Below are 57671 nucleotides of genomic sequence, written 5' to 3'. Positions count from 1 at the left end.
CATGCAAGGACAGCGAATTTGTAGTGGATTTAATTGAGAAATTTTTAGAGGCTGGATTTTGCAAGGAGACTGCTGTGCAGATGATCAACGGTTCCCTTATCGCGGTAGGCGAGGCACAGAATATGTCCACACTGGATTTGTGTCAGATCGACTTATATACTGGCGTATGTGAATTCATCAAGATAGGCTCTGCACCTTCTTATATCAAAAGGGAACACTTGGTGGACCAAATATCGGCGAGAAATCTTCCGCTTGGAGTTTTCTATGAAATGGATATGGAGACGACGAGGCGCAGACTGGTGGACGGAGATTATATCATCATGCTCTCGGACGGCATAACGGATGCGCTCGCACAGGGAATCGGCGAAGATATTTTACCTGAGGTCATCGGAAAGGCCGCGTTAAAAAACCCGGGAGAAATGGCAAATTATATACTGAACTTTTGTCTGCATCAAAGCAAAGGAAGGATTCGGGACGATATGACAGTGATGGTGACAGGGATATGGGAGAATTGTTGATGGCTGGTTACTGTTCACACAGCAGCTTAACACTCGCTGTTAAGCTGCGTAAGAACGTGATTCGAGAGATGATTTCCGCTTCGCGAAGCGAATTTAAATGCGGAAATCATGAGTTACTGTGAACGGAGTGAACAGTAACAATGGCTGGGTGGGGTTATATAAGCATTGATTTTTTTCGTTAAATTGACTAATATAGATAATAAGACTAAAATGTGGAATTTGGTGTATAGAATACCCTAATTTATATCTGCGTAAAAGGAATCCAATGAACGAAAGAATTTTTTCGAAGGTAAAAGCATATATAGAAAAATATCGGATGATAGTGTCGGGTGATACCGTTGTTCTGGGGGTATCGGGCGGCGCTGATTCCGTATGCCTTTTGCTGATGCTTTGTGAATTGGCGAAGGAGATGCCCTTGAAGCTTATCGTCGTACATGTGAACCATGGCATACGCGAAGAGGGAAAAAGGGATGCAGCATATGTGGAAGAGTTGTGTAAAGAGCGGAACCTGCCGTTTTTTCTCATCGAAGAGGATGTGAAGGAGCTTGCGAAAGACGAAAAGCTTTCGGAGGAAGAAGCCGGACGCATGGTGCGTTATAGAGCCTTTGCACATATTCTGGAAGAAAATGTAAAAAACGAAACTATGAGCGGCAAAATTGCTGTTGCGCACAATGCGGGCGATAGAGTAGAAACGATGCTGTTTCACTTATTTCGCGGAACGGGCCTTTCAGGAGTAAGCGGAATAAAACCGGTGAGAGGAAATATCATTCGTCCTTTATTGTGTTTGGAGAGGGAAGAAATTGAGGAATACTTGAATGAAAATCAAGTTTCCTTTTGCATAGACCATACGAACTTGGAAGATACTTATACAAGAAACCGGATTCGCAATTATATTCTTCCTTTTGCGGAGAAGGAAATATGCAGCGGAGCGGCCGCGCACATGTGGGAAGCTGCCGATATGCTTCTGGAAACAGAAGAATATATTAAAAAGCAGGCTCTAGAGGTATACAACGAATGTCTGGCTAAGGAGGATGAATCTTGCAGGACGCAGCCTTTGAAAATCGTACTTCAGGCGGACAGGCTCGCCTCGAAGGAGCCTTTTATGCAAAAGCAGGTGCTGTTAAAAGCTCTGGAGGAGCTTACGGAAAGCAGAAAGGATATCACATCTGTCCATGTAGAAGAAATAAGAAAGCTGCTGGATAAACAGGGAAGCAAGCAGATATCTTTACCTTACGGGCTGACGGCGATGAAGGAATATGACCGTCTGATACTATTCGATGGAAACCTCCAAAGAAGTCTGTCTCAGGGGCAAAAGGAGATAGAAGCTGTGCCGGTTTCCATTCCCGGATGTATATTCGTTCCAGGACTTGGAATGGTAGAATTTTCCTTATTTTCCCATGAAAAAACTCAAATTATTCCCGAAAAATCATATACGAAATGGTTTGATTATGATAGAATAACTAGGTCTTTACTGTTTCGAACGCGAGAAACCGGAGATTATCTTACCATTAACGAAGGTTTATCGAGAAAAACTTTAAAAGATTATATGATAGGAGAAAAAATTCCGAAAAACAAAAGAGGGGAACTTTATGTATTAGCGGACGGCAGTCATATCTTATGGGTGCCGGGGCATCGCATCAGTCAATATTATAAAGTGACAGAATATACAAAATGTATCTTGCAGGTCACTGTTCAGCCTTCGGCTTCATAGCGACAGTTGGGGCGCGCTGTAACATTGCAGATACAATTTATTAAGAGGAGGACATTAAATGTCAGAGAAAGTAAGAGTTATGCTATCCGAGGAAGCGGTAGATAAAAAAATCCAGGAAATTGGCGAGCAGATCAGCAGGGATTATGAAGGAAAGCAGGTTCACCTTGTTTGCGTTTTGAAGGGCGGCAGCTTCTTCATGTGTGAATTAGCCAAGAGGATCACTGTTCCCGTATCTTTGGACTTCATGTCCGTATCCAGCTACGGAAGTGAGACGAAATCCAGCGGTGTCGTCAGAATTGTGAAGGATTTGGACGAGCCCCTGAAGGACAAGGATGTGCTCGTGGTGGAGGATATTATCGATTCGGGCAGAACGCTCAGCTATCTGCTTGAGATGCTCAGGGACAGAGGTCCTAAGAGCCTGAAGCTCTGTACGCTGTTAGACAAGCCGGAGCGGAGGGTCGTGGATGTTCATGTGGATTATACCTGTTTCCAGATTCCCGATGAATTCGTAGTGGGCTATGGTCTGGATTATGACCAGAGATATAGGAATCTTCCATATATCGGCGTTGTGGAGTTTGAAGATGAAGAAGTAATAGATTAACATATAGTTTATAAATGTTCGCATGAAAACGGGCATGCCGGATAGGCGGACGGATGCGGACAGGAGGTTGATTTTGAATAATAAGAAGAATTTAAATACGTATTTTTTAGTTATCTTAAGTCTTCTCTTCCTCGCGGCATGGATGTTCAGAAGTTTGAACGGACAAGAGACCGATTATACCAGAGGAGAGATGACAAAGGATTTGGAAGCGGGATCGGTGCTTGAGGCGGTGATTCAGCCTAATAAGGAAACTCCTACCGGAATTGTCAGAGTTGCGCTTAACAGCGGAGAGGAAAAGACGTTATACGCTACGGACGTAAATGAAATAGAAAAAGAACTGGTATCCTATGGGCTGGACCCGGAGGTGAAGGATATTCCGAGGGAAAATTGGTTTATGACGAGTATGTTCCCTCTGCTGCTCGTGCTGGTAGTGGGTGTTTTCTTTTTTGTCATGATGAACGCGCAGAACGCTAACAGCGGCAGCGGCGGCAAGATGATGAATTTCGGAAAGAGCCGCGCCAGACTTTCTATGGACAGTAAGGTCACGCTTAAGGATGTGGCCGGGCTTCAGGAGGAGAAAGAAGAGCTGGAAGAAATCATTAATTTCTTAAAGGAGCCGGGCAAGTTCACAAAGGTAGGAGCAAGGATTCCCAAGGGCGTGCTATTGGAGGGTGCTCCGGGAACCGGTAAGACCTTGCTTGCAAAAGCTATTGCAGGAGAAGCTAACGTGCCGTTTTTCAGCATTTCGGGTTCTGACTTCGTAGAAATGTTCGTCGGTGTAGGTGCTTCCAGAGTGCGTGACTTGTTCGCGGATGCTAAGAAGCATTCTCCATGTATCGTATTTATCGATGAAATCGATGCCGTAGCGAGACGACGCGGTACCGGTATGGGCGGCGGTCATGATGAAAGGGAGCAGACACTCAATCAGCTGCTGGTGGAAATGGACGGCTTTGGCGCCAATGAAGGTATTATTGTCATGGCGGCCACAAACCGCGTAGATATTCTAGATCCGGCTATTTTAAGACCCGGACGTTTCGATAGAAAGATTACGGTAAGCCCACCCGATGTGAAGGGAAGAAATGAGATCTTAAAGGTACATTCCAAAAACAAGCCTCTTTCCGAGGACGTCAATCTGGAGCAGATCGCGCAGACTACGGCAGGTTTTACCGGTGCGGATCTGGAAAACCTTATGAACGAGGCGGCTATCAATGCGGCGATGGATAACCGTGCTTTCGTAAAGCAGGACGACATTAAGAAATCCTTTATTAAGGTGGGCATCGGCTCGGAGAAACGAAGCCGTGTCATTTCGGATAAAGAGAAAAGGATTACCGCATATCACGAGGCGGGCCATGCGATTTTATTCCATGTACTTCCGGATGTGGGACCGGTATACACGGTATCCATCATCCCTACAGGCTTAGGCGCGGCCGGCTACACAATGCCTTTGCCGGAAAAAGACGAGATGTTCCTGACCAAAGGAAAAATGATGCAGGATATTATGGTATCCCTGGGCGGCCGGATAGCTGAAGAGATTATTTTCGATGATATTACTACGGGAGCTTCCAGCGATATTAAAAAGGCCACTAAGGTCGCGAGAAAAATGGTGACCCGATACGGCATGTCGGACAATATCGGCGTAATAAATTATGACGACGACGATGACGAAGTATTTATCGGGCGGGATCTGGCACATGCGAAGAATCATAGTGAGCTTGTTTCAGGTGAAATCGACAAAGAAGTAAAGGAAATCATCATCAGCTGTTATCAGAAGGCGAAGGCGATTATTGTGGAGAATCTGAGTGTTCTCCATAAGTGTGCAGATCTGCTTTTGGAAAAGGAGAAGATTTCCAGAGATGAGTTCGAAGCGCTGTTTCATATACAGACTTCTGTAGCAGAGGAACTTACCGCAGAATAGTAAAAATGTACGAAATGGGGCGGAGAAGTGTGAGGAAACGATGCCATTGTGGAAAATATACAAAAATGCGACTTTGTTTTTGTAATATTTGTGAATCCTTGGTATTTACGCATAATGTAGGCTATGCTATTATACTACTTGTAACCCCCCCAATACATTATATAGTTTTTTGCTATACCCCATAAGAAAGAAATACCTTCTCTAAAAAAGGCAGCAGATCGACAGGCTGTCTTTTTTACTGTTCTATAATAGGAAAGTATCCTATTATAGAACCGATAGATGCGCAGCTACGCGCGCGGAACAAAAGCTGTACTGCTGAAGCACACTTTTGTTCTGAAATAATAACAGGTATAGAATTGCTTGAATATCCACAATATATAGTATAGAATAGTTTTTAGCAAGTGTAGTAGGAGAACAACTATGGACTTAAATGGATTTTCTAAAATCGAATATGACCAGCATTATATATCCAGAATGCGTCCTGTTTTTAATAGAAGAGCTTTATTCAGCGATATGAGCGAGGATTATGTATATCCTCCGGAACCCAGTGCTTATGGAGAGATCACTGTAAAATTTCGAACGGAAAAAAATAATGTGGATAAGGTTTTTTTCGTATGCAACAATGAAAAGCATATGATGGTCAAAGCTGAATCCGATGATTGTTTTGATTATTACATCCATACAGTACAGTTGGAAGACAGAGAAATAGCATATCATTTCGAGATTCAGGCAGGAAAGCTTGTCTGTTATTATAACTGCGGCGGGGCCATGAAGAATATGGATAAGCATTTTGAGTTCCGGCTAATACCCGGTTATAAGACTCCGGACTGGGCTAAGGGGGCGGTCATGTATCAGATATATGTGGATCGTTTCTATAACGGAGATACTTCTAACGATGTTCTGACCAATGAATATTGCTATATCGGGGAGAACTCGGTAAAGGTAGAAGACTGGAACAAGTATCCGGCGAAAGTAGGGATGAGAGAATTCTACGGCGGCGACTTACAGGGAGTCTTGGACAAAATGGACTATTTGCAGGATTTGGGAGTGGATGTCATTTATTTTAATCCGTTGTTCGTATCCCCTTCGAATCATAAATACGATATTCAGGACTACGATTACATCGATCCCCATTTCGGAAGAATTGTAGAGGATGGAGGAAGCTTGCTGGACCCGGGTCAGGAGAACCGGATTGCTTCCAGATACATTAACAGGGTGACCAACAAGGCCAATTTGGAGGCCAGCAACCAGCTGTTTGTTCAAGTGGTGGAGGAGGCGCACCGGCGAGGTATGAAGGTCATACTGGACGGGGTGTTCAACCACTGCGGTTCTTTCAATAAGTGGATGGACAGAGAGAGAATTTATGAGAATGCCGAGGGTTATGAAAAGGGAGCATATGTATCCAAGGAAAGCCCATACCGCAATTATTTCTCATTTCAGGATAAGAACGCATGGCCCTATAACAGTACATATGACGGCTGGTGGGGACATGATACCCTTCCTAAGCTTAATTTCGAGGGTTCCAGGGACTTGTTTGATTACGTCATGTATATTGCGAAAAAATGGGTTTCTGCACCTTACAATGTAGATGGCTGGCGTCTGGATGTGGCCGCGGATCTGGGACACTCGCAGGAATATAACCATTATTTCTGGAAACAGTTTCATAAGGTCGTAAAGGAAGCGAATCCTAACGCCATAGTGCTTGCTGAGCATTACGGCAATCCGAAAGAATGGCTGCACGGTGATGAATGGGATACCATTATGAACTACGATGCCTTTATGGAGCCTGTAACATGGTTTTTGACGGGAATGCAGAAGCACAGTGATGATTATAGAGAAGATATGCTTGGAGACGTTGACAGCTTTTGGGGAGCTATGATTTATAACGGTGCTAATATGACGATGCCCTCTGCGTATATCGCGATGAACGAATTGTCCAATCACGACCATTCCAGGTTTCTTACCCGGACGAATAAAAAGGTGGGAAGAACCAGCACCCATGGTCCTGAGGCTGCAAATGAGGGCGTGGACAAAGCTGTTTTGCGGGAAGCGGTAGTTATCCAGATGACGTGGCCCGGCGCTCCAACCATATATTACGGGGATGAAGCAGGTGTGGCAGGCTTTACCGATCCGGATAACCGGAGAACTTATCCGTGGGGCAGCGAGGACGAAGAGCTGATCGCTTTTCATAAGGAAATGATTCAGATACATAAGAAGAATAAGGAATTTCTGACCGGCTCCATTAAATGGTACCCGGATACAGAGAGAAACGTCCTCGCATACGGACGTTTCAACAGGCAGGAACAATCACTTATCTTAATCAACAACAATGACCATGAGGTGACACAGGAGATTCCGGTATGGTACTTAGGCACGCCCAAAGAGGGAGTAATGACACGTTTGATTCTGACGTCGAAAACAGGCTATAATACGGAGCAGAAGGAATATCCTATTATTTCCGGCAAGGTCAAAGTAACACTGCCTCCAACGGCATGTATTGTCCTTAAATCCCCTAAAAAGACGATGAAAAAGTTCTTGCAATTTAAATAGCGATATGATATAACTGACAGGAACCACATGAAATGTGGATGGATTCCCGAGTGGCCAAAGGGGACAGACTGTAAATCTGCTGCAAATTGCTTCGGTGGTTCGAATCCACCTCCATCCATTTGGTATCGGCACACCTTGCTGGTGTGGCGGAATAGGCAGACGCAAAGGACTTAAAATCCTTCGGGAGCAATCCCGTGCCGGTTCAAGTCCGGCCACCAGCAGCAAAAAGACAGACCTGTTTTTTAATAGACGGGGCTGTCTTTTTCTATGCTCAAAAGTGGCTTTTCACTGTATATTTCGGCATAGCGTCAAGTATAAACTTATATATGCACGGGTTTTATGTTCGTCTTTGCTTATAAACCTAACTATTTTTAACTTTAAAGAAAGGACGGAACAACGATGGCAATACCTTATGGCTTTGTAAAACACCTGATGGTATGGTGAGGACGATTGCCTCACATATTAAGGTGGTGCAAAGAATATATCAATACTATATTGATGGCGCCAGCTTGGGTGTAATTGCCAACAAGCTCGAATCTGACCAAGTAACCGCTCCGTCTGGCAATCTAAAATGGTCACGATCTGTAATTGATAAAATACTGAGCAACGGCAAGTATGTGCCTTATGCTATTTCAATGGAAATATTCGTAGCAGCTCAATTTGAAAAAGATACCCGCACTAACGCACAAACGAATAGCGATGGCTTCACACAGAGAAAGACCACCCGGTACAGTTCGCAGAACGTACTAAGTGGTCTTTTAGTTGTGCGCCCGGCGGGCGCACGTTTCAACGGGTGAAAGTCCCGAGTCCGCCCGGTAGTGGGAAGGACATAGCCAATGGCAAGGGTGTCGTGGGTGACTGCGAATCTGAAGGAAGCTGGATGGCAAATCTCTGGTCTGACGCACAGAAATCATATCAGGCTATAATCAGGGGTAAGGCTGCATCACAAGTCGAAGCCCAATAACTACACAGAACTGATTGTGGTAAATATGGCAGATGGATGGAGAGAAGCAACGTGCGAGTACCCGGGGAGATCTGTATGGAACGCCTTGGAAAAAAGGTAACTATTATCGCAAGGTAATACTGAACATACAGAAGTCAGCAGAGGTCGTATTAGCCGAGAGGTGAAGGACCGAATCAGTAGGAGTCCCTAGTATGACCGAGAAAGGAGGAATGGCTGATGAAGGCAGAAAACTCTGGTAACAGAGACTGTCCGCAAAGAGATAGTGCGGAACATGAAGGGTATGCGGAAGTGCGGAGGTCATTCCGCTCGATATGGAAAGAAAAGGACAGGTGCATAGTTCCATACATGGAACCGCCAGAACTCTTGGAGAAGATACTGTTTAAGGATAACCTAAACAGAGCTTATAAAAGGGTAAAGGCAAACAAGGGAGCGCCGGGAATTGACGAAATAACCGTTGATGAGATTGGTGTATACCTAAGGGATAATCAAGAAGTCATTATTGAGAGGATATACAAAGGGAAATATACACCCGACCCGGTAAGACGCAAAGAAATCCCGAAAGCAGAAGGTGGAATGCGAAAGCTTGGTATTCCAACAGTCAAAGACCGCATTTTTCAACAAGCCATTGCACAACAAGTGATGCCGATTTACGAAGCGCGATTCTCGGATGGAAGCTTCGGTTACCGCCCGGGAAGAAGTGCGAAAGATGCCATCATTAAGGTGAAAGAGTATGCAGAAGAGGGTTATCGCTATGGAGTATCAGTTGACCTTTCGAAGTACTTTGACACCTTGAACCACGAATTACTGCTGAACATTCTTCGGAGAAATGTGAAGGATGAAAGGGTGATACAGTGGATTAAGAGGTATCTTAAGAGTGGTGTCATGGAAGATGGAGTAGTCGTAGACACGGAGGAAGGTTCGCCACAGGGCGGCAATCTGTCGCCACTATTGGCAAATGTCTACCTTAATGAGTTTGACCAAGAGTTCCAAAAGAGAGGAGTTCCGTTCGTACGCTATGCAGACGATATCGTCCTGTTAGCTAAGAGCGAAAGAGCCGCAAAGAGACTTTTGGAGACAAGCACGGATTATCTGGAAGGAAAGCTAAAGCTGACCGTAAACAAAGAGAAAAGTCGTGTGGTCAGTGTGTTTGCAATCCGAAATTTTAAATTCCTTGGCTTCGCATTGGGAAGGAATGGAAAGGGCATATATGTCCGAGTTCATCCGAAGTCATGGAAGAAGTTTAAATCCAAACTGAGAGAACTTTCTTCCCGAAGGACTGTTCAGAGCATACGGCCGGCACTCGAAAAGATAAAGGTATATGCCAGAGGATGGCTTAACTATTACGGAATGGCAGACATGAAGAACCCCATCGAGGACCTCAATGGATGGCTCTACCATCGGATACGTATGTGTATTTGGAAACAATGGAAGAAACCGAAAACCAAGAAACGCAATCTGATGAAGCTTGGTATACCCGAATATTTTGCACACCAAGCGGCCAATAGTCGAAGGAAATACTGGTATGTATCGGGTATGGGTGCGGTCAACAGAGCATTAACAAAAGAAAGACTGATAAACAGTGGCTTTTATGACTTAGCCCCAGGCTATCAGTCTGTGCACATCAACTATTGAAAGCGCCGTGTACCGAACGGTACGCACGGTGCTGTGAGAGGACGGCGGTTAATCACCGCCTCCTACTCGATTGTGCTGAATACGGTAGCAACTATCGACGTATTACAAGATCGAGCGGCGAGATAGTCTGGCGCTGTGCTGACCGGGTAGAGAGGGGTAAGCAGTCAGTATGTAAATGTTCTGAGACTATTACCGATATTGACATTAAGGATTTAATTTGTATGGAGTTGGGATTAGCTGAATTTAAAGAACAGGTTGTATCGCAGGGAATTTCAAAAATCTTGATAAAAAGTAATAATTGTATTGACATTATGCATGGACTGGATATAAATCTGCATTTAAAATCTATTCATTCTGGAATTTTAATGCTATAATAAAAATGTATATTCAAATAAGTGCAATTGTGAGGTGGAGGAATGGGGAGCGAGCAAAAATTCGGCGGAGATTGGACAATTGAGAAGTTAGACATATTTTCAAGTTATCTTGAAGCGTATCTGAAGGCTCTTAAAAATTTCAAATTTAAAAAAGTCTATATTGACGCTTTTGCTGGGACAGGAAATATTACTTCACGAGATGGAGCCCAGATGATAGCCGGATCAGCAAGGATCGCACTCTCTTCGCAATTGCAATTTGACAAATACTATTTTATTGAGGCCGATACCGACAAAGCAGCGGCTTTACAAAAGATGGTTGATACTGAATTTACGTTCCTAAAGCACAAAGTCACTATTCTCGCAGGCGATGCCAACAATGAGCTTTCAAAAATTTGCAGATCAATTGATTGGAGATATAATCGAGCACTGCTTTTTTTGGATCCATATGCTACACAAGTAGCATGGATAACCTTAGAAAACGTTGCTAAAACTGAAGCAATTGATGTCTGGTACTTATTCCCTTTTCAAGCATTACAACGATTACTTCGAAAAGACGGTCAATTAGATAGCACTTGGGTTGAATGTATTGACCGTTTGTTAGGGGATCATGAGTGGCAAACCGAATTTTACAAAGAAGATCCACAACTTAATTTGTTCGGGACTACATCAATTGTGAAGGATATCAATACCGAGGGGCTCAAAGAGTATATCTTTCAACGCCTTCAAAAGGTATTTCCCGCCGTTGCACCAAAGCCAAGGGTATTTCGCAATACCAAGCAATCGCCTATTTTTCTGTTCTGCTTTGCAGTAGCCAGCAAAAATGAAGCTGCCCAACGGTTGGCATTGAGAATAGCCAATCACATCTTAAAGGAGAAGCTGTAAAGCTATGAATACAATCTTAAGAAAAACTATGCTTTATAAAACGGGTGTAGAATATGGTGATTATACCATGAACCATGTGCAGGGATGTTCACACGGTTGCAAGTACCCGTGTTATGCATTCTTACAAAAGAAGCGATTTGGAAAGGTTGCTTCATATGAGGAATGGTTAGAGCCATATTTGGTAAGTAACACACTTGAAATTCTTGACAGAGAAATTCCAAGGATGAAATCAAAAATTAAATCTGTTCACCTTTGCTTTACAACAGACCCGTTCATGTACGGCTATGAGGAAGTAGAGCAAATGAGTCTTGCAGCTATAAAAAAATTGAACGATGCTGGGATAAAGTGTACCGTCCTCACTAAAGGCTTACTTCCTATTGCATTAGCAGGTTATTCTAAAAACAATGAGTATGGGATAACGTTTATTTCGCTGGATGAAGCATATCGCGAACGTATTGAACCCGGCGCCGCTCCATATACAGAGCGCCTTGCAGCATTAAAAGCATTACATGATCAGGGGTGCAAAACGTGGGTTAGTGTGGAGCCATATCCTACTCCGAACTTGATAGAACAAAACTTGAATGTTATTTTAGAAGCTATTGCTTTTACAGATAGGATTATTTTTGGTCGAACAAACTATAGCAAAGAAATTAGCTCCTATAAACAGCACAAACAGTTCTATAATGAGCAGGCGGCGATAGTGGTTAAATTTTGCGAAGAAAGAAATATCGCTTTTCACATTAAAGATGGCACAATAACAGAGAAATGATATAATTTATGAGGAGCGACTATGATCACAAAAGATAGTTTGGTTTGGGCTATAGAGTTTATTCAAAAACATTCTGACGGAGATTTGTTTCCGCGAATTTTGGAGTTTGATGCCGTAAAAGATAAAGCGGATTTGTTAGCTGACAAGCTATCTACGGCTGATTTGTCGCAACTTGAAGTAGGAGCTCATCGCCGCTTTATTGTTCCAAAAGATGAAGTATCATATAGACAAGCTACGCAGTTAGATCCTCAGGACAGTATTGTATTATCTTCCATCATTTATCAATATGGTGCTTTAATTGAACAACGTCGGCTTTCAAGTAATATTGTTTTCAGTTATCGCTTTAATCCAGATATGCAACACGGTTTTTATCAAGATCGTGATATGTGGAACAAGTTTTGGCGTACTGCTAACAAGAAAAGTAGTCCACGTAAAACAATTTTATATTGCGATATTGCAGATTATTATAATCAAATATACCACCACACCGTAGAAAACCAACTAATCGAATCAGGCTTACCTAACCAAGAAACTAAATGGATAATAAAGCTTCTTGAAAGTACGACCGCAGGCGTATCTCGTGGCATACCAGTTGGTCCGCATCCTGTTCACTTAATTGCAGAGGCTGCAATGATTCCAATCGACAATAGTCTATGTGCTCAAGGCATGGATTTCATCAGATATGTGGATGATATTATTGTATTTTGTGAAAATGAACTGGAGGCAAAAATAACATTGTCTAAGGTTGCAGCAACATTAGATAAACAACAGCGATTAATGCTGCAGCGGCATAAAACAAAATTGTACAAAGCTGGTGAGTTTAAATCTTTATGCGCTGACATGATTGAAGATAGGCCTATAAGTAAGCAAGAGGACTCGGTTCTAAAACTAATTAATAAATACTCACACGGAGATCCATATAGATTAGTTTTTTATGGAGATATCAGTGATGAGGATTGGAGTAGTATAACCGATGATATTGTACGGAATATTATTTCCGAGTACCTGAGTAGCCCTACTATCGAGTTTGATCGTCTTCGTTGGTTTTATCGCAGACTAACCCAAATTGGCCATCCGGGTGGGATTGATGTAACTCTTGAAAATATTGATAAACTAACTCCGTGTTTTGCTAATGTGTGCATGTATCTGGGTTCTGTTCAAAAAATCCCCAATGAAAAATGGAAGGAAATTGGGGAGCATATATTGCGGTTACTGAGCACAGATATCGTTCAAAGTAGCGAATACTTCAGGCTACTACTCCTAAGTCTGTTTACCAAGAATCCTTATATAAATCATTTTGCCTCGTTAATACATGCCTATCCTCGCTCGGAATCTTTTGTACGTAGGGAAATTATATTGGCTGCTAAACAGAATCAAGCAACAGATTGGTTGCGCGAACAAAAGGAAAACTACATCAATATGGAGTCGTGGCAACAAATGGCGTATATTTACAGCGTTTCTAACCTTCCAGATGAAGAGAGAAAATATTTCATTAATAGATGTGGTTTTTCGCGTCCGTTTATGGATGTATTATCAAAGTGGGCAAAAGAGCAATAAGCAACAGATGTGAGCGTAATTTTCCCTACATCTATTTTGACCTAATGACACAAAAAGTTTTGTCGAAAGAAGTCGATTGCTGTTGCAGTTGGCTTCTTTGCGTTTGCATGGTAAAATGTAGATGGTAATTAGTATAGTGTATAAGTATAGAAGTGCGAAGTGGAAATTTTATATAGTCGGAGGGAATTATCAATATGAGCAAACTTCAAAATATGCGAGGTGTTGAAATCAAGAAATTTCGTGCGGTTTCATCAGGTTTGAAAACATTTGATGAACTCTTTGGTAAAGATGGTTTTAGTGAATGGTTAGAGGCTCACCGCCATTTAGTACAAGAGCATATCTATGAACCTACAGACTTTTTATGGCATGAGGGCGCTAAAGAAACATGGGGGTGTGGGCAAAATATTTTTATATCAGCAATCAAGGACGATGTTACTGAAGCGAACGTTGCCCCTTACGAAATAATTGAATTTCCAGGGGGTATGTTCTTAGTTGCCACAGGGGATGAAAACAACAATGATGACCTAAACGAAACTGTTAATTGTATGATGGCATGGATAAAAAACAGCAACATTTTTGAATATGGCGACTTCCCTAAAAGTGGAATGTGCAATATGCCAAACCCTGGTGGTGCTTTTGATAAGGCGCTTGGTATTGCTCAACAGCAAATATACTTACCATTAAAATTCCGTTCAAAATGAGCATAATATGCAGTCTGATTATAACGCGTTCTTTTTATAATGTAAAATAGCTATGGCATCTATTTTGACCTAATGACACATAAAAAAGTCATGTATGAGGTTTGAACCCATACATGACTTTTTGTTTTATCTATGCTAAAATCAAGAAAAATACATATTAGTTATATTCTATGGAGGGAAGCTGCTTCATGAGGGTTGAGAATACAGATTTTCAAGAGGTAAAAATTATTGAATATGAGAAGAAAACCGACAACAGAGGTTTTTCGTATCCGATATATAGCAAAAATGAATTAGTTAAAGCAGGAATCTTTTTTGAATATACGGAAGAGATTGCATATTTCTCCGAGAAAGCAGGTACGCTTTATGGAATACATTTTCAGAATGCTCCAAAAGCACAGGCAAAGCTGCTCTACTGCATAGAAGGAAGAGGAATTGATTATGCAATTGACCTACGAAATGGCTCTCCAACTTTTTTGAAATGGATTAGTGTGGAATTAAGTGCTGATAATCGAAAGCAAATCTATATCCCAAAAGGATTCGGTCATGTGTTCATTTCGCTACAAGACAATACAAAAAATGTTATGCGCATTGACGAACCATTTGATTCGCATTATTCGAGACAAATAGCCTACAATGATCCTGACATAGCTATCAAATATCCCATTGACACCCCAATATTGGCACCTCATGATATTCATGCCCCTTTACTGGTGGACAGCGATTTGAATCTTTAATGCTGGTTATGAGCATAACCGGAAGAAATATATTGGTTTTGAATTTTTGATTATATCGTTTGAAAGCGTGATAGTTCACGTTCCTATTTAAAAATAGTACGATATCCAGTATTGACGTGGCTCGCAAATTAAAAATACTCATTATTTATATAATGAGCAGAAAGACGAGGGGAAAATGAAAGCTATCATTGTTATCGACATGCAAGAAGATTATGTAAAGCAATATGAGCTTGATTTACTTAATAGAGTAAATAAACGTATTATGCAAGCTAAGAAAAATAACGAGCATATTATCTATATAAAAAATACAAAAATATTAAGGAGCGGAACTTATACTCCTGAATTTGCAACAGGACTTCAAATACTATCATCAAATATTTTCTGTAAGGAAGCCGCCAGTATGTTCACGAATAATAATCTTGAAACATACTTAAAAGATAACAAAATCACAGAAATAGAACTGTTAGGTGTTGATGGAAATAGCTGTGTTGCTATTAGCGCCGTCGAAGGCTATAAAAATGGATATACGACTATACTTCCTTGCAGTTACATTGGAGCGAAAAATAAGGAAAGATTTTTACAAAAGAAAGAACAGTTGCGGAAATCCGGTATAGTCATTTGGGAATAAAAAAACTCAATGATGGCTCATACTTGAATTGCCAATTATGAGCATAACCCGAAGCACCATAATATTTTGAATTCTTGATTATATTGTTTGCTGAAGTAATAGTTCAAATCCACATTTGAAAATAGGATGATATCCAGAATGGACATGGCTCGCATAAAAAAGTCATGTATGAGGTTTGTGATATGATTCCCCTTAAGTAGACAAGGTAAATAACCAAAATCTACCTAAGGGGGTTTTTATGCCTAAATATACACGATATTCAGCAGACATAAAGTTGATGGTGACAAACTCACTGATTATCTATGGCCAATTGTGCGTGAAATAATTAAAACTGCCATAGAAAATAAACAAAATCTAATTGTTGAGGGTTGCTATATCTCTTTTAACTACCAAAATGATTTTACAAAAGAGTATTTTGATTCAATAAAATACATCTGCCTGATTTTTAGTGAAAGTTACATTAGAAACAACTATGAAATCATCATGAGAAACGCAAAGGCCATAGAAAACCGTTTAGAAGATGATTACGATATAGAATTGATGATAGCTGATAACAGGCGGAGTCTGAATGATTGTAAAGAAAATGAATGCAGCTATATTCTAATTGATAAAGAATATAATTTTGACGAAAATATTGAAACGCTTTTTGTACAGTAATCTATTATATCAGTTTGAGCCATATTTCCATGTTTGTGGTTTCAGGGGAATGGCTCGCATATCGCTCTGCACAAAACGCTTCCGTTTGCAGCTTGTGATTCGGCAGCCATGCGTTGTAGACATATCGCTGTGCTTTGTATAGGGCATCCATCACGAGTGCCTGGAAATTCTCAGCTTCAAAGGAACAAACGAGGTACTTGCCTGGTGGTAGTTCCCAGAGCATAAAACCGTTCGGTACTTCTGTGTGACCAGACTTTGCACCCGCAAAATAGCTAAAAAGCCCATCCTCTAAGCATGGGTATGCCACACCAATTTCTTCATTATTCTCAGCAAGACCAAGTATTGTTTGTTTCTGCTCATGGAAGTTTTGCCAAAGAGTTCCAAGCGGATCAATTCCAGATTCGATTCCAAGTCCGTCAATAAACTGTATAGGCATATCCTTTTTAACACCGGTAAAATAAACCGGCTCCGCAATTTCCCTCCTGTTTACTTCCAGAACGATACCATCGGTGATCAGCGGCACCCCTTCATCAATCAGAGTGTAGTGAAGCAAAAGCTCGGGTTTTGTCATATGGTTAAGTGTTTGTGGATTTTTGCGGTACTCATCCGGTGTCATCCCAAAAGTATCTTTAAAGGTGCGGGAGAAGTGTTCATGGGAGGAAAATCCGAGATTTAATGCTATGTCCAAAATGCGCTTGTCCTTTTGGTGTGAATGGCATAATAAAAATACCCACTTTTGGCGGAGAAAATTCCCCACCTTGTTATGCCTAACGTAAAGACCAAGTTATACTGAAAGCGTAACAAAGGACTCTCCCCATAAGGAGGAAAATTTTATTATGCTGGAGGTAGACATGAAAACTACAATCATGACTCTGTATCAGAAAGGATACAACAAAACCCAGATTGGGAAGATGCTTAGCATTGACAGAAAAACAGTACGCAAAGTGCTCAGAGAAGAAACGCAGGGAAAGGAGCTGCCACAGGAAACACAGGAGGGAACCTGGCCGTCCATGCTGGATGAATACAAGGAATACATAGAAATCCAGTTATCCAAGGAATTGTCCATTACCCGCATCCACCAGGATCTGCAAAAAGAGTTCGGCGTTGCCTGCGGTTATACCACCCTGCGCGATTATGTGAAAAAAATAAGGAAATCCCAGCCTCACGCCTACATGGTGCTGCATTCCCTGCCGGGCGAAGAGGCACAGGTAGATTTCGGTTATATCGGAACCTTGAGAGTAAATGGAACACCGCGCAAAGCATGGATCTTTGTCATGTCTTTGAGCTACTCCCGCTACATGTACGTTGCTGTTACTCTGGATCAGAGCGTGCAGACCTTCATCCGGTGCCACACAGAGGCATTCCGGTACTTTGGCGGAGTTCCCCAGACCGTAAAGATCGACAACTTAAAGGCTGCTATCGTTGAGGCAGACTTTTATGAGCCGACCGTGCAGCGCACCTATGCCGCTTTTGCCGGGCACTATGGCTTCCTTCCCAATCCGTGCCGGGTATACACACCAACCGATAAAGGGAAAGTAGAATCGAACGTGAGATACGTAAAAGAAAACTGCTTTAAGGGACGGGATTTTAAAGAAATCGAAGAAGCAAAGCGGTTTCTCCTGTCATGGCTGAAAGAAACGGCAAACCGTCGGATACACGGGACTACAAGCCGAAAACCGGAAACCGTATATCTTGAGACAGAAAAAGCATATTTAAAGCCGCTTCCTGCGCAGGACTTTCTCTTTTCAAAATCCGGGGCCGCCACCGTAAGGACAGACTGCCATATCGTTCATGACGGCAATTATTATTCCGTGCCTTACACTTATATCGGAATGGAAGTGGATGTCATCGAAGTGAATCATTTATTGAAAATCTACCATGCCGGAAAAGAGATCGCCCTCCACAGTCTGTGCGGGAATGCAAAGGGCGAACATGTGACGGATAAGAGTCATTACCCATCTACCAAAACAATAACACAGGAGGAGCTTTTGTCAAGCTATCGCGAAAAAATGGCACAGGTGGGGACAGGCGCGCTGGCATTTCTGGAAGCATTTAAGGATACGGAGATGTACCAGTGCCATCATTACCGGAGCATTTCCGGTATCCTGGCACTCCGAAAAAAATATGGGGAGGATGCCGTAGACAAGGCCTGCCAAAGGGCATGCCATTATGGAAACATTACCTACCGGGCAGTAAAAAAGATCTGTGAAAGCGGTCTGTACCATCTTCCACTGGAGGATGAACAGGAACTGTCCATGGAAGGAAGAAGCAAAATCAGGAAACTGTCGGATTACCGTCAAATGACAGGACTGGGGGTGATCTCCCATGAATGATTCCTTACAGGAAAAGATAAAAAAGCTCCATCTTGCCGGAATTCTCCAAACAGCGGATATGCGGGCCCAACAGGCAGCAAAGGAACAGATGTCCTATATCGAATTTCTTGAACTGCTCATAAATGATGAAAATCTTAACCGCTCAAGAAACAGACGTAACGATCGGATGAAGCGTTCGCGCATGCCCCAGCATAAAACAATGGAAGAATTCAACTTTTCATGGCAGCCCTGCCTGAACCGTCAGGTCATCTATGCCCTTGGGACCTGCGAGTTTATCCGGAAAAAAGAAAATATAGCTTTTATCGGACTTCCCGGAACCGGTAAGACTCATCTCTCCATCGCACTTGGCATAAAAGCGATTGAACAGGGGTACACGGTGCTGTTCACCACGCTTTCGGAAATGATGGAGGATTTATACATATCCCGTGCGGACAACTCTTTCCGCCAGAAACTGAAGAAATACATTTCACCGGATCTGCTGGTAATTGATGAGTTTGGGCTCAAGAAGCTGGGCCAGACAAATGTGGACGATCTTTATGAAGTGATTTCCAAAAGATACGAGACAGCCTCTACCATCATTACTTCCAATAAGCAGTTTGATGAATGGGGGAGCATTCTTTTTGACCCGGTACTGGCAACGGCCATTCTTGACCGTTTTGTGCACCACTGCAGCTTTATAACTATAGAAGGTGAAAGCTACCGGATGAAAGAACGGGAACGGATCAGCGCTGTGAAACGGCGGGGCAGACCGAAAAAAGAGAGTTCAGGAAATGGAACAAAGGAAGGTTTGAGCGAAATGGAAGAGACCGAAGAAAGCGGGGATTTATGAGATGAAAGAAAACAGGCTGACACGAAACGAAGCGATAGAAGCGGCGGATATACTGAGAGATATGCTTGATGATGAGCAAAGAAAAGCTGAACTGCTCAAACAGCGTAATAAAGAGCTGGAATTATTGCTTATGAAGAATGATATCGCAATTCCTGATTATGAATTATGGCATGGCGTATTACCCATGGTGTAAAAAGACAGTAAAAAACTGGAAAAAGCATCCATAGCGGTGCTTTTTCCCGGGTAAATAAAGTGGGGAATTTTCTCCGCTATTTTTGGGACTTTTTTATTGACAATCACACTTTTGGAGTACTGCCTCAGTTGCCTTTGCCATACGACGGAGTTTTATATACTCGGCAACCGGTTTTTTGACCAGTCGGCTAAACAGCCTCTGATAGTAAAAAGGTGATAAAGAAGCCATTTTTGCGAGGCTCTCAATGTCAATTTCCTCATCCAGATGATACTCAATAAATTCTATAGTTTGTTGTATTTGTTCCCATGCGTGCATATATAAGCACCTCCTTTTCTATCAGAATACCATGCCAGGGACATATACCGCTTGACTGTGAATGCCTTTTTTATAGTACTATAATAATTTCACCAACTTCTAAAAAATATTTGACATTAATAAGCAAGTAAGCTATACTGAACATGTTCAAATACAGTTCAGTTAGGATGGGAATTTTACATGAATACCAATGAACAAATTACACAGAAGTTAATTATTGATACGACCAAAGCCTTGTTGGAGGAAACCGAGGATATAGAGAAGATTACTGTCCGCCAAATTGCGGAACGTGCCAATGTAGGGACTGGCCTCATTAATTATCATTTTAAAAGTAAAGATGCTCTGTTGAGTATCGCCATTGGCGATACAATGGCTAAAATTATTTCAAATTTTTCTGAATCCGATAGCTATGCAGATTTAACACCCATTGAAAAATTAAAGGCAATGCTGAAAGAGCTTTATGCTCTGTCAGACAAAAAAGAAAAGCTGATGCGCTTTATTTTATCTCATGACATCATGAATGGAAATATGCAAACGCCGTTATATCTCACTCCGCTGCTAAAACAGATATTTGGGGATAAAAAAGACGAAATCCAGTTGAGAATACTGGCATTGCAAATCCTTTATCCTATTCAAGTGACAGGGCTTAACAGAAAGGCCTTCTATATGTACAGCGGTATCGACGTATCTGACAAGGAACAGCGCAGCCGCTTCATAGATAACCTGATAAACAATTTAATCGGTAACCATGAATAAGGAGGTTAGAAAGATGAAAAAAGCAACCATCATCAGCGCCGTCATTACGGTCTTACTCCTGCTGTCAACAATGATATGCGGGCTATGGTTAAGGGCAAATAATATAAGTGATCCCGGTTCCTTTGATTTTCATGTGAACTGCGGAATAGCGGCTGTTGTTTTTTCGGTAATTACGTTGTGCTTAGCTATAGTTACCTTCTCTCGGATGAAGAAGGGATAGCTCTATGAAGAACAAAATTGCAATAACGGTCAAGTATAGAAAATGATTCAGTCTCGTCACGACAACCATACATGCAGACAAAACCAAAGCGATCAGGCTTTGGTTTTTTTGTATTCCGCTGGTTTCCCGATAGAGTGCGATCATAAAAAAAAATGAAAAGAATCAATGTCTGTCTTTTGATTTAATTAGCAAAACAGCCCCCCAGATACCACCTAAAAGCATAACCTCAAATATGCCCAAAATGTGTATTATATAAGTAAATGAAAAATTTATCAGGAGAGCTACCAAATGATTGATACCCAATACCCAGCATAACACGGCTGATTGTATTGTCAATATCTTCATAAATTCCAAATTTCTTTTTACTAATGCATAGATAATTGATATTATAATGCCAATATTCCATAAGGCAATTTCTCGTTGCCATCCATAAGCAATTCCCCAGCTGGTAAATGTTCCCGCTAAATGTGGTATGCAGAGTTGCCAGATCAACGCACCACTGCAAGCGATGAGCATAAAGACGAGGTAACATATATATTGTCTGAGGGTAGGGTTTTCTCTATTATTCACATTATTATCCTCCTAAACATGAAATTTATTTCATATTATTACCGTAAACGATATGTTCCCGGATGTCAAGTATTAATATGAAATTTATTTCATATTAATTGATTTTTATCATTACAGAGTATATAATCATTCTGTAAGCATCAGGAGGTGAGGAAGATGTCTGCTAATGAAATTCGTATCCCAAAACAAAAGCGATCTATAGAAAAAAAGGATGCCATTATTAAGGCCAGTTACGGCTTATTTTGCGAAAAAGGATATTATAAGACAAATACGGCAGAGATCGCAAAAGAGGCCGGTGTCTCTACCGGAATAGTATATAGCTATTTTCATGACAAAAAAGATATTTTAATAGAAGTAGTTAAGCTATATATTTTTCAACTGGAAGAACAATTCAAAATAATACTGGATCAAATCGCTGAAAGGGAAAAACTTGCTTTTGTAATTGGGGAATTTATTGATTTATCTATCTCCTCCCATAAGATGAACAGGGATGCACATAACGAGTTTCTGGCCTTGGCACTGCTTAACAATGATATTCAGGACCTTTTTAATGGTTTTGAATATCAAATGCTCGAAAAGCTATATAAAATACTTATTGAAGTCGGCTATTCAGAAGAGTTTTTAATAGAAAAGCTCCGTATTAGTTATGGCATCATCGAGCAGTTATGCCATGACTATATCCAAGGCAAGACAAGTGATGGCGAGTTAAACAAGATTAAATTTCTGGCTGTCCCTATGATTATGAACTTACTCGGCAACGCATAGCTGGTATGTTTATTATTAGAAACCGGGACATGCATTAAGATGATTGTTGAAAGCAATGGTGGAGGTAATCTAAATGACTAACCTAATTGAGAAAAAACATATCCGTGTAAATGGAGTAGGCATAACATGCTATTGTGCCGGAGACGGTAACGATACTATCGTATTATTGCACGGCGCCGGTGTGGATTCGGCAATGCTTTCCTGGGCCGGGGTGATTCCGTTGCTGTCCGATCAGTATCAAGTCATTGCGCCGGATCTACCTGGATACGGAACGAGCGACCGGATAAACGGCGAATACACTTTGTCGTTCTATACGGATATAGTAAAGGGCATAATCGAAGAACTGGGGGGTAGACCGGTCATCCTGACCGGGCTGTCCCTGGGAGGCGGTATATGCCTGAATATGGCACTGACATACCCGGAGCTTATTAAGATTCTTGTGCCGGTTGACGCATGGGGGTTATTCGATAAATTGTCATGGCATAGGTTAACCCATTGGTTTATTCGTTCAAAGCTCAACGACAATTTGTACTCATGGACAAATAAATATCCATCCATCATCAGATGGTCCTTAAAATACAGTTTGTTTGGAGATAAATCAAAGATAAGCGATGATTTAGTCGCTGAGATACAAAAAGTTATGCAGGAGCCTGGTGCAGGCAAGCCTTTCATGTCATTTCAAAGAAGTGAGATTACATCTACAGGCCTTACAACAGATTTGTTTGGTAGACTTGAAGAAATAAATTCCCCTACACTGCTTATACATGGCACTCTTGACAAGGCAGTTCCTGTAAAAGGTACTATTCTTGCCGGGAAAAGGATTCCCGATTGCGAAATATACTTAATGAGAGGATGTAAACATTGGCCTCAGAAGGAACGCCCGGAAGAATTCTCAGATGCCCTGCAATTGTATCTTGACAGAAAATTACAGCAAGATTCTAAATAAAATTCAAAAGTTTAACTTCTTTAATCCACGCTCCGTTTAGTCTACGGAGCGTGGATTGTTTTCGCAGACTAACTACCTTACAATGAAACACGAGGTGATTATTATGGATATAAAAAGAAAACGTGAACTTTTGGATGAATGGAAAAATCGTCATCCTGAAATGGGAGTCATCGCTTTTAAATGCGTAGTGACCGGCGAAGAATTCGTGGGGATATCCAAAGATACAAGAGCAGATTTTAACAGCAACCGCTTTAAGTTGTCTGCCGGTGGACATCCTAACAAACGGATGCAGGAACTTTGGGACCAATATGGAGAAAGCGGATTTGAAAGCTCTGTGATGAAATTTTTGAAATATGAGAACCCGCAGGACGATCACACCGTTGAATTAGAGGATTTGCTGAAGCAATGTCTGGCAAAAGCTCCGCAGGCGAGGAGGATTTGGCGATGAATGAAGACATTGTAATGATTGCAGATAATTATGATCGTATTGATGGACGCAGCGCCTACCGTTCAGATATTAAACGGCTGACCATAGGCGCTCCCGTAATGGAAGAAAACAAGAAAATGCAGATTGCCGTACAGATTTGGAAAGAAAATACAGAAGGAACGCCTGAAGTAAGTATCGAACTTCCTGTTCATCAGATATTCGACCTGATGATCTTTCTAAGCCGTACTCTGCTATACTTTAAAGAAGCTTATCGGATGCCCCTGCTCTACGATCCCGAAAACCCAACGGTGGAGCGCCTCGGGCTGCAAGGCGGCGTACTTCCGGTAACAGTTTGTACGGAAAACCCGAACATCAACAACGATATACAAAGCTTTTCCCAAGCCTTAAACGATTTGGGAGAACTAACCGGCGAGCGGCTTCGAACGCTCACTCGTATTATTGAAGAATTGGAGTGTTATTAACAATGGAAAACAAATGGCTTCTGTCACCTAACAGACAGTTGACAGAAGAAGAACAGACTCTTGTCTGGAAGAAAAGCTCTTCTCATATTGAAAGCGATGCGGAGCGGCGCATTTGCGAGTCAGTTAAGCACAACTGGGAAATGGGCGAAATGAAAATCACAAATATTTTATTGGAAGGCGATGCCGGTTCCGGTAAAACCCAGCTGACCAAGGCACTTTCCGCCGATTTTGGACTGCCCTACACCAAGATCACCTGCTTTGCGGATATGGATAAATCTGATATACTCGGAACCATTTTGCCGGTATTGCAGTCGGATAGAAAAGATAACAATATAGAGTATCAATATTATCCGTCTGAAATCGTAAGGGCTTATGAAAATGGCTGGATTCTGGAAATTCAGGAACCTACGGTCATCCGTGATGCAGCAGTATTGATGGCCGTAGGCTCTGCTCTGGAGCCGGATGGCAGTATTAATCTGCCAAGCCGCATCGTTCATCGTCACCCGGATTTTATTGCGGTTATTACAACAAACAGAGGATATAACGGCTGCCGTCCGCTGAATGAGGCACTGCGTGACCGGGTGCAGCACGCAGAGAAAATGGATTTACCGCCGATCGAGGTCATGGTAGAGCGGGCAGCGGCAAAAACAGGCTGTTGCGACGTCGAGTTGCTGCGTATTTTTGCTCAAATTATCGTTATGCTCGACCGGACAGCCAAGGCCAATGCAATGAAAGGCGTGTCTGGTATGCGTTCTTATTTCTTTTGGGTGGATGCGGTTCTGCAAGGCAACGATGCGGCAGAATCTCTTTATCACAAGGTCGTTTATAAAATTACCACCGACCCGGATGAAATCGTTCTGTTAGAACAGGCGTTGTCCAATCATGGAACAATGGAAGCATTGGAAGCGGTTGTTTCCCGACACGGAAGAACAGGCGGCGAGGTTCTGGAGCTTCGGGCGGATGGGGATGTTGAGGCACTGTCTCCTGCGCCTGACAAAGATTCTCCTCCTGAGGTAGTTCTTCGAAGGTCTTCAGATAGTGAGGGAGAATCCAATAGTTCGTCAGAAAACCCTGCACAAACACGGAGTTCGGATACCGGTGACGATGGCGCTCCCATGTACCATGAGTTACGGACGGAGGAACAAGCAGATCCGGAGCAGGATAAGAGCACTTTTCGCAAGCACTTGAACCAACAGGCAAGGGCGGCTGTTAAAAGTTCCGTTCACGAAAAAGTAGGCATGATTGTCCATCGCCCGGAATCTACAGCCGCCCACCGGCAGGAGTACCGTCAGATGGCTTCCGCACTCATGCCGGTCATCCGGGAATTGACAAGAAAAACCGAACCGCTTTTGGAACATGAAATTTCTGTGGAGCTTTCAGGCAATCGTGTCTTTGGCACAAAATTTCACGCTGAAAAAGTGGTATCCCCTGATTTTTGTTACTTTTCCAAAAAACGTCCGCCGGAAGAAGAACCTTCGCTGGCCGTTGCCCTGCGTATTGACCAATCAGCATCCATGCACGCATTCGGACGGCTGACAGCAGCGAAGCAAGCCGCTCTGGCAGTCTATGAATTTTGTGAAAGCTGTGGTATCCCTGTGCTGATTTACGGAGATACCGCTGACCGTTCGCCAAAAGAGAAAATGTCTATGTATTCTTATATTGACTGGGAGGAACCGAAGCTTAACGACAAATATTCGCTCATGGCGATTCAGAGCATGAGTAACAACCGAGATGGAATGGCGCTTCGGATTTTAGCGGAGAAACTGGCAAATGCTCCCCAGACGACCAAGCTGTTGATTAGCCTGAGTGACGGTCAGCCCAAAGCGATGCCGGATTATACCGGCACTCATGCTAAGGACGATATGAAGCAGGTGATCCATGACTACAGTCGAAAAGGTGTGCTGTTTCTTGCGGCTGCGATTGGACAGGACAAGGAAATGATTTGCGATATATATGGGCAGGAGCGATTTATAGATATTACCAATCTGGAACAGCTTCCGACCCGTTTGGTCCAGATCATTGCCAAGTACCTGTAAGCTGCAAAACCCATTAACATCAGCAGTATTATAATCGTAGTATTCTCGCAGGCTCCTTTATCACTCCCATTTAAAAAAGCGCAGGGAAATAGTAACGCATATTACGGCAATTACAATCATCACTATAGCTGGAATGAAAACGCTGTCTATTGGCAGACCGAGTGAAGCAGCCTTGAGAAGCTTGATTCCTTGTGTCAATGGCAGCATATCTGCAGCTTTTTGAAGTCCGGCAGGCATGACCTCGTAAGGCAGAGTGGCGCCTGAAAAAATAAGCATTGGAAAATACAGCAGGCTGGCGGCAACGCCGGCTATTTTTATGTTAGGCGCGAGTCCGCCCACTAACAGCCCGATACTGAACATAGACAGCATAACAAGTAGGTAAGCCTCTAAGAATTGAGGCCATGAACCGCGCAGCTGATAGCCGAAGAACAGTGTGCTTATCATATAAACAAGGATGAGGGAAGTAATGGAGTAAAGCGCATAAATAACAACCTGTACCGCTAATATAAGGGCGGGGCTGGTAGGAGTCACCTTGAGCCGCTTTAATATTTTCCTGCTCCGGTAATCGGATACGACCAGGGGAAGACCCATTACTCCTCCGGCACAAATAGCGATCGTTGCTACCGCGCCGAAGGACTGCTCCAAAAAGGTGTATTCTGCCCCCTCAAAGGCCGGCTTATCTCCAAACAGAGCACCTAAGATGACCACAACTACAATAGGCATGCAGATAGCAAAAATAAACATATCCATTCCCCGCAGAGACAGCCGGATTTCTGTTTTTAAAAGTGTTTTAAATGCTTTCATTTTCTTTTTCCTCCTCGTCTGTGTACCAAAGATACGCTTCCTCTAATCTTTCATAGGGGCTGGCGGCAACGGCGTCTTGTACCGTTCCGTGGAAAATAGCTTTCCCATTCTTCAGAATCATGATTTTGTCGCAAAGGGCTTCTACTTCATCCATGAAATGAGAGGTCAACAGAATGGTCAGTCCTTTTTGCTTTAGATCCAAGAGGATCTTCCACACATCCCGTCTTGCCCTTGCGTCGAGTCCGGTAGTAAGTTCGTCCAGGAATACAACTTCCGGATCGGGAATTAACGAAAGAACGATGAATAACCGCTGCTTCTGTCCTCCCGAAAGTTCACTTACCGGACTTTTAAGCTTATCTGAGAGTCCGAACTGTTTGAGAAGACCGGCATAATCCGGAATATTTCTGTAAAGGGAAGCCGTAACCTCGCAAAGCTCAGCCACTCTTATCTTGTCTTGATAGTTGGCTTCCTGAAATTGAACACCAATTTTCTCAAAAAGTCTTTTTCGATCTTTTTGGGGGTTCATTCCAAGAATAGATACTGTTCCGCTGTCCTGTTTCTTTGTTCCCAGGATACATTCAATCGTGGTACTTTTGCCTGCGCCGTTTGCACCTAACAGACCGAACACCTCTCCGCGGCAAATGGAAATATCGATATCTTGTGCCGCTTTGACTTCAGAATAAGATTTGCACAGTTTTTTTACTTCTATAGCTGTTTTCATATGATATATTTCCTCCTTTTTTCTTGGCATAAAAAAGAATAACACCAGCACAAGAACTGGTGTTAAAGTGGAGGGTTTGTTCCAAACTGTTTTTTCATTTTCTTAAGCTGTGCCATCATAGCGTACGCATTTTGTTCTGCGTGATGCAATGAAGTGATCAGCTTGTCGCATACGGAAATAATATCGTCGTTTTCTTTCGGGGTATCGATGGCTTGCCGGATGTTAGCGCCGGGATCGCTGGATAAGGTATTCAGCATTCGTAAAATTGCTGAAAGAGAGTAATTGGCACAGCGAAGAGAACGTATGATTTTTAACCGCCGAACATCCTCTTCCTCATAAATGCGATATCCATTTTGCTTTCGCTTTATGGTAATCAGGCCGTTCATTTCCCAATTTCTTAAAGCATCCATAGTGATTTGCAGATACCCCGCGGCTTCCTTTCTGGTCAAGACCGTATCAACTATTTCCGGCTCGTCCTGAGACAACAGCTTTTCGGTAATGACCAGGGCTTCCTCTGCGTTTCTCTGCTCGTCTTTTATTTGCTGTAAATACTGCTTTGTGATATGAATTGCTTTGTCGAAATCACCGGCAGCGGAGGTCTTAATAATGGTAATCGCCTGCTTCCTTAGACCGTTCTGCAGAACCGCTATCTGGAGAGCAGTTCTCACAAGCTTCATCTGTTCCAGATGAAAATCTGTAAAAATCCGATATCCATTTGCTTTTCGTTCGGGTTTGGGAATCAGCATAAGCTCTTCATAAAGCCGGACCGTATTAGGATGGATTCCGATATAACGTGCAATTTCGGATGTCTTATAGGTATTCATTTTATTTTATCACCACCGTTCTCTATTGTATCATAATATCATTATAAAAAGTCTGGTGTTATAGTGGAAGGTTTTTTTAAAGCTGGATAATTTACAAAATGTCTTTTATCCCCGGCGGGAACTATGGTATAGTTAAAAAAAACGAAATAATGTGTAAAGAGGGTGACAGTATGCAAGCCAAAAGATGGAGAGTATTAATTGTCGATGATGAGTTTCGAATTGGAATGTTGATCAGAAAACTTATAAAGTGGGAGGAAATAGGGCTAGAATGTGTAAACGTAGTAGATAATGGAGAAGCGGCATATAATATTATCTTGTCAGAGAAACCGGATATTGTCATTACAGATATTAAAATGCCTAAAGTGAACGGATTGGATTTAATTCGTATGATAAAAGAAAAGGATGAACCGGTTAAATTTATAGTAATCAGTGGATATAAGGAATTCGAATATGCTCATAAAGCACTTCAATACGGGGTTAGTGATTATTTATTAAAACCAATTAAGGAAGAAGAATTAAACAAAGTATTAAAAAGAATACAGGAAGAATTGATCAAGAGTCATTTAAAGCAAGATAAAGAAGGAAAAATAGAAAGGGCCATAACAACAAGTGTTCAAATTATAAAAAGTAATCTTTTAAATAATATTATTGAACAGACAGATGCCTTGTCAGTAGACGAAATGCAGGAAGAATATAATCTGGAGTTCGATGCCGCTGCTTATAGAGGAATTACTATTAAATTAGATTATTCGGATTATGAAAAAAGCGATAGAAGGCAGGATAGAATCACAGTAGAGAAACTGCTGACAATTATTGAAAAAAATTTTGAGGGTACGGTAAAGGAACAATTAATTTGTGAAAAAGATAATTTAAATATCTATTGTTTAATTAACTATGATTTGACAGATTCTAAACAAGTTAATAATGTGATTAACAGGATTTTAATTGAAATACAAGAATATTTATTAGGCTTGGAACAATATAAGGTTACAATAGGGATCGGATTAGAAAAGACAGGAGTCGGAGAAATCAGGTTTTCTATTCAGGAAGCTTATCAGGCTGTTCAGAACAGGATTAAAGCGGGCACGGGCCGGCTAATCTATGCAGAACGATTACAGTTTATCCCCCGGACGGAAATGCAGAAATATTTAATAAAGTATAAAGAGCAATTACGTATGAGTATTGAAACTTTATCAAAAGAACTATTTGAGAATGTTATTAACCAAATATATGGTGAATTCCAGTTTGAAGAAAATACAGATTTTGCTTTATGCTATGATGTTGCGAATGAAATTATTGATTTATACTTTGAAACCATATCGGTTAAAAATGAAAAGGAAGACAAGCTAAAACAATTTTTGAAAAATGCCTGCTGCCATTGTAATACCATTGGAAATTTAAAAGGATTACTTAAGAAATATTTAAGTGAAGATATGGAAGCTCGTCTGAAAATTCTGGAAACTGAATCTGTAAAACCAATACGTCAGGCGAAACAGTATATTGAGGAGCATTATAATGAAAAGATCGTATTAGAGGATATTGCTCATATTGTAGATTTAAATCCAGTTTATTTCAGTGTTCTCTTTAAGAAAGAAACTGGATTCAACTTTACCACCTATTTGGTTAATATCCGGATGGAAATGGCAAAGCAAATGATACGCACCAGCAATAAAACCATAGCGGCTATTGCAGATGAAGTTGGTTACAAAGATACAAGGTACTTTAGCCAGATATTTACTAAAACAGTAGGAGTTAAGCCGGCCTTATACCGCAAACTGCATTCATAGGAGGGAATATGTGTGGGAGTAGTAAAAAATCTAAAAGGGATGATAATACTAAACGGTATCCTGATTCTGTTTTTTTCTATAGGTGCTCTTCTAAAAAACCTCTCAGTAGCCGGCATCTGCATATTTGTATTAATTGAAATTTTAATAATAGGTGGTTTATACTTTTGCGTGGCAAAACCATTATCAAATTTTGAAAAGGCATTGAACAGTAATCTGGAAGACATTTCTGATGATACAATTTTTATAGAAAAGATTAAAACATTAGTAGAAAAGTATTCAAACCAAAGAATCAGGGAAAATTCGGCTGAAATGTTTTATAAGCAGGCAGAGCTGGCAGCTTTTCAGAGTCAGATCAATCCTCATTTTCTATATAATACCCTTGAGTCTATACGTGGGCAGGCACTGATTGATGATAACATTGAAATTGCTAAAATGGTAGAAGCTCTTGCAGACTTTTTTCGATATAGTATCAGCAGAAAAGATAATCTCGTAACCCTTCGGGACGAGTTGGCTAATATTCAAAACTATATGATGATTCTAAGGTACCGGTTCAACAATAGATTTTCTTTGGATATTTACATAGATGAAGAGGATAAAAAAGCATATGACTACTTTATTCCTAAGCTGATCCTTCAGCCGATTGTAGAAAACGCTATTTTCCATGGTTTGGAAGAGTGCCTGGAAGGTGGGAAAGTGGATATAGAAGTTATTGTAACTGATAACAGCCTTATATTAACAATTTCTGACAATGGAAAGGGAATGGATAGCAAATCTTTGCTGGAACTGAATGAAAGAATCAGAATGTCTAAAGAGTATCCGGACGACAGCAAAGGGTTCAAACAGCGTAATACGGGAATTGCACTCCCTAATATTAACAAAAGGATTCAGCTGCTATTTGGAGAAGAGTACGGAATATATGTTTACAGTACCTTAAATCAGGGAACGGATATTGAGATTACGATTCCGGCTAATTATGAAAGGAGTATCAGGTGAGAAATGAAGAGTGAAATCGTACGTATGAGTAATTTCAATGTAAATTACAGTACTACAATTAAATTAACTGGTATTTCTTTGTGCTTATTAGCGGGAGAAAGCATAGGCTTTCTTGGGTTGGTTCACTCGGGAAAGGATTTGCTGATAAACATTATATGTGGAAATCATGAAGTGGATGATACCAATTTTTATATAGATGGAAGAAACAACCTTGATTCGTCAGAGATACAAAAACTGGTATATAAGATTACCTATTCAAATTATGATATTGACGATTGGACAGTTGCAGAATATATATGCTTAGTTAATAACGGTTCTGTATTCGGTTTGTTAAAAACAAAAAAGTTAGTAAAGCAGGCAGCAGAATATATAGAAAAGCTGAAATTAAAGATAGATGTTAATAAAAAAATTAAAAATCTAACGGAATTGGAAAAAAGATTGGTGGATCTGGTGAAGGGGTACAGCAGGAATGTAAAAATTCTGGTGATTGAGGATGAATTTGAAGGATGCTCGACTCAGGATATAGAGTATTTTAAAGAAATACTGAATCGGGTGATGAAAGAAGGCATGGCAGCAGTTATCAACAGCCATTCAGATAATGTATCTTATATTCTGTCAGATAAATATGTTATTTTTAAAAAGGGGCGTATTGTAAAGAAGTGTAACAAAGATTATATAAAGGATGGAAGTCACTTGGAAGAATTTCTATTAAGCAGTTCTACAGGTTTAAAAAAGAAGGACTTGGATAGGGATAAAGCAGGGATGGCTGCTAAAAAAGATATCTTATATTCTATCAAAGGTATTATTTTAAGAGGAGATCAATCAATAACATTTGATTTTTATAAAGGTGAGGTAGTAACGATCCTTGCACTGGATGTAAAAGAAAAGAAGAGGATTTTTGAATTGCTGTCCGGCAGGTTTATTGATAGAAAAACGCAGATAATGCTGGAACAGAAGAACTGTAATTTTTATGATATTACTGATTTTGTAAAAAACAAGATTGTGTCTGCTGCAGATATGGGAGGAGAAAGTGAACTTCTTTTAAGTATGTCTGTAGGAAATAATTTGTTAATGCCTTCTCTGGAAAAAATTCCCGCACTGCAACATATGTTTCTGCAGAATAAAGTAGTAAAGATGTTGGAAAAAGAAGTGAATAATCAAAATAAAAGTGTAAATATAAGGGATAAAAGTGTAAATGACAATATTATTCTTTTATTGGAAAGATGGTATATCTATAATCCTAAAGTGCTAATCTTATTCGAGCCTTTTATCTATTGCGATGTCTATGGTGTGTCGTTGATAAAATCTTATATTAAAAAGTTTACTGATTTAGGGACTGCGGTAATTATTGTAAAATCAAGAGAGGAATATATAGAAGATATTTCAGATCGTATTATTACCATCGATTGACAAGGTCTTACACGCCCTGAACCATGAGATATGCTTGGTTTTCTGCGTTGTCTTCAATCGGCGTACGTCCAGTACGCCTCAATCATCCGCCTTGAAAACCAAGCATATCTCTATGGTCAGGGTCGGTGAGTCGGAAAGGGACAAATTTTCGTCCCTGCAAGGCACTTGACCGACGCGTACTGGACGTACGCGGAGCGAAAGTAACGCAGCAGGAACAAAAATTTACCCTTATCCGACCGTGTATGACCTTGTCAATCGATGGTAATATAGACATATGAAAAGGGGGGAATATAAAGATATTCCTCCTTTTTTATTAAAACTATCCCACGTATTCTAAAGACTGTCGCATTGGAAGGGGCCATGAATACAGATATAATAAAGTTGCTTCCAAAAAATTAAGTATATTTAAAAATATTTAAGGAGAAAAAGGAATGAAAAAGAAATTAATATCGGTATTGTTAGTGGCGGTTATGGCAATCAGCATGATGGGATGTTCAGGAACGTCAAATCCCGCATCTGCAGGGGAAGAGGCAGCAGGTTCGAATTCATCAGGAGAGGAAAGTGCTCCTGCGGCAACCGGAAAAGATTTAACCTTTGTAATTGTTCCCAAAGTGGTGCATCCATGGTTTGATGAAGTAAACAAGGGTGCCCAGAAGCAAGCGGATGCTCTTTCCGCACAATTAGGAATTAAAGTAACGATTGATTACAGAGCCCCTGGAAATGCAGATGTAGCGGAGCAAAACACCGTACTGGAGCAGGCGGCAGCAACCAGACCGGATGGTATTGCATTGGATCCACTGGATTATGAAGGAAATAAAGCTGTTATTGAAGAAATTGAAAAACAGGGAATTCCGGTTATTTTATTTGATGCCCCCGCGCCGGAAGGAAGTAATTTAACAAGTGTAGGAAATAACTTTACAGAGCAGGCAAGTATTGCAGCGCATCAGTTGGCAAAGCTGATTGGAGAAGAAGGAAAAGTTGCAGTCATGCAGGGTGTTCCAACAGCTCCCAACCATGCAGAACGTTATCAGGGACATTTAGATGCTTTAGCAGAATACCCCAATATTGAAGTGATCGATGGAGGTATTGATAATGATAGCGTAGAAGAAGCACAGTCTTAGGCAGCAGCAGTATTAGCGGCTAATCCTGATTTAAAAGGATATCTAAACTGTGATGCCAGCGGTACAGGTATTGCAGCAGCAGTAGAAGAAGCAGGAAAAACAGGACAAGTTACAATCGTTTCCATGGATAACTTAATTGAAATCCTTAATTATGTTAAATCCGGAACTATTACGGCTACCTCCTCTACCATTCCTCAGATGCAGGGCTCTATGTCAGTATTAATGCTGTGGCAGGCATCCATAGGAATTGACATTCCAAAAGTAGTTGATACAGGAATTGCATATATAGATTCAGAAAATGTTGATGAATGGATTGAAATGGTGAAATAAGAAGTACAAACCAACTAACAAATTAAAAACAAAAGGAGCTTGGACATCTGAAATACAAGTCGGCTCCTTTTGTGCAATAAAGGAGCACTTTGATGAAAGTATTAGAGGCGCGTAATATCACAAAAATATTTCCCGGAGTAGTAGCCTTGAACTCAGTGGACATTTCTTTTGAATTAGGAGAAATTCATTGCATCATAGGCGAAAATGGAGCCGGAAAAAGTACATTGATCAAATGTTTAACAGGTGTATATGAACCGGAAGAAGGATGTCTTTCCATTGCTGGTAAGGATGCCATGGGAAGCAAAAAAATGTTTGATAAAGTTGCCTATGTTCCTCAGGAAATTGACTTGTTTGGCCATATGTCGGTAGCAGAAAACCTATTCCTGCCATATGAAAAGTCGGGATTTAAGGGTCTGGTAAATGTAAGAGAACTAGAAGAAAAAGCAAAACCGTTATTAGATAAATTTCATATTCCGGTAAAGCCTGATGACCTGGTAAAGGATATAACAGTATCAGAACAGCAGCTGCTTCAGATTGCAAGAGCGACTGTTCACGAAGAATATCAGGTATTAATGCTGGATGAACCAACTACCAGTCTGACAACGAAAGACGCTCAGATTTTGTTTGATATCATAAGGCAGATAAAAAAGGAAAATAAAGCTATTATTTTCATATCACATAAACTGGAAGAAATATTTTCTATAGGTGATGTCATTACTGTATTTCGTAATGGAGAAAAGGTTGCCTATTCTGATATTCATAAGATAGATATTCCATGGGTTATTACTCAGATGACAGGCCGTGCTGTGGATCAAAACCAGGTCTTTTATTCAGAGAAAGTTACAGATGAGATTCTGTTAGAAGTGGAACATCTGACAGGAGAACGCTTTACAGACATTAGCTTTCATCTGAAAAAGGGTGAAATTCTTGGATTTTCAGGATTAGTGGGTGCAGGAAGAAGCGAGTTAATGCAGGCGATCTTTGGGTATTTACCTGTATATGCAGGACAGATAAAGCTAGATGGGGAGGATTGGAAGCTTGGAGATACCAATTATTCGGTGAATCATGGATTGATTTATCTGCCTGAAGAACGAAAAGCGCAGGGTATCTTGCAAGAACTTAGTATCAGAGAGAATATCAGTGTTTCAAAATTAGATGACTTAAAAAGCGTATTTGGTATATCTAAGAAAAAAGAAGAAGATTTAGCAAAAAAAGTAATTGCTGAGTATGATGTAAAGACACCGGATATGGAAAAAGAAATTAAATTCTTAAGTGGCGGAAACCAGCAAAAAGTAATTATTGGAAGAGCTATGTCATGTAAACCTAAAGTATTAATATTTGATGAACCTACGAAAGGTATTGATGTCGGAACCAAGGCAGAAATTTACCGTATGATGAAAGAATTGGCTGAAAAAGAACAAATTGGAATTATACTGATTTCTTCTGAGATGGAGGAGGTAAAAAAGTGCTCTAATAGAATTATTGCTTTATATAATGGACAACAGGCAGGAGAATATGACGAAAAAGCTGATAAAGAGAAAATCTTAGGCGCTATTATCGGAGTGAAATAAGAATAAGAAGGAGTTAGCATGATGAATGTAGAGACAATAAAAAAAGACAATGCATTAATTAGTGTATTAAAAAAGAGTAATATGACTGCAATTGGAGCAGTATTAATTCTAATGATAATACTGGCAAGTGTTTTTTCGCCATATTTTTTGGATATCTATAACTTGCAGTCTCTTATTAGGGATCTGGCATTTATCGGTATGATCGGTATCGGACAATCTTTATTGTTACTGACCGGGGAATTGGATCTATCTGTGGGAAAAATAGCATCTCTATGTGGAATTATTTCAGGAATGATGATGATGCATTGGGGGTGGAACCCCTATGCAGCGCTTGTAGGTGCTTTGATTCTCGGACTTATATTAGGATGTATTAATGGATTAATCATTACAAAGTTAAGGCTTAATGCCATGGTTGCAACTATAGGTATGCAAGGCGTATATGGTGGTATTAACCTTGTTATGACAAAGGGAAAAGCAATTACGGGAATCCCGGAAAGTGTCCATATTTTTGGAAAAGGAAATGTAGGGCCTATACCATTTCCCTTTATTTTTACACTAATTGTTCTTGTCCTCGTTTTATTTTTAGTAAAGAAAACAAAAACGGGAAGATATATCTATGCGATTGGAAACAATAAAGAGGCTGCCAAGGTTCTTGGTATCCAGGTAGATAAAATTCGCGTTATGATTTATTCCATTGTAGGATTAATCTCTGCCTTAGCCGGTATTTTGTATGTTGCCAGGTTAGGTTCTGCACAGTCTTCTATCGGTGAAAACTGGCCTATGAATTCTATTGCTTCCTCAGTAATCGGAGGTGTTGCTTTAACCGGAGGGATTGGTAATCCGGCAGGAGCATTGATAGGAGCAGCTATTATCAGTATTATTCAGAATATGATTGTATTGTTTGGCGTTAATGTATACTGGCAGTCAGCAGTAAGTGGATTTGTTGTGGTAATTGCTATTTCCTTTAGTTCACTTTCAGTCATCATAAGGGAAAGAAAGCAGAAAAAAATTAAAATAAGTAAAGTAGAAAGGAATTGAAGATTATGCTTTTAGGGTTAAATTTATCATTTGCGACAAAGCGTTTTATAGAACCAAAGCAACTGGCGGCTATGTGTAAAAGTGAATTTGGAGTAAAACATATTCAATTCACATGGGACTTAATCGACCCATGGTGGCCTCATGAACAAAGAAATATTTTAATTAAAGAATATCGCGAAGCCTTTGAAGCAGAGGGAATAAAAATTGATGCTACCTTTGGCGGACTGGCCTCTTATACTTATGCTCAGTTACTGGCGCCTACAGAAGTACAAAGAGAGATTTCCTTTACATTTTTTAAAAGAGCAATTGACTTAACAGCTGAAATGGGGGCAGACGTTATGGGAACCCCTGTTGGCGGAATGTCTTTTGATGATGCCAGGGATAATAACAGAAGAAATTATTTATATCAGGAGATGTTAAAGTATCTGCGTAAGCTTGCCGATTACGGCAAAGAAAAAGGAATTAAAGAAATACATATTGAAGCTACGCCCTTAACGACAGAGTTTCCTCATGACCCGGAAACCTCGATACAAATGATGAAAGATCTGGAGGGAAGTGCCATCCCAATTAAATTATTAATTGACTGGGGGCATGCTCTTTATAAGCCTTTATTAAAAGAAAAGGCAGATATCCTTTTATGGTTTAAAGAATGTGCGCCCTACATAGGCTCTATCCACCTTCAGCAGACAGACGGAGAGATGGATAGGCACTGGGACTTTACGGCAGATGGAATTATAACACCGGAATTAATAAAAAAGGTAACAAAGGAATCCGGGCTGGATAATATCACCCAGTATCTGGAGGTAGTCACCGCATTTGAATCTACAGATGATGAGGTTTATGCAGGTATGAAAAAAACAATGGACTATCTTCACAAAGAGCTGAATATATAGGGGGATAATCATGAATATGAAAGTAATGTACAAAACTATTCTGTCAGAATATGAACAGGTATTTGAAAAAATAGATCAGGATAATGTAAGGGATTTTATAGAAAAGGTAAAAAGCTATCACCGGATTTTTCTAATTGGAGTAGGCCGTGAAGGGATGGCAACCAAAGCCTTTGCCATGAGGCTCATGCATATGGGGAAGGAAATTCATTGGATTTGGGATGATACTACACCCAGTATAGGAAAAGGAGATTTACTGATTGCCACGTTGGGAGATGGTCAAATCGGACATATTCATTATATCTGTGAGCGTGCAAAGGCACAGGGAGCCAGAATTTATGTGGTAACAGGTTCTCCAAGTGGTAAAACAGCAAGAGAAGCTGCTGATAATGTATTGTTTGTCCCTGCCGCTGTATATCGCGGAACCGATGAGGTTGTCTCATCCATCCAGCCGATGGGAAATCTGTTTGAACAATGCCTGTTTGTTTTATTTGACATGATTATTATGATAATTGTGGAGGAAACGCCGGATTTAAGTTTTGAAAAGATGTCAGCCAGACATCGGAATGTGGAATAAAGTAGATAAAATTAATGAGTTGGAAATGAAATACAGTGATTCATAAGAAAACTGATTGCAAAGTGATAGAAAGGTTGGCAGAAATGAAGAAAATTTTAAATAGAGACTCCAATGTAGTAGAAGAAATGCTTTCGGGATATGTAAAGGCATATAATCGTTATTATGAACAGATTCCGGGACACAATGCTTTTATGTATAAAGGGAGACGTAAAAACAAGGTTGCTCTTGTCATAGGCGGAGGAAGCGGACATGAACCTTTATTTTCGGGATTTGCAGGAAGGGGATTGGCAGACGCAGTTGCCTGCGGTAATATCTTTGCTTCTCCTAATCCCCAGCTAATATTAGAAACCGCAAAGGCAGTTCATGAAGAAAAGGGTGTGCTGTTTATATATGGATGTTATTCCGGAGATAACCTGAACTTCGATATGGCGGAAGAATTATGCGAATTTGATGATATAAAAACTGCTCATGTAAGGGTATGGGATGACTGTGCATCGGCACCGAAAGAGAGAATAGAAGACAGGCGGGGAATAGCCGGAGATATTTATGTGATCAAGGTGGCTGGCGCAGCATGTGATGCAGGTCTTGAATTAGAAGAAGTACTAAGGATTACTGAAAAAGCCAGAGATAATATTAATACCATTGGTTTGGCTACCTCGCCGGGTTCGATTCCGGGACTGGATAAACCAACCTTTGAACTGGGGGAAAATGAAATTGAATTTGGGATGGGATTACATGGGGAGCAGGGAATTGAAAGAACAACCATGAAACCGGCAAGCGAACTGGTTGACAGAATGTATAGAGAATTAAAAGCAGAAATGGATATTAAGGAAAATGACGAAGTAGCTATTTTGGTAAACGGCCTGGGTTCCACGACTCTTTTAGAACTAAATATTGTATATAATGAATTGGCAAAACATCTGGAAAAAGACAAAGTGGTTGTTCATGATTCAGAAATTAAAAACTTTTGTACTTGTCAGGAAATGGGCGGATTTTCCATTACAATTTTAAAATTGGACGATGAGCTGAAGAAGTATTACGATACAGAATGCTTTTCACCCTATTATGCCAGAGAGGAGATCAGGTAATTATGAAAGTATTGACAGTAGAACAAACAACGGATATGATAATCCGGGCTTGTGACGAGATAATTAAAAATAAGCCTTATCTGACAGAAATTGACAGTAAAATTGGGGATGGAGACCATGGAATCGGCATGTCCGGTGGAATGGAAAAGGCGAAGTCTGCATTAGAGGAAAAGAGACCCTTTCAGGATGTGAATTCTGTATTTAAAACGACAGGAATGGCCATGTTAAATTCCATGGGAGGAGCTTCCGGTGTTATCTTTGGATCTATGTTCTTGGGAGGAATAAAAGGATTAGAAACTATTACAGAATTAGACGGTGATAGTATGGCAAAGATCATGAGAGGTTCTCTTGAAGCTATCAAGGAAAGAGGAAAGGCACAGGTTGGCGATAAGACCATGATAGATGCACTGGAACCGGCAGTATTGGCGTTGGAGAAGGGAGAGAAAGAAGATTTGGCAATTCTTCTGGAAGCTGCAAAAGATGGGGCATATCAGGGTGTAGAAAATACAAAAGACTATATTGCTAAATTTGGGCGCGCAAAATCATTAATGGAAAGGGCCATAGGCTATCAGGATGCCGGGGCTACATCAGTTTTTATCATTTTTGATGCAATGTATAAATTTGTAAACGCACAATGATTTGACGAAACAATTGAAAACCCGTTTCATAAGCCGGATTTTGACTTTATGGTTCGGTCTGCACTGTTTGACATTAGAGGAAGCTAAACCAACATGGAAGTCCCACATTTGGGACAGCGCAGGAGCTGACGCTCAACAATCTGGAACAAACCGGCAATGGTCTGGAAATATGAATGGAATCATATGAAGGGGTAATTTGACGGATTTAAATCATAGTGCCCGGAGTAATGCCAAACTTTCTTTGAAATGCCTGGGAAAAGTGGCTTACGTTTGTATACCCCACAGCAAAGGCAGTCTCACTTACATTGTGTTTCCCCTGTTCAAGCAACGAGAAAGCATTTTCCAACCGCTGGTCCCGAATAAAACCATAGACTGTCGATCCGAAATACTGTTTAAAGGACCGCTTTAGCTTGCAATCGTTCATTTGGATAATACGGGACAGTTCCAGCAAAGAAGGAGGAGAATCCAGACGATTTAATAATATCTCACGCGCATGCATCAACCGTTCGATATCCGTTCTGGTCAGATTATAGTGTTGCTCGTTCGTACAAAGCAGCTTTTCCAGATTAATAGATAGTAATTCCAGAATACAGCTTTCCACAAGAAGCCGGTCTAAGTGGCCGGACTTTTTGTCAAAGCAGGCTTCTACTCTTTTTTTTATGCTCTCTTCCCTCGCATCACTTCTAAAATCGCAGTGGTAATAGGCGCCTTTTTGAAAAGAAGCAAAATCCACATTGCTTCTGCCGCCCACATCTTCACAGAATCCGTTAAAAGCACCAGGACTTACCCAAATGGAGTACAACTGAACTTCTTCGCCGCTTTGGTATTCTGAATGACCGGTTGCCTCTCCCAAAAACCCTAAGGAGGTATGCCCCGGCTGTAATTCCACATGCTGATGATTTACCTCTCCGCGCATGATATTCTTTCGGCTGTAGCTTAATTCAAAAACCGGAGATGTAGTTCCCGATTCCCGTTTTGTTCCTTTTGAGAAAGTTCCGGAGGAAAGCATGATATGTACATCCGGACGTATACTGATTATTTTTTGAGGAAATATCTCTGAATCTTCAAACTGTAACGGTAAATATGACATGTTATCAATACCTAATTTCTTATGTATTTCGCAAATGGAGTCCTTCTGAGAGTAGAATAGAACCTGCGATTTAGTTCTATTATAGTTAGTCAAAACTAACTAGTCAATAGCTTCTTCTCAAAGAGGCTCCGTGAGGGAGCAGAAAAAATCCGTCCAGGAGCAGAAAGATGAGGAGATTTTCTGTATGCTGTTTAAGGTTAGTCGCTTCTAACAATACCATCGATTGACAAGAGGAGGATTTAAAGTGAAAAAAAAGTTAATTATTCCGTTTTGTTTAATACTTGCCATGGCACTGAGTGCGTGCTCGTCTACGGCAAATAACTCACAAGATTCGGATACAATTACAGTGGAAGATATGAAGGGCTCTGTGGAAATCCCGGCCAGTCCTCAGCGTATTGTGGATGTTTCCGGTTCGGCCGATGAGCTGATTATTCTTGGAATGCCGTTTGTTGCGTCCGCCAACACCAGTATGTTCGATGGGATAACGGTACCGGAATACCTTCAGGACTATTTTAGCGAAAACAGTATTGAAACGGTAGGAAACTATTCAGGAGCAGTCGGGGATTTAAATATTGAGAAGATAGCGGAGCTTCAGCCGGATCTGATTATTATGAATATCCGTCATGACAAGGTCTATGAGCAGCTTAAGGCCATTGCACCTACTGTTATGATTGATGATGATATTAGTTATGTCAACTGGAAGGGACGTTTTCAGCAATTGGGCGGATGGTTTGGCAAAGAGGATGTTGTGGATAGCTGGCTGAAAGATTATGATGCAAAAGCAGCAGGGTTGGCAGAAGATATTAAGAAAGTGGTGGGCGATGAAACGTTTGCCGTTATTGAAGCTAATTCCGTGCATTTCGGTTCCTATTATGTTTACCGGACCGGCGGCCCCGGCGAGATTATTTACGATGAACTGGAAGTACAACCCTCCTCCGGTGTTCCGGAAGATGTATGGGGGGAAGTGGTTGACGCGGAATACTTCTCAAAGATTGACGCGGACCATATCTTCTTTTTCAGTGATGACGGCGAGGTTGGGGAAACGCAGGAGAGCCCCGTCTGGCAGAATCTAAAGGCGGTGCAGTCCGGAAATGTATATCTTGGCGAAAACAATCTGCAATACGATATGGCGTACACTGCTAACGGAAAGCTGTTATATATGGAAAAACTGGCAAATGCCATTATAAACCACACTAATGTCGAGTAAGAAAAAACTGAAGAATCAGGGAGGGGATGAAAGCTCTATGTGCTTTCTCATACAATGGAGCAGAACAAATACAGCTTACCGATTGCTGCTGGTACTGTTGACAGCGGTACTATTGCTGTCTATCCTGATTTCCGCCAGCATAGGGGTGGCGGGAGGAAGTTTCAAGATATTGATTTACACGTTGCTTCATCCAGAAGTGACTTCGGAAATCGGGAGCATCATGCTTCAGATGCGTATGCCCAGAGTACTGGCCGCCTGTTTTACCGGGGCGGCTTTTGCCCTTGCCGGGGGAGTGATGCAGGGGGTCACACGCAATCCTCTTGCTGATGCCGGTCTGTTGGGGGTTAATGCGGGAGCGGGATTTCTTGTTGCTCTGACGGCGGTTTTATTCCCCTCTCTCAGCACCTTAGGCACGATGTTTGCGGCCTTTCTTGGAGCGGCGCTAGCGGTTGCCATGGTATATGGGATGGGAATGGGCAGACAAAAATCCGGAACAATCCATCTCATTCTGGCAGGCAGTGCGGTTTCTGCACTGCTTACCGCACTGAGTCAGGGAATATCTCTTACCTTCGGACTCTCAAAGGCACTGTCGTTTTGGACGGCGGGAAGTCTATCCGGAATTACTTGGAAGAGTTTAACCTTGACCGTACCATGGATTGCCTGCGCTGGATTTTTCAGCCTCTTACTTGCGGGGCGGTTGTCGGTACTGGCTTTGGGAGAAGAGAGTGCGGAGGGACTTGGTATCAATGTATTGTCGTTGCGTTTGACGGGAATTGTTGTCGTTTTAATTTTGGCGGGAGCAAGCGTATCACTTGTGGGCGGAATTTCATTTTTAGGATTGATCGTTCCTCACGTTGCCCGTTTTGCCGTGGGAGGGGATTATCGGAGATTATTGCCGGTATCTGCCCTGACGGGGGCAATTCTGTTGGTGCTGGCAGATATTGCGGCTCGCTGTATCAACGCTCCTTTTGATACACCGGTGGGAGCTCTTGTGTCGGCTATTGGTGTCCCGGTCTTTATGGCCTTGACCTGGCAGAAGAAAGGAGCAGTTTTATGAAAAACAAAAGAAGACGAAAGCTTGTGCCATGGCTTCTTTTGGCGGCCCTGATGGCTGCTGTTCTATTGTCGCTTAACAGTGGGTATGCAGCTATTCCGTATTCTCAGGTAGTGCTCAGCCTGCTTCATCCGGAGGATGCGGAAGCCTCTGTAGTATTGTTGCAAATCCGGCTGCCGCGCATTCTGCTTTCTATTCTGTGCGGAGTGGGACTTGCTTTATCCGGCTGTATTTTGCAGGCCGTAACGGAAAATCCGCTGGCTGATCCCGGAATCCTTGGTATCAATGCGGGAGCAGGTTTTGCTGTGATGCTGTTTTTGACATTATTTCCTTCTTTGCATGTGAGCTCCGTGTTCTATCAGCCGATGTTTGCCATGGCAGGGGGGCTTTTGGTGACGGCTGTGCTATATATCTTTTCCAAACGAAACGGGAAACTACGTCCGCCATATTTGTTGTTGGGTGGTATAGGCATGTCGGCAGGTTTTTCCGCCTTAATGTTAATCATGGCTTCTGATATGGAAAACAGCAGCTATCAACTGGTGGCCAGATGGCTGGCGGGAAACATTTGGGGAACCGGCTGGCATCAGGTCAAAGCATTGCTGCCTTACCTGCTGATTCTCATTCCTCTGCTTCTTACGAAATCAAAAATTTTGGACTTGCTTCTGCTTGGAGAAGACACTTCCCTTGGGTTGGGAGTCCGGGTAGAGCGGGAACGGAGAATCCTGCTGATTTCTGCGGTGGCACTGGCCTCCAGCTGCATTTCCGTCAGTGGCGGAATTGGATTTGTGGGGTTGGTGGCCCCTCATATGGCACGAAAATTTGTGGGCGGACGACATCATCTGCTCATGCCTGTTACCATGCTGATGGGAGGATTGCTCCTGCTGCTTTCGGATACCATGGGGCGCTCGATGTTCCAGCCCATTGAAATACCGGTGGGAATTGTTATTTCTGTTTTGGCCGCACCGTATTTTCTTTACTTGCTTCGCAGACAGACATAGGAGGTAGAAAGAGTGAAATCCAGTATTACGGTAGATAAGTTATCTGCCGGTTATAATGATATTCCGGTGTTCCATGACATTGACTTGGAGATACCCTCCGGAAAGATTACTACCCTGATCGGTTCCAACGGATCAGGTAAATCCACGTTATTAAAAACCATGTCACGATTGATTGCGCCAACCGCAGGTATTGTTTGTCTGGAAGGCCAATCCATCCACAGCATGCCCACCAAATCAGTGGCACAGAAGCTGGCGCTTCTGCCTCAGGGGGCACAGACACCCATCGGCATTACCGTAAGCGAACTTGTGGAATACGGACGCTTTCCTTATCACAGTAAACTGGCGGGACTGACTGCAAAAGACAGGGAAATTATATCTTGGGCATTATCAAGCACAGGTATGACGGAACTTGCCGGGCGGGAAATGGACCAGCTCTCCGGTGGGCAGCGGCAGCGGGCTTGGATAGCTATGGCACTGGCTCAGAAAACAAACACCCTGTTTCTGGACGAACCCACCACTTATCTGGATATATCCCATCAGTTGGAAATCCTGCAGTTGCTTAGAAAATTGAATTCGGAACAAGGTGTAACCATTGTAATGGTTCTTCATGACCTGAATCACGCCATCATGTTTTCTGATTACCTGATTGCAATCAAGGATGGAGAAAAGCATAGCTTTGGTGCACCTGAGGATGTCATCATACCATCTACGCTGCGAGAGGTGTTTAACGTAGAAGCAGAGGTAATCCGTCACCCTATTTTGGGAGTGCCCGTGTGCCTTCCTTATGGCGTGCGGGGTCAATCATTTCAGAGTCGATAAGTTGCTGTGTGCCGTGAGGCCACACACAGGGGATATAAAATAAAACAATACGAAATAATAAAAAGCTGACCTCTTATTAATTAGATCATTTGGGACTAATTTATAGAGGTCAGTTTAACGTGGTACCAGAGTTCTGTGATTATTTGTCTTGCTTTACATAAATTGCTGAGGAAACTGGCGCATAATTCCTGAAGAAAAATAATCAGCCATGGACAAGGCTTCCTGCTCTACGCGGTTGAATGCGGCAATATCGACCTCGAAATCGTTTGCGAGCCGGGCCTCAACTTCTTGTGTAGTCAGGTCCAGATGGTCGTAAAGCATTCTTTGAACTTCATCGATATTGTAAAAAGGATTGATGCTGCTAAGTGCTTCCGCAAGCTGGTCCGCGTTCTGATACCATCTACGGGTAAGTGCCTCTGCCTCCGCAGTCTGATCGTCGCGCAAGGCTGTAATCAAATCGGATCCGATCGTTAGATGTTCGGTCAAAAGCTGTTCGATAGTACCTGCGGTAGCCGGAGAATAGAAGTTTGCGAATATAGCTGCGATATCCGCCGGATTCTCAAGGAGGCGGGCCGTAGTAGCGCCTTGATCCGCCAGCCTGTTCGCAATGCTGATGAGTAGCAGGCGTGTCCAGTATATGTGCTGTATCCACGCTTCACGCATATCGCCAAGGAGGTTGAACTGCATGGAAGTGTTGGGGCAGGCAGGGGGATCTGAAGGGAATGCTTGTGAGACAAACTGTTCGCCGGGGCAAATGATAATGCTTCTTCCTATTTGAAGGTTATACGGGTCGATGCCCGGATTCAGAGCGAGAATCTCTTGTACCGTAGTCTGGAAATAGCGGGAAAGCTGATATAGATTATCACCCCTGCGAATTGTATATTGTACCTTTTGAAGACAATTCATGGAAAAATCTCCTTTTCATTTATTAGTATCATATGCTCTGGTGTCTTCTTTGCCACCTGTGACTTTTGGTATATAGCAGTAGTAAAAGTATTAAGACAAGATACCATCGTTTGACAAGGTCACACACGGTCGTATAAGATCTTGTCAAACGATGGTAAAATTGTTTAAATGAAATAAGGGGTATGCTATACTGGATATGACAGCGACGGCTTTAAAAAAAGGAGGCGGCAGCTTGCGGGTAATTGAGAACATTCAGTTTATAAAAGGCAGTAAAGAAGAAGCGTTGCCGGAGATGCCATTCGGTTTTCCGCATCTTGCTTCATATGTTGAATTCAATAAAGATATACGTAGTCAGGTACCCTGGCATTGGCATAAAGAAGTGGAGTTATTTTACATTGAGAGGGGGAGCCTTGAATATCATACGCCGGACGGGAGGACCATCTTTCCAGCCGGAAGCGGAGGGCTTATCAATTCTAATATCCTGCATATGACAAAGCAGCCCGAGGGAGAGGAGAAAACGATTCAAAAAGTGCATATTTTTGACGTTTCTCTTATTGGAGGAAGACCGGGGAGTTTGATGGAGCAAAAGTATATCAGGCCGCTTACAGCCTCTCCGTCAATTGAAGTCCTGAAATTCTGTCCGCAGCAGGAGGAGCATAGAGAGATTCTGGAGAAAATAAGGAAATCCTTTGAAATAGGAGAGGAAGAATTCGCCTATGAAATAAAATTAAATGAGCTGTTATCGGGAATTTGGTATCGCCTCCTGGAAATATTAGAAAAGACACAGCATGAAAAACGAGGTAAATCCCTGCGACATGGAAAAACGGATGAAAAGCTCAAAATGATGCTTATTTTCATTCACGAGCACTATGATGAAAAAATCTCGGTAAAGGAAATTGCGGATGCTGCATTTATCAGTGAACGGGAATGTTTCCGCTCCTTCAAGGAGAATATGAGAATGACCCCGGTAGAATATCTTAATGATTATAGATTGCAAGCAGCATGTAATTTGCTGGCAGGCAGCAAGGAATCTGTTACTTCGATAGGAAATGCCTGCGGCATGGGAAGCAGCAGCTATTTTGGAAGAGTGTTCCGGGAGAAGATGGGATATACTCCTATCGAATATCGGAGAAAACGGCAGGATAGTGATAAAAACTGGCATTAAAGGTATATTTTTTTGAGAGTATCTGCGTTATATTAATATCGTAACGAGCCAACCTTATAGAACCTGAGAAATAGGTTGAAGGAGGATGCAGATGTTCAGATTTAATATTTTAGATATGTCAGCTTTTTTGAAAGCTGTTAATGAATGCAGCGGTACGGTTAATATGATTCAGGAAAATGGATATAAGAGAAATATTAATAAGGAATGGGGCGTACAATCTACGTTAAAGGAAAGCTTCAGAGAGAATCACAACAGCTTGAATCTTACTCTTTCCATACCGGATTCCAAGGACTATTTGAGAATAGTCAATTGTTTAATTAGCTGATGTATATATTTCATCATAAATAAAGGGCTTGTTTACCAAATATGAGTAAACAAGCCCGACCCTTTTATGAAGGAAATCTCGATAAATATAAGGTTACCGGCGCAGTCGAGAAAGGCTCATAGTCCGGAATTTGTAATTCCATTTGACATACAGCAGACTAGTGCAAGGTTAAAGTATTGTGAAGATATAAATGCCATTGTAAACCTATATTTTAAAAAGGTTGACAATGGCGTTTTTAAATGATATACTTTCTCCGAGCTCAAGAAAAATAATAATAATTACAACGTAAAAATCTTTAAATTGAGACGGAGGATAGTGTGGAAAACAAATTTTTCAGGCTATGAGAAAGGTATGGTTATTAATATGGACACAGTGAAGATGAGAAAAAGTAAGACGTATGATATGGTATACATAGCAATTTTTGCAGTTTTAATAGCAATTTGTTCCTGGATAGCGATTCCGACGATGGTGCCGTTTACCTTGCAGACCTTTGGAGTCTTCTTGGCGGTAGGTGTGTTAGGAGGTAAGAGAGGAACGGTTGCGGTTTTAATTTATATTCTGCTGGGAGCGATCGGAGTGCCGGTATGGTCAGGATTTACGGGAGGTATAGGGGTTCTGCTGAACAATACGGGAGGATATATTATTGGTTTCTTGTTTATTGCGCTCATTATGTGGGGTGCAGAGAAGCTGTTTGGCAGAAAGAATTGGGTAATGATAGTTTCTATGGCGTTGGGGCTGGTGGTCTGCTATGCTTTTGGAACATTGTGGTTCATGATGCTGTATCTTAAGAATACGGGAGCGATCGGACTCGGAACAGTTCTTGGCTGGTGCGTAATTCCATTTATTATTCCTGATATTTTGAAGATGGCACTGGCGTTTATCCTTAGCAGGCGTTTAAATAAAGTAATTGGAACTTTATAAGATTAGATAAGTGAAGCATCTCGCTCGGTACAAGCAGTTTTCAGACACATCCTAGGACAAGGGAATAAATACATTATGAAATTATATGAAATAAGGCCGCATCATGGGCTGTGCCTCTCTTTTTTTCGAGGAAAGGGTTACAGCAGTGAATTCGTAAAGCATATGACGCAGATAAAAGCGGAGGTCGGTAAGAATCCCATAGTCCTTCTCCATAGCCGGACGGATGAAATATGCAGTGTTTGCCCGCATAATAAAAACGGGCTGTGTGAAAGTGAGGAAAAGGTACAGCGGTATGATAAAGAAGTGCTTCGTTTATGCGGCTTGGACCAGAGAACGGAAATAGAATGGAGACTGTTCGAGAAGCTTTTGAATGGCAATATCCTGGACGCCGGTAAACGTGAAGAGGTCTGCGGTGATTGCGAGTGGAATGCCATTTGCAAGTAGGTTTTATATAGAGGAATGGCCACAGGCCGGTAGCTTTTGCTTACCGGCTTGCGCAGTAGATTTCAATTGATTCCGACATGAACCGGGCGGTACCATCGCCGAATTCGTCCAGATTTTTACGGAATCGTTCATCCCCGGTATACATCATGCCGAGGGAGGCGAGCATTTCATCGCTGCACGTGTAAAAGTGGTTGGAAATACAATCCTGCCAGCGTTTTACCGCAGCCTGTGCCTGTGAGCTGTCGGGGGAAAGCCCCTGGCTGCTAAGGCCCGCGAAGGTACGGAAGATTTCCTTTACCTCCGCGTCGATCTGTGCCCATTGATCTTTAGTGTAAGAGGCTGTGCGTTTTTGGCTCTGCGCATAGGCCTGCGTGCTGCCCCAGCGCTCCTTGACTTCCTCTGCGTATTCTTTCATCGATTCTTCGATTTCTGTCATATCAAATTCTTTAAAACTCATTTTAGACTCTCCTTTTAACGTTTTTTCTGTCAAATTAATTAAATTGTTCAGACGTTCCCGTTTTTTAAGAAGCAGCTCCCGATGCTTTTGCAAAGCTTTTGTTTTATCGAAGAAGGGACTGGTCACGATTTCCTTTATTTCATTTAAGGGAAAATCGAGCTCCCTGAAAAACAATATTTGCTGCAGCAGTTCGAGGTTTTCTTCATTATAAAGGCGATAACCTGCTTGGGTCACAACGCCCGGCTTTAATAATCCTATTTCATCATAATAGTGAAGAGTGCGCACAGTAACCCCGGTTAGGTCTGCTATTTCTTTTATTTTTAATTTCAATGCGGGAACACCTCCATTTCTCGGCCGTAACTACAATCTACACTATGACGTAACGTGAGAGTCAATATATTTTTGCAAAATATTTTTAGATATTTTAAGTTCTTCCAGCCTATGCCGAAGTCTCGGCATATTCGTCTGCGGATTCAAAGGCTCCGGTATAAAGCTGATAATACCGGCCCTTTTGCTCAATTAGATCATCATGACTGCCGCGTTCAATAATGCGGCCGTTATCGAGCACCATAATCGCCTCAGAATTTTGTATGGTAGACAGGCGATGGGCGATGACCAGCACAGTACGTCCGTCCATAAGGGCATCCATGCCTTTTTGCACCAGTTTCTCGGTTCGCGTATCGATACTGGAGGTAGCTTCGTCCAAAATCATCACCGGAGGATCGGCGACCGCTGCCCGGGCAATAGAAAGAAGCTGCCTCTGACCTTGAGATAAGCCGGAGCCGTCACCGGAAAGTACAGTATCATATCCGTCAGGCAGTCTGGTGATGAATCCGTCCGCACCTGCCAGCTTTGCCGCCGCAACGACCTCTTCGTCGGTTGCATCCAGCTTGCCGTAACGGATGTTGTTCATTACAGTATCGGTGAATAAGTGCGTATCCTGGAGAACGATTCCAAGAGAGCGGCGTAAATCACTCTTTTTGATCTTATTGATATTGATGCCGTCGTACCGGATTTTTCCATCCGCAATGTCATAAAAGCGGTTCAATAGATTGCTGATCGTCGTCTTGCCGGCGCCGGTCGCACCCACGAAGGCGATTTTCTGACCCGGCTTAGCAAAAAGCGAAACGTTATGAAGCACGGTTTTTTCTCCGTCATAGCTGAAATCCACATCGTCAAAAACAATATCTCCCTTTACTTCGGTAAAGGTCAGCTTGCCGTCGCCGTGGGGATGTTTCCACGCCCATATGCCGGTGCGCGCTGTGGTTTCCCTCAGCTCGTCATGTTCATCATAGACAGCGTTAACAAGAGTTACATAGCCTTTATCCTGTTCCGGTTGTTCATCCATCAGGGCAAAGATACGCTCTGCTCCGGCGAGAGCCGCCACCACAGAATTAATCTGCTGGGATATTTGACCGATGGGTTGGCTGAAGGACTTGGTTAGCTGTAAGAAGCTGGCGATAGCACCCAATGTAAGGCCGCCTATGCCGGAAATGGCCAGTGCGCCGCCTGCGATAGCTACGATGACATAGGCGAGATTAGATAGATTACCCATGACCGGCATCATGACGTTGGCATATTTATTTGCATTTTTTCCGCTATCAAAAAGCTGCTCATTTTTCTCATCGAAGCCCCGCTTGCTTTCTTCCTCATAGCAGAACGCCTTGACGATTTTCTGGCCGTTTATCATTTCCTCGATATAACCGTTCACGCTCCCTATATCCTTTTGCTGTTTCACGAAGTATGCGCCGCTTTTTCCCGCTATCATCCCGGTTACTTTAAGCATGAGAAATACCATGAGAAGAACGAGTATTGTAAGAGGAATGCTTGTGTAAACCATGGCGCAGAACACCAGCACTATGGTCAAAAGGGAAGAGAACAATGCGGGAATACTCTGGGAAATCATCTGCCGAAGCGTATCGATATCGTTGGTATAGCGGCTCATGATATCTCCATAGCTGTTCGTGTCGAAATAACGGATGGGAAGCTTCTGCATCCCTGTGAACATCTCATCACGGATGCGCTTCTGAACGCCCTGTCCGATGACTACCATCTGCCTGTTGTATACATAGGTGGAAATAACGCCGGAAAGGTAGATGATACCCATCATTCCTATTGCGTATATCAAGCTCGTAAAGACGGGATTTTCTACGCCCATCAAAGGTGCGATATAATCGTCGATTAAAATCTGAAGAAAAAGGGATCCCGCCACACCTGCTGCCGCACTGATCAGAATAAATAGCAATACGATGGAAAAGCGCAGCTTATAAGTACTTGTGACGTATCGCAAAAGCCGTGATACCGTACCTTTATTAAATTGAGATTTTTCATTAGGCCGCTCCATTGTCTTTTCCTCCTTTCTGCTGTGATTCGTATACTTCTCTGTATATTGTACTGGTTTCCAGAAGTTCCTCGTGAGTGCCTGCTGCGCTGATACGGCCCTCCTCCATGACAATAATCTTATCCGCATCCTGAACAGAAGAGATCCGCTGTGCGACGATAATCTTGGTGGTATCGGGGATTTCCTCCGAAAAGGCCTTGCGGATAAGCGCATCCGTCTTTGTATCTACGGCGCTTGTGGAATCGTCTAAAATAAGAATTTTAGGTTTTTTAAGTAAAGCCCTCGCTATACAAAGGCGCTGCTTCTGCCCTCCGGATACATTACTGCCGCCCTGCTCGATCCAGGTGTTGTAGCCGTCCTGGAAGGTCCGGATGAATTCATCGGCCTGAGCCAATTTACAAACCCGCTCCATCTCATCATCCGTAGCGTCCTTTTTGCCCCATCGCAGATTGTCTTTGATAGTGCCGGAGAACAATACGTTTTTCTGCAATACCATCGCTACCTCTTCCCGAAGAGTGCGGATGTCATATTCACGAACGTCTGTGCCGCCCACTTTCAGACTGCCCTCCGTGACGTCATAGAGCCTCGGTATGAGCTGTGTCAAGGTAGACTTGCCGCTCCCTGTACCGCCGATGATACCAATAGTCTGGCCGCTCTCAATATCGATGCTCACATTGCGAAGGCAAAGTTTTCCTTCACGTCCCCGGTAGCTGAAGCTTACATTGTCGAAAGAAATTGAGCCGTCCGCTATTTCGGTCAAGTCATTTCCCCCGTTTTGCATGTCCGCAGTTTCACTTAGGACCTCCGATATCCTCTTGGCAGAGGCTTTGGACATAGTGACCATCACGAATACCATGGACAGAATCATCAGACTCATGAGAATCTGAACCGCATAGGTCAGGAGGCTCATGAGCTGCCCGGTAGTGAATTCGCCGCTCACTATCATTTGTGCCCCCAGAAAGCAAAGAAGCAGCGTGCAGGCATACATGCAAAATTGCATGAGCGGGCTGTTGAAGGCGAGAATTTTTTCCGCCTTGACAAAGTTTTCATAAATTTCTCCGGAAGTGTGTTCAAATTTTTCTGTTTCCCGCTCCTCCCGCACATAACTTTTTACGACTCGAATACCTCTCAGATTTTCCTGGACTATGCCGTTCAACTTATCATATAATTTGAAGACCCTTGCAAATATAGGCATAGCCTTGAGCATGATAATGGCTAATCCGATAACCAGCAAAGGAATGATGCCGACGAAGATGAGCGCCAGCTTCGTATTGATAGAAAAGACCATGACTACCGAAAAGATGATCATGAGCGGAGCTCTGGCGCAGATGCGGATAATCATCTGAAATGCGTTCTGCACGTTAGTTACATCCGTAGTAAGTCTCGTAACCAGCCCGCTGGTAGAGAACTTATCGATATTGGTGAAGGAAAAATCCTGAATCTTGTGATACATATCCTTCCTCAGGTTCTTTGCAAAGCCCGCCGAAGCATTGGCTGCGAAATGCCCGGATAAGAATCCGCAGCAGAGTGAGACAATGCACATCAGCACGAGTATCAGACCGGTCTTAGCAATCGTATTCATATTGCCTCCGGTAATTCCGTTGTCGATAATATTTGCCATGAGCAGTGGAATGATAATGTCCATTACCACCTCTAATGCCACGAAGAGCGGGGTGAGAATAGTATCCCTTTTATACTGCCCGATACATTTGATCCATTTCTTTATCATAAAATACCTATGCCTTTCTCATATTTACTCATACAATATCAACTGAATATTACATATTACATTGCGTTATCCGATATTTTCTTGAGCGTCGCATAGAACTGCTCCATTTCTTTATCGGAGATACCGCGCGTTAAGAGCACTTGGAGTTTCTCCATATTGGCTTTGGCAACTTTATTCAGCTCCTTCGCCCTGTCTGACATGATAATTTTCTTCAGACGTGTATCCCCGGAGTCATTTTCCCGGATAATAAAGCCTTCTTTTTCCAAAAGCTTCAGCATACCGCTGGCTGTAGACCGGCGGATATTGAATTCCGCTTCGATATCCTTCTGATAAACGTCCGTCTTGCTGCTTTGCTCCGCCAGGAAGCCGAGAATACCATACTGCATTCCTGTCAGATTCGCATCGTTCTCGAGAATGGCCGTCCGCTCAAAATACCTCCTGATTTGGTTGTTTAAGGATTTTATGCGAAAAGCCAGAGGTTGATCGTTCGTCATAATTTGTTAGCCTCCTTACTGTTAGGTTCATTACATATATTACTTCGCATGTAATCTGCTGTCAATGGGGCATATTCTTTGTTTATAATAATTTATAATTTTTTTATATCTTTTGTCTGAATTATTGAAAATTACCGATAAAATAAAAAGTTGTTACCCAATAATTTAACTGCTATAATAATAAATATTTACTGTTAAAGGAGGGTAATTCTAAGATGAAGGTTATTATTGCCGATGACGAGGATAAAATCTGCCAGTTAATTTATAAGCTAGTGGACTGGGATCAATTGGATATGCAGGTACAGGCTATTGTACATAACGGGATAGAGGCCTTGGAAGCAATTCAGAAATACCATCCGGACATAGTGATAACGGACATCCGTATGCCGGGCTACGATGGCCTTGAGATGATCGGAAGGGCCAAAGAAATATGCGGGGATATGGATATTATTATTATCAGCGGATACCGCCACTTCGAATATGCCCAGAATGCCATACGCTACGGTGTGAAGGACTATTTGCTCAAGCCGATTAAGAAGACGGAGCTTACGGATACGCTTACGAGAATAAGGACGGAATATTTGGAGAAGAAGGAGAGGCTTTCCACCGAAGAGCAGAACCGCATAACGGTAAAGAACAGTGTGGACAAGCTCAGGTCCGCTTTTTTTACAGAAGTTTTATTCCGAAAAGAAAAAAGGAAAGAAGAGATAACCATTGAGGTTATTAATGAAGAATATCATTATAAATTTAAACAAGGCTGTTTTCAAGTCATCTTAATAAAAATAGACGGAATTGACAGCTCCTTTCAAAGCAATATCACCTATATTCAGGATAAAGTACTGCAATCGGTAAACAAGCGCCTTGCTGGCGAATGCTATGAAAAGGAATGTGTATTTGACGGGAATATGTGCTATGCGGTCCTCAACTTCAGCAATGAAAGCAAGCGCTCCATCCGTAAAACACTGAAATCGATTTTAGACGAGCTGCTTTTGCAAAAAGATATTTTGGAGAACCTTAGGATTACGCTGGGGGCGGGAATTGTTGAAAAGGATATAGCCGGCTTCATCGTTTCTCTAAAGACGGCGTCATGGGCAATCGAACAGCGGCTTATCCTCGGTATAAATAAAGTGATCGAGGGAGAAAACATATCCTTGAATGAAGTGGCTGACAGCAAGCTCTTTTATGACTTTAATAAACAGATGACGGATTCTCTGGAAAAGCTAAGTGAGGCATCCCTTGTAAATGCACTCCGTTATTTGCAGACTTCCTTAAAAAATAAAGAGAACGTTACGGGACACGAAATCATTCAAATGTCGAAGGAAGCGATGAACCTATATTTGTTTACCATGAGGCAGAACAAGTTCGCAGTAAAGGAAGCAGAAAGTTTCTTTGAAAAATTCGGAACGGATATCGAGAACATAGGAACTGCGGAGGAGGTTTTTTCTTACTTGACCCGGGTTATAGTAATGTCTTTTCGAAAAGCAGTGGCAGAGAAGCAACAGGAAGACAATAAGCCTATCCGGGATGCGAAGCAATATATGAAGGAGCATTTTAAAGAAGCGGTATCTTTGGAAATTGTTAGTGATTTTGTCGGATTTAATGCAACCTATTTCAGCTCACTGTTCAAAAAGGAAACGGGTAAGACCTTCTCTGAATATTTGACGGAGATAAGAATGGAAAAGGCAAAAGAGCTTTTGAAGGACACCAATCTCAGCGTCGCCGTTATATGCACCGAAGTGGGCTACAGCGACAATAAGCATTTTACGAAAGGCTTTGCCAAGTATACGAATCTAAAGCCCAATGAGTATAGAAAAATATATTCGTAAGTATTGGAGGGGCATGGGTGTTATTATGAATAGAGATAAGCGGTATCTTATTGGGAATGTAAAGCTATGGCTTCTGCTGATATTTTTGCTCCAGATATTTTTGCTGGGCACACTGCTGGCAGCTGCGCTCCACGCGGACAGCTTTAAGCTGGTGTTCGTCATCGGGCTAATTGCTGAAGCGCTTATTCTGTATGCAGGTTACATATTGGTGTACCGAAAATATAAGCAAATCGATAGAATAATTAAGCTCTATACGGAAGGCTATCTGGTAGATAATCTGTTGGAGCAGAATATAAATGTCAGTCCAAACGTTAATAAAGCGCTGCATATGCTCGGAGAAGGCTTGAACCGGACGGAGATTTTAAACATCTCCAAGAAACAGGCGCAGTATCTTGCACTTCAGAATCAGATCAACCCGCATTTTTTATATAATACGCTTGAGAGCATACGAAGTGAAGCTCTGTGCAGCGGAATGGATGGAGTCGCATCCATGACGGAAGCCCTGGCTACCTTTTTCCGCTATACCATATCCAATGTGGATAAGCTGGTGACCCTGGAAGATGAATTGTCGAACATAGAGAATTATTACATTATCCAGCAGTACCGATTTGGGGATAAATTAAGCCTCAGCATAGAATACGATGATGACGTGGACGATTTATCCGCCTTGAACCTTTTCCTGCCCAAGCTGGTATTGCAGCCGATTGTTGAGAATTCGATATACCACGGAATAGAGCCCAAAATAGGGAAGGGCAATTTAAAAGTCCGCGTCGACCGCACATATGACCGATTGATTATCCGCATATCGGATGATGGAATGGGGATACCGGAAGAACTTTTAGAGGAGCTGAACAACAAATTGCTTACCAATTCCATGGAAGACGTTATGGAGCCCAAAAGGGAAAAACGGGGCGGAATCGCTATCATCAATGTTAATAACCGAATCAAGCTTCTATTCGGAGAGGAATACGGAGTATATATTTACAGCACGAAGGACGTGGGAACGGATGTGGAAATTACGCTGCCGGTAATTACAGAGCAGGGATAAAGCGTCCGTTTGCATACTGCAGATCGCGGGAAGGGCATGAGTATCGGTGAAAAAAGAAATTTTGCGAATGGAGAATGTCATTACCGAAGGAAATGATATGACCAATCTGGATAACTTCAATTTGCATATTTTTCAAGGAGAAATCTTTGGACTTATAGGAATCAACGAGCACGGAAAGGATAGGCTTGTACAGCTGATATGTAAAAATATCCCGATTAAATTCGGCAGGATTTATTTTTCGGGCCATCAGGTCAACAGCTATCATCATAGGGAAGAAATCCAGAACAAAGTATATTTATTAGGACAAAACAGCAGGCTGGTGGATAACCTTACTGTGACAGATAATATCTTTGTACTCAGGAAGGGATTTAAGAAATATTGCATAAACAAAAGAGTTCTTGCCAACCAACTGGTTTTTCTTCTGCAGGATATGGAGGTAAATATCGATCCAAGAGCGATTTGCATGGAACTTTCGGAGTATGAGAGGTGCGTTGTCGAGGTATTGAAGGCTATTATCCAAGGAACCAGGCTGATCATGGTGGATGATATCAGCAATGTTCTGAGTACGAAGGATCTGGATAATTTCAAAAAACTGCTGATTAAGGCCGCTCATAAGGGGTATACGGTTCTATACTTCGGTAACCATCACGAGGAAGTTTTCCCCTTCTGTAACAGAGCGGCATTTATGAAGGACGGCAAGGTCATAAAGGTATTCGATAAGAAAGATATGAAGGACGAAAATGTGATTCCTTATACTATTTCGTTCGAGGACAAGGATAAGAAGACTTCTGAAGAAAACGGCAGTGCAATTTATTTCCACGATATCACTACGGAAGACTTACATAATCTGACGTTTAGTATGCGACCGGGAGAATGCGTGGTACTGTACGACAAAAGTAAAAGATCCCAGCAGGATCTTATCTCCTGTCTGAGCGGGGAAAAAGAACTGGAAGCCGGTTTCATAGAGATAAGCGGAGAAATGATAGATAA

Annotated in this window: 55 protein-coding genes, 2 tRNA genes and 2 pseudogenes (2 of these 59 only partly in view); 47 read left to right on the top strand and 12 right to left on the bottom strand. The window is 41.9% G+C overall.

Annotated features, from left to right (window positions below; genetic code table 11):
- From V6984_RS21025 to V6984_RS20950, 16 genes are all read left to right on the top strand, one after another.
- Positions 1 to 518, top strand: the 3' portion of a protein-coding gene (locus V6984_RS21025; protein WP_342757549.1) for a SpoIIE family protein phosphatase. 709 nt of this gene lie to the left of the window's left edge; 518 of the gene's 1227 nt are visible here — the last part of the coding sequence; the start codon falls outside the window, past its left edge; its stop codon occupies positions 516 to 518.
- A 265-nt stretch (positions 519 to 783) separates the two neighbouring features.
- Positions 784 to 2229, top strand: a complete 1446-nt coding sequence (gene tilS, locus V6984_RS21020) for a tRNA lysidine(34) synthetase TilS (RefSeq protein WP_342757548.1) — start codon at positions 784 to 786, stop codon at positions 2227 to 2229.
- A gap of 58 nt (positions 2230 to 2287) precedes the next feature.
- Positions 2288 to 2830 (top strand): hypoxanthine phosphoribosyltransferase, encoded by a 543-nt coding sequence (gene hpt, locus V6984_RS21015; protein ID WP_342757547.1) that lies wholly within the window; start codon positions 2288 to 2290, stop codon positions 2828 to 2830.
- A gap of 34 nt (positions 2831 to 2864) precedes the next feature.
- Positions 2865 to 4745, top strand: coding sequence for an ATP-dependent zinc metalloprotease FtsH (gene ftsH, locus V6984_RS21010; RefSeq protein ID WP_425324266.1), 1881 nt, complete (start codon positions 2865 to 2867; stop codon positions 4743 to 4745).
- A gap of 420 nt (positions 4746 to 5165) precedes the next feature.
- Positions 5166 to 7295 (top strand): glycoside hydrolase family 13 protein, encoded by a 2130-nt coding sequence (locus tag V6984_RS21005; protein WP_342757546.1) that lies wholly within the window; start codon positions 5166 to 5168, stop codon positions 7293 to 7295.
- A 36-nt stretch (positions 7296 to 7331) separates the two neighbouring features.
- Positions 7332 to 7413, top strand: a tRNA-Tyr gene (locus tag V6984_RS21000).
- A 19-nt stretch (positions 7414 to 7432) separates the two neighbouring features.
- Positions 7433 to 7516 (top strand) — tRNA-Leu (locus V6984_RS20995).
- A gap of 216 nt (positions 7517 to 7732) precedes the next feature.
- Positions 7733 to 8092 (top strand): recombinase family protein, encoded by a 360-nt coding sequence (locus V6984_RS20990; protein WP_342757545.1) that lies wholly within the window; start codon positions 7733 to 7735, stop codon positions 8090 to 8092.
- A gap of 383 nt (positions 8093 to 8475) precedes the next feature.
- Positions 8476 to 9891, top strand: a complete 1416-nt coding sequence (ltrA, locus tag V6984_RS20985; protein ID WP_342757544.1) for a group II intron reverse transcriptase/maturase — start codon at positions 8476 to 8478, stop codon at positions 9889 to 9891.
- A gap of 416 nt (positions 9892 to 10307) precedes the next feature.
- Positions 10308 to 11147 carry a three-Cys-motif partner protein TcmP gene (gene tcmP / locus V6984_RS20980; RefSeq protein ID WP_342757543.1) on the top strand — a complete coding sequence of 280 codons (840 nt, stop codon included), beginning with the start codon at positions 10308 to 10310 and terminating at the stop codon, positions 11145 to 11147.
- 4 nt (positions 11148 to 11151) lie between these two features.
- Positions 11152 to 11916, top strand: coding sequence for a radical SAM protein (locus V6984_RS20975; protein ID WP_342757542.1), 765 nt, complete (start codon positions 11152 to 11154; stop codon positions 11914 to 11916).
- A gap of 21 nt (positions 11917 to 11937) precedes the next feature.
- Complete coding sequence (locus V6984_RS20970; protein ID WP_342757541.1) at positions 11938 to 13473, top strand: RNA-directed DNA polymerase; 1536 nt, start codon at positions 11938 to 11940, stop codon at positions 13471 to 13473.
- Between the two features lie 194 nt (positions 13474 to 13667).
- Entirely contained in the window at positions 13668 to 14174 is a 507-nt protein-coding gene (locus tag V6984_RS20965) for a hypothetical protein (RefSeq protein ID WP_342757540.1), read from the top strand.
- Positions 14175 to 14362: 188 nt separating this feature from the next.
- A complete protein-coding gene (locus tag V6984_RS20960; protein WP_342757539.1) occupies positions 14363 to 14908 on the top strand; it encodes a dTDP-4-dehydrorhamnose 3,5-epimerase in 546 nt (181 codons plus the stop codon).
- A 175-nt stretch (positions 14909 to 15083) separates the two neighbouring features.
- Positions 15084 to 15536, top strand: coding sequence for an isochorismatase family cysteine hydrolase (locus tag V6984_RS20955; protein WP_342757538.1), 453 nt, complete (start codon positions 15084 to 15086; stop codon positions 15534 to 15536).
- A gap of 312 nt (positions 15537 to 15848) precedes the next feature.
- A complete protein-coding gene (locus tag V6984_RS20950; protein WP_342757537.1) occupies positions 15849 to 16193 on the top strand; it encodes a hypothetical protein in 345 nt (114 codons plus the stop codon).
- Positions 16194 to 16197: 4 nt separating this feature from the next.
- On the opposite strand, the gene V6984_RS20945 is transcribed toward V6984_RS20950, so the two are convergent.
- Positions 16198 to 16881, bottom strand: a complete 684-nt coding sequence (locus V6984_RS20945) for an effector binding domain-containing protein (protein WP_342757536.1) — start codon at positions 16879 to 16881, stop codon at positions 16198 to 16200.
- A gap of 163 nt (positions 16882 to 17044) precedes the next feature.
- Here V6984_RS20945 and istA point away from each other — a divergent pair, with 163 nt between their 5' ends.
- From istA to V6984_RS20930, 3 genes are read left to right on the top strand one after another with little or no spacing between them, the layout of a single operon-like run.
- Positions 17045 to 18526 (top strand): IS21 family transposase, encoded by a 1482-nt coding sequence (gene istA, locus V6984_RS20940; RefSeq protein WP_425324244.1) that lies wholly within the window; start codon positions 17045 to 17047, stop codon positions 18524 to 18526.
- Positions 18519 to 19355: an IS21-like element helper ATPase IstB gene (gene istB / locus V6984_RS20935; protein ID WP_342755953.1), complete on the top strand. Its 837-nt coding sequence runs from the start codon at positions 18519 to 18521 to the stop codon at positions 19353 to 19355. Before istA ends, istB begins: the two co-directional genes overlap by 8 nt.
- Position 19356: 1 nt before the next feature.
- Positions 19357 to 19548 carry a hypothetical protein gene (locus V6984_RS20930; RefSeq protein ID WP_342755954.1) on the top strand — a complete coding sequence of 64 codons (192 nt, stop codon included), beginning with the start codon at positions 19357 to 19359 and terminating at the stop codon, positions 19546 to 19548.
- Between the two features lie 123 nt (positions 19549 to 19671).
- Here V6984_RS20930 and V6984_RS20925 read toward each other — a convergent pair.
- Positions 19672 to 19863: pseudogene (locus V6984_RS20925) on the bottom strand (AraC family transcriptional regulator); the annotation flags it as partial.
- Positions 19864 to 20043: 180 nt separating this feature from the next.
- On the opposite strand from V6984_RS20925, the gene V6984_RS20920 reads away from it, so the two are divergent.
- Positions 20044 to 20619 (top strand): TetR/AcrR family transcriptional regulator, encoded by a 576-nt coding sequence (locus tag V6984_RS20920; RefSeq protein ID WP_342757535.1) that lies wholly within the window; start codon positions 20044 to 20046, stop codon positions 20617 to 20619.
- Between the two features lie 13 nt (positions 20620 to 20632).
- The gene (locus tag V6984_RS20915) at positions 20633 to 20839 is read left to right on the top strand and encodes a hypothetical protein (RefSeq protein ID WP_342757534.1); all 207 of its coding nucleotides are present in this window, start codon (positions 20633 to 20635) and stop codon (positions 20837 to 20839) included.
- Between the two features lie 162 nt (positions 20840 to 21001).
- Here the strand turns inward: V6984_RS20915 and V6984_RS20910 are convergent, their stop codons facing one another.
- Complete coding sequence (locus V6984_RS20910) at positions 21002 to 21409, bottom strand: hypothetical protein (protein ID WP_342757533.1); 408 nt, start codon at positions 21407 to 21409, stop codon at positions 21002 to 21004.
- Between the two features lie 156 nt (positions 21410 to 21565).
- Between V6984_RS20910 and V6984_RS20905 the strand changes: the two genes are divergently transcribed.
- The 5 genes from V6984_RS20905 (at position 21566) to V6984_RS20885 (ending at position 26065) form a co-directional block, all read left to right on the top strand.
- Positions 21566 to 22174: a TetR/AcrR family transcriptional regulator gene (locus tag V6984_RS20905; RefSeq protein ID WP_342757532.1), complete on the top strand. Its 609-nt coding sequence runs from the start codon at positions 21566 to 21568 to the stop codon at positions 22172 to 22174.
- Between the two features lie 73 nt (positions 22175 to 22247).
- Entirely contained in the window at positions 22248 to 23120 is an 873-nt protein-coding gene (locus V6984_RS20900) for an alpha/beta hydrolase (protein WP_342757531.1), read from the top strand.
- A gap of 103 nt (positions 23121 to 23223) precedes the next feature.
- Positions 23224 to 23568 (top strand): GIY-YIG nuclease family protein, encoded by a 345-nt coding sequence (locus V6984_RS20895; RefSeq protein WP_342757530.1) that lies wholly within the window; start codon positions 23224 to 23226, stop codon positions 23566 to 23568.
- Entirely contained in the window at positions 23565 to 24029 is a 465-nt protein-coding gene (locus V6984_RS20890; RefSeq protein ID WP_342757529.1) for a DUF6530 family protein, read from the top strand. Before V6984_RS20895 ends, V6984_RS20890 begins: the two co-directional genes overlap by 4 nt.
- Before the next feature lie 2 nt (positions 24030 to 24031).
- Positions 24032 to 26065 (top strand): AAA family ATPase, encoded by a 2034-nt coding sequence (locus V6984_RS20885; RefSeq protein ID WP_342757528.1) that lies wholly within the window; start codon positions 24032 to 24034, stop codon positions 26063 to 26065.
- Positions 26066 to 26125: 60 nt separating this feature from the next.
- Here V6984_RS20885 and V6984_RS20880 read toward each other — a convergent pair whose 3' ends face one another.
- From V6984_RS20880 to V6984_RS20870, 3 genes are all read right to left on the bottom strand, one after another.
- Complete coding sequence (locus V6984_RS20880) at positions 26126 to 26869, bottom strand: ABC transporter permease (RefSeq protein WP_342757527.1); 744 nt, start codon at positions 26867 to 26869, stop codon at positions 26126 to 26128.
- The gene (locus V6984_RS20875) at positions 26856 to 27590 is read right to left on the bottom strand and encodes an ABC transporter ATP-binding protein (protein WP_342757526.1); all 735 of its coding nucleotides are present in this window, start codon (positions 27588 to 27590) and stop codon (positions 26856 to 26858) included. Before V6984_RS20875 ends, V6984_RS20880 begins: the two co-directional genes overlap by 14 nt.
- A 62-nt stretch (positions 27591 to 27652) precedes the next feature.
- Complete coding sequence (locus tag V6984_RS20870; protein WP_342757525.1) at positions 27653 to 28414, bottom strand: MerR family transcriptional regulator; 762 nt, start codon at positions 28412 to 28414, stop codon at positions 27653 to 27655.
- Between the two features lie 170 nt (positions 28415 to 28584).
- On the opposite strand from V6984_RS20870, the gene V6984_RS20865 reads away from it, so the two are divergent.
- The 10 genes and pseudogenes from V6984_RS20865 to dhaL all read left to right on the top strand — a co-directional run bounded on the left by V6984_RS20865 (position 28585) and on the right by dhaL (position 39857).
- On the top strand, positions 28585 to 30201 hold the full coding sequence (locus V6984_RS20865) for a response regulator (protein WP_342757524.1): 1617 nt from the start codon (positions 28585 to 28587) through the stop codon (positions 30199 to 30201).
- Positions 30202 to 30213: 12 nt separating this feature from the next.
- Positions 30214 to 31194, top strand: a complete 981-nt coding sequence (locus V6984_RS20860; protein WP_342757523.1) for a sensor histidine kinase — start codon at positions 30214 to 30216, stop codon at positions 31192 to 31194.
- A gap of 3 nt (positions 31195 to 31197) precedes the next feature.
- Positions 31198 to 32604 (top strand): ATP-binding cassette domain-containing protein, encoded by a 1407-nt coding sequence (locus tag V6984_RS20855; protein ID WP_342757522.1) that lies wholly within the window; start codon positions 31198 to 31200, stop codon positions 32602 to 32604.
- Between the two features lie 431 nt (positions 32605 to 33035).
- Positions 33036 to 34055: pseudogene (locus V6984_RS20850) on the top strand (substrate-binding domain-containing protein).
- A gap of 92 nt (positions 34056 to 34147) precedes the next feature.
- Positions 34148 to 35626, top strand: a complete 1479-nt coding sequence (locus tag V6984_RS20845; protein WP_342757521.1) for a sugar ABC transporter ATP-binding protein — start codon at positions 34148 to 34150, stop codon at positions 35624 to 35626.
- Between the two features lie 18 nt (positions 35627 to 35644).
- Entirely contained in the window at positions 35645 to 36664 is a 1020-nt protein-coding gene (locus V6984_RS20840) for an ABC transporter permease (RefSeq protein ID WP_342757520.1), read from the top strand.
- Between the two features lie 5 nt (positions 36665 to 36669).
- Positions 36670 to 37557 carry a sugar phosphate isomerase/epimerase gene (locus V6984_RS20835; RefSeq protein WP_342757519.1) on the top strand — a complete coding sequence of 296 codons (888 nt, stop codon included), beginning with the start codon at positions 36670 to 36672 and terminating at the stop codon, positions 37555 to 37557.
- Positions 37558 to 37567: 10 nt separating this feature from the next.
- Positions 37568 to 38131, top strand: coding sequence for an SIS domain-containing protein (locus tag V6984_RS20830; RefSeq protein ID WP_342757518.1), 564 nt, complete (start codon positions 37568 to 37570; stop codon positions 38129 to 38131).
- 83 nt (positions 38132 to 38214) lie between these two features.
- Positions 38215 to 39219 (top strand): dihydroxyacetone kinase subunit DhaK, encoded by a 1005-nt coding sequence (locus tag V6984_RS20825; protein ID WP_342757517.1) that lies wholly within the window; start codon positions 38215 to 38217, stop codon positions 39217 to 39219.
- A 2-nt stretch (positions 39220 to 39221) separates the two neighbouring features.
- Positions 39222 to 39857 carry a dihydroxyacetone kinase subunit DhaL gene (gene dhaL / locus V6984_RS20820; protein WP_342757516.1) on the top strand — a complete coding sequence of 212 codons (636 nt, stop codon included), beginning with the start codon at positions 39222 to 39224 and terminating at the stop codon, positions 39855 to 39857.
- 205 nt (positions 39858 to 40062) lie between these two features.
- Here the strand turns inward: dhaL and V6984_RS20815 are convergent, their stop codons facing one another.
- Complete coding sequence (locus V6984_RS20815; protein WP_342757515.1) at positions 40063 to 40947, bottom strand: AraC family transcriptional regulator; 885 nt, start codon at positions 40945 to 40947, stop codon at positions 40063 to 40065.
- Positions 40948 to 41191: 244 nt separating this feature from the next.
- On the opposite strand from V6984_RS20815, the gene V6984_RS20810 reads away from it, so the two are divergent.
- Genes V6984_RS20810 through V6984_RS20795 form a run of 4 tightly spaced genes read left to right on the top strand, consistent with a single transcriptional unit; the run spans position 41192 to position 45025 of the window.
- Positions 41192 to 42154 (top strand): ABC transporter substrate-binding protein, encoded by a 963-nt coding sequence (locus tag V6984_RS20810; protein ID WP_342757514.1) that lies wholly within the window; start codon positions 41192 to 41194, stop codon positions 42152 to 42154.
- Positions 42144 to 43211: an iron ABC transporter permease gene (locus V6984_RS20805; protein WP_342757513.1), complete on the top strand. Its 1068-nt coding sequence runs from the start codon at positions 42144 to 42146 to the stop codon at positions 43209 to 43211. Before V6984_RS20810 ends, V6984_RS20805 begins: the two co-directional genes overlap by 11 nt.
- On the top strand, positions 43208 to 44206 hold the full coding sequence (locus V6984_RS20800; protein ID WP_342757512.1) for an iron ABC transporter permease: 999 nt from the start codon (positions 43208 to 43210) through the stop codon (positions 44204 to 44206). The genes V6984_RS20805 and V6984_RS20800 overlap by 4 nt, the downstream gene beginning before the upstream one ends.
- Before the next feature lie 12 nt (positions 44207 to 44218).
- A complete protein-coding gene (locus tag V6984_RS20795) occupies positions 44219 to 45025 on the top strand; it encodes an ABC transporter ATP-binding protein (RefSeq protein ID WP_342757511.1) in 807 nt (268 codons plus the stop codon).
- 153 nt (positions 45026 to 45178) lie between these two features.
- Here the strand turns inward: V6984_RS20795 and V6984_RS20790 are convergent, their stop codons facing one another.
- Positions 45179 to 45931, bottom strand: coding sequence for a LysM domain-containing protein (locus tag V6984_RS20790; protein WP_342757510.1), 753 nt, complete (start codon positions 45929 to 45931; stop codon positions 45179 to 45181).
- Positions 45932 to 46127: 196 nt separating this feature from the next.
- Between V6984_RS20790 and V6984_RS20785 the strand changes: the two genes are divergently transcribed.
- From V6984_RS20785 to V6984_RS20770, 4 genes are all read left to right on the top strand, one after another.
- Positions 46128 to 47096: an AraC family transcriptional regulator gene (locus V6984_RS20785; protein WP_342757509.1), complete on the top strand. Its 969-nt coding sequence runs from the start codon at positions 46128 to 46130 to the stop codon at positions 47094 to 47096.
- A gap of 91 nt (positions 47097 to 47187) precedes the next feature.
- The gene (locus tag V6984_RS20780; RefSeq protein WP_342757508.1) at positions 47188 to 47421 is read left to right on the top strand and encodes a ribonuclease HII; all 234 of its coding nucleotides are present in this window, start codon (positions 47188 to 47190) and stop codon (positions 47419 to 47421) included.
- Between the two features lie 363 nt (positions 47422 to 47784).
- On the top strand, positions 47785 to 48342 hold the full coding sequence (locus tag V6984_RS20775; RefSeq protein WP_342757507.1) for a biotin transporter BioY: 558 nt from the start codon (positions 47785 to 47787) through the stop codon (positions 48340 to 48342).
- 75 nt (positions 48343 to 48417) lie between these two features.
- Positions 48418 to 48786, top strand: a complete 369-nt coding sequence (locus V6984_RS20770; RefSeq protein ID WP_342757506.1) for a DUF1284 domain-containing protein — start codon at positions 48418 to 48420, stop codon at positions 48784 to 48786.
- 40 nt (positions 48787 to 48826) lie between these two features.
- On the opposite strand, the gene V6984_RS20765 is transcribed toward V6984_RS20770, so the two are convergent.
- The 4 genes from V6984_RS20765 to V6984_RS20750 form a co-directional block, all read right to left on the bottom strand.
- On the bottom strand, positions 48827 to 49573 hold the full coding sequence (locus V6984_RS20765) for a MerR family transcriptional regulator (RefSeq protein ID WP_342757505.1): 747 nt from the start codon (positions 49571 to 49573) through the stop codon (positions 48827 to 48829).
- 109 nt (positions 49574 to 49682) lie between these two features.
- Positions 49683 to 51587 (bottom strand): ABC transporter ATP-binding protein, encoded by a 1905-nt coding sequence (locus tag V6984_RS20760; RefSeq protein WP_342757504.1) that lies wholly within the window; start codon positions 51585 to 51587, stop codon positions 49683 to 49685.
- Positions 51574 to 53313 carry an ABC transporter ATP-binding protein gene (locus V6984_RS20755; protein ID WP_342757503.1) on the bottom strand — a complete coding sequence of 580 codons (1740 nt, stop codon included), beginning with the start codon at positions 53311 to 53313 and terminating at the stop codon, positions 51574 to 51576. Before V6984_RS20755 ends, V6984_RS20760 begins: the two co-directional genes overlap by 14 nt.
- Before the next feature lie 56 nt (positions 53314 to 53369).
- Entirely contained in the window at positions 53370 to 53807 is a 438-nt protein-coding gene (locus tag V6984_RS20750) for a MarR family winged helix-turn-helix transcriptional regulator (RefSeq protein WP_342757502.1), read from the bottom strand.
- A 215-nt stretch (positions 53808 to 54022) separates the two neighbouring features.
- Here V6984_RS20750 and V6984_RS20745 point away from each other — a divergent pair, with 215 nt between their 5' ends.
- The 3 genes in view from V6984_RS20745 to V6984_RS20735 are tightly spaced (at most 46 nt apart) and all read left to right on the top strand, a layout consistent with a single transcriptional unit that may run on beyond the window.
- A complete protein-coding gene (locus tag V6984_RS20745) occupies positions 54023 to 55633 on the top strand; it encodes a response regulator transcription factor (RefSeq protein ID WP_342757501.1) in 1611 nt (536 codons plus the stop codon).
- Positions 55608 to 56681, top strand: coding sequence for a sensor histidine kinase (locus V6984_RS20740; RefSeq protein ID WP_342757500.1), 1074 nt, complete (start codon positions 55608 to 55610; stop codon positions 56679 to 56681). Before V6984_RS20745 ends, V6984_RS20740 begins: the two co-directional genes overlap by 26 nt.
- Positions 56682 to 56727: 46 nt before the next feature.
- Positions 56728 to 57671 carry the 5' portion of an ATP-binding cassette domain-containing protein gene (locus V6984_RS20735; RefSeq protein ID WP_342757499.1) on the top strand. 505 nt of this gene lie beyond the right edge of the window, so the window shows 944 of its 1449 coding nt (coding positions 1-944); the start codon lies at positions 56728 to 56730; its stop codon lies beyond the right edge, outside the window.

This window comes from Kineothrix sp. IPX-CK, assembly GCF_039134705.1.
GTDB lineage: Bacteria > Bacillota > Clostridia > Lachnospirales > Lachnospiraceae > Kineothrix > Kineothrix sedimenti.
The sequence above is the reverse complement of the archived record's forward strand: the minus strand, read 5'-3'. Positions and strand labels throughout refer to the sequence as shown.

Excerpts from the sequence above, each read along its gene's own strand:
- V6984_RS20800 (WP_342757512.1), top strand. The coding sequence starts at position 43,208 with ATGAAAAACAAAAGAAGACGAAAGCTTGTGCCATGGCTTCTTTTGGCG.
- V6984_RS20890 (WP_342757529.1), top strand. The coding sequence starts at position 23,565 with ATGAATGAAGACATTGTAATGATTGCAGATAATTATGATCGTATTGAT.
- V6984_RS20970 (WP_342757541.1), top strand. The coding sequence starts at position 11,938 with ATGATCACAAAAGATAGTTTGGTTTGGGCTATAGAGTTTATTCAAAAA.
- V6984_RS20990 (WP_342757545.1), top strand. The coding sequence starts at position 7,733 with ATGGTGAGGACGATTGCCTCACATATTAAGGTGGTGCAAAGAATATAT.
- V6984_RS20780 (WP_342757508.1), top strand. The coding sequence starts at position 47,188 with ATGTTCAGATTTAATATTTTAGATATGTCAGCTTTTTTGAAAGCTGTT.
- V6984_RS20790 (WP_342757510.1), bottom strand. The coding sequence starts at position 45,931 with ATGAATTGTCTTCAAAAGGTACAATATACAATTCGCAGGGGTGATAAT.
- V6984_RS20900 (WP_342757531.1), top strand. The coding sequence starts at position 22,248 with ATGACTAACCTAATTGAGAAAAAACATATCCGTGTAAATGGAGTAGGC.
- V6984_RS21005 (WP_342757546.1), top strand. The coding sequence starts at position 5,166 with ATGGACTTAAATGGATTTTCTAAAATCGAATATGACCAGCATTATATA.
- V6984_RS20905 (WP_342757532.1), top strand. The coding sequence starts at position 21,566 with ATGTCTGCTAATGAAATTCGTATCCCAAAACAAAAGCGATCTATAGAA.
- V6984_RS20745 (WP_342757501.1), top strand. The coding sequence starts at position 54,023 with ATGAAGGTTATTATTGCCGATGACGAGGATAAAATCTGCCAGTTAATT.
- istB (WP_342755953.1), top strand. The coding sequence starts at position 18,519 with ATGAATGATTCCTTACAGGAAAAGATAAAAAAGCTCCATCTTGCCGGA.
- V6984_RS20835 (WP_342757519.1), top strand. The coding sequence starts at position 36,670 with ATGCTTTTAGGGTTAAATTTATCATTTGCGACAAAGCGTTTTATAGAA.
- ltrA (WP_342757544.1), top strand. The coding sequence starts at position 8,476 with ATGAAGGCAGAAAACTCTGGTAACAGAGACTGTCCGCAAAGAGATAGT.
- V6984_RS20870 (WP_342757525.1), bottom strand. The coding sequence starts at position 28,414 with ATGAATACCTATAAGACATCCGAAATTGCACGTTATATCGGAATCCAT.
- ftsH (WP_425324266.1), top strand. The coding sequence starts at position 2,865 with ATGCCGGATAGGCGGACGGATGCGGACAGGAGGTTGATTTTGAATAAT.
- tilS (WP_342757548.1), top strand. The coding sequence starts at position 784 with ATGAACGAAAGAATTTTTTCGAAGGTAAAAGCATATATAGAAAAATAT.
- V6984_RS20975 (WP_342757542.1), top strand. The coding sequence starts at position 11,152 with ATGAATACAATCTTAAGAAAAACTATGCTTTATAAAACGGGTGTAGAA.
- V6984_RS20930 (WP_342755954.1), top strand. The coding sequence starts at position 19,357 with ATGAAAGAAAACAGGCTGACACGAAACGAAGCGATAGAAGCGGCGGAT.
- V6984_RS20855 (WP_342757522.1), top strand. The coding sequence starts at position 31,198 with ATGAAGAGTGAAATCGTACGTATGAGTAATTTCAATGTAAATTACAGT.
- V6984_RS20885 (WP_342757528.1), top strand. The coding sequence starts at position 24,032 with ATGGAAAACAAATGGCTTCTGTCACCTAACAGACAGTTGACAGAAGAA.
- V6984_RS20740 (WP_342757500.1), top strand. The coding sequence starts at position 55,608 with ATGAGTATAGAAAAATATATTCGTAAGTATTGGAGGGGCATGGGTGTT.
- V6984_RS20750 (WP_342757502.1), bottom strand. The coding sequence starts at position 53,807 with ATGACGAACGATCAACCTCTGGCTTTTCGCATAAAATCCTTAAACAAC.
- V6984_RS20960 (WP_342757539.1), top strand. The coding sequence starts at position 14,363 with ATGAGGGTTGAGAATACAGATTTTCAAGAGGTAAAAATTATTGAATAT.
- V6984_RS20955 (WP_342757538.1), top strand. The coding sequence starts at position 15,084 with ATGAAAGCTATCATTGTTATCGACATGCAAGAAGATTATGTAAAGCAA.
- V6984_RS20840 (WP_342757520.1), top strand. The coding sequence starts at position 35,645 with ATGATGAATGTAGAGACAATAAAAAAAGACAATGCATTAATTAGTGTA.
- V6984_RS20815 (WP_342757515.1), bottom strand. The coding sequence starts at position 40,947 with ATGTCATATTTACCGTTACAGTTTGAAGATTCAGAGATATTTCCTCAA.
- dhaL (WP_342757516.1), top strand. The coding sequence starts at position 39,222 with ATGAAAGTATTGACAGTAGAACAAACAACGGATATGATAATCCGGGCT.
- V6984_RS20875 (WP_342757526.1), bottom strand. The coding sequence starts at position 27,590 with ATGAAAACAGCTATAGAAGTAAAAAAACTGTGCAAATCTTATTCTGAA.
- V6984_RS20865 (WP_342757524.1), top strand. The coding sequence starts at position 28,585 with ATGCAAGCCAAAAGATGGAGAGTATTAATTGTCGATGATGAGTTTCGA.
- V6984_RS20880 (WP_342757527.1), bottom strand. The coding sequence starts at position 26,869 with ATGAAAGCATTTAAAACACTTTTAAAAACAGAAATCCGGCTGTCTCTG.
- V6984_RS20755 (WP_342757503.1), bottom strand. The coding sequence starts at position 53,313 with ATGATAAAGAAATGGATCAAATGTATCGGGCAGTATAAAAGGGATACT.
- V6984_RS20915 (WP_342757534.1), top strand. The coding sequence starts at position 20,633 with ATGAAAAAAGCAACCATCATCAGCGCCGTCATTACGGTCTTACTCCTG.
- V6984_RS20760 (WP_342757504.1), bottom strand. The coding sequence starts at position 51,587 with ATGGAGCGGCCTAATGAAAAATCTCAATTTAATAAAGGTACGGTATCA.
- V6984_RS20920 (WP_342757535.1), top strand. The coding sequence starts at position 20,044 with ATGAATACCAATGAACAAATTACACAGAAGTTAATTATTGATACGACC.
- V6984_RS20845 (WP_342757521.1), top strand. The coding sequence starts at position 34,148 with ATGAAAGTATTAGAGGCGCGTAATATCACAAAAATATTTCCCGGAGTA.
- V6984_RS20895 (WP_342757530.1), top strand. The coding sequence starts at position 23,224 with ATGGATATAAAAAGAAAACGTGAACTTTTGGATGAATGGAAAAATCGT.
- istA (WP_425324244.1), top strand. The coding sequence starts at position 17,045 with ATGAAAACTACAATCATGACTCTGTATCAGAAAGGATACAACAAAACC.
- V6984_RS20775 (WP_342757507.1), top strand. The coding sequence starts at position 47,785 with ATGGACACAGTGAAGATGAGAAAAAGTAAGACGTATGATATGGTATAC.
- V6984_RS20965 (WP_342757540.1), top strand. The coding sequence starts at position 13,668 with ATGAGCAAACTTCAAAATATGCGAGGTGTTGAAATCAAGAAATTTCGT.
- V6984_RS20805 (WP_342757513.1), top strand. The coding sequence starts at position 42,144 with ATGTCGAGTAAGAAAAAACTGAAGAATCAGGGAGGGGATGAAAGCTCT.
- V6984_RS20770 (WP_342757506.1), top strand. The coding sequence starts at position 48,418 with ATGAAATTATATGAAATAAGGCCGCATCATGGGCTGTGCCTCTCTTTT.
- V6984_RS20830 (WP_342757518.1), top strand. The coding sequence starts at position 37,568 with ATGAATATGAAAGTAATGTACAAAACTATTCTGTCAGAATATGAACAG.
- V6984_RS20785 (WP_342757509.1), top strand. The coding sequence starts at position 46,128 with ATGACAGCGACGGCTTTAAAAAAAGGAGGCGGCAGCTTGCGGGTAATT.
- V6984_RS20825 (WP_342757517.1), top strand. The coding sequence starts at position 38,215 with ATGAAGAAAATTTTAAATAGAGACTCCAATGTAGTAGAAGAAATGCTT.
- tcmP (WP_342757543.1), top strand. The coding sequence starts at position 10,308 with ATGGGGAGCGAGCAAAAATTCGGCGGAGATTGGACAATTGAGAAGTTA.
- hpt (WP_342757547.1), top strand. The coding sequence starts at position 2,288 with ATGTCAGAGAAAGTAAGAGTTATGCTATCCGAGGAAGCGGTAGATAAA.